At 44.4% G+C, this 57,671-nt stretch carries 45 protein-coding genes, 6 tRNA genes, 1 other RNA gene and 1 pseudogene; 28 read left to right on the top strand and 25 right to left on the bottom strand.

Features of this window, described 5'->3' with window-relative positions:
* Positions 1-461: 461 nt before the first annotated feature.
* The 3 genes from NI467_RS06805 to rlmH all read right to left on the bottom strand — a co-directional run bounded on the left by NI467_RS06805 (position 462) and on the right by rlmH (position 2,743).
* Complete coding sequence (locus tag NI467_RS06805; RefSeq protein ID WP_253152018.1) at positions 462-1,238, bottom strand: META and DUF4377 domain-containing protein; 777 nt, start codon at positions 1,236-1,238, stop codon at positions 462-464.
* Positions 1,239-1,380: 142 nt separating this feature from the next.
* The gene (locus NI467_RS06810; RefSeq protein WP_253152019.1) at positions 1,381-2,157 is read right to left on the bottom strand and encodes a class III extradiol ring-cleavage dioxygenase; all 777 of its coding nucleotides are present in this window, start codon (positions 2,155-2,157) and stop codon (positions 1,381-1,383) included.
* A 103-nt stretch (positions 2,158-2,260) separates the two neighbouring features.
* Positions 2,261-2,743, bottom strand: a complete 483-nt coding sequence (gene rlmH, locus NI467_RS06815; protein WP_151205985.1) for a 23S rRNA (pseudouridine(1915)-N(3))-methyltransferase RlmH — start codon at positions 2,741-2,743, stop codon at positions 2,261-2,263.
* A 154-nt stretch (positions 2,744-2,897) separates the two neighbouring features.
* On the opposite strand from rlmH, the gene NI467_RS06820 reads away from it, so the two are divergent.
* Positions 2,898-3,845, top strand: coding sequence for a M28 family peptidase (locus NI467_RS06820; RefSeq protein WP_253152020.1), 948 nt, complete (start codon positions 2,898-2,900; stop codon positions 3,843-3,845).
* Positions 3,846-3,924: 79 nt separating this feature from the next.
* On the opposite strand, the gene lon is transcribed toward NI467_RS06820, so the two are convergent.
* The 5 genes from lon to NI467_RS06845 form a co-directional block, all read right to left on the bottom strand.
* Entirely contained in the window at positions 3,925-6,351 is a 2,427-nt protein-coding gene (gene lon / locus NI467_RS06825; protein WP_253152021.1) for an endopeptidase La, read from the bottom strand.
* A gap of 147 nt (positions 6,352-6,498) precedes the next feature.
* Positions 6,499-7,080 (bottom strand): 5-formyltetrahydrofolate cyclo-ligase, encoded by a 582-nt coding sequence (locus tag NI467_RS06830; protein ID WP_253152066.1) that lies wholly within the window; start codon positions 7,078-7,080, stop codon positions 6,499-6,501.
* A gap of 282 nt (positions 7,081-7,362) precedes the next feature.
* Positions 7,363-7,547: non-coding RNA, 6S RNA (ssrS, locus tag NI467_RS06835), on the bottom strand.
* A 98-nt stretch (positions 7,548-7,645) separates the two neighbouring features.
* Positions 7,646-7,933 carry a cell division protein ZapA gene (locus NI467_RS06840; protein ID WP_151203308.1) on the bottom strand — a complete coding sequence of 96 codons (288 nt, stop codon included), beginning with the start codon at positions 7,931-7,933 and terminating at the stop codon, positions 7,646-7,648.
* Entirely contained in the window at positions 7,930-8,487 is a 558-nt protein-coding gene (locus NI467_RS06845; RefSeq protein ID WP_253152022.1) for a hypothetical protein, read from the bottom strand. The genes NI467_RS06840 and NI467_RS06845 overlap by 4 nt, the downstream gene beginning before the upstream one ends.
* A 64-nt stretch (positions 8,488-8,551) precedes the next feature.
* Between NI467_RS06845 and NI467_RS06850 the strand changes: the two genes are divergently transcribed.
* The 6 genes from NI467_RS06850 (at position 8,552) to NI467_RS06875 (ending at position 15,540) form a co-directional block, all read left to right on the top strand.
* Positions 8,552-9,184, top strand: coding sequence for a UPF0149 family protein (locus tag NI467_RS06850; protein WP_253152023.1), 633 nt, complete (start codon positions 8,552-8,554; stop codon positions 9,182-9,184).
* A gap of 148 nt (positions 9,185-9,332) precedes the next feature.
* Positions 9,333-10,667 carry a Xaa-Pro aminopeptidase gene (gene pepP / locus NI467_RS06855; RefSeq protein WP_253152024.1) on the top strand — a complete coding sequence of 445 codons (1,335 nt, stop codon included), beginning with the start codon at positions 9,333-9,335 and terminating at the stop codon, positions 10,665-10,667.
* Positions 10,668-11,508: 841 nt separating this feature from the next.
* Complete coding sequence (locus NI467_RS06860; RefSeq protein ID WP_151203312.1) at positions 11,509-11,751, top strand: DUF378 domain-containing protein; 243 nt, start codon at positions 11,509-11,511, stop codon at positions 11,749-11,751.
* A gap of 907 nt (positions 11,752-12,658) precedes the next feature.
* Positions 12,659-13,867, top strand: a complete 1,209-nt coding sequence (locus tag NI467_RS06865; protein ID WP_253152025.1) for an FAD-dependent monooxygenase — start codon at positions 12,659-12,661, stop codon at positions 13,865-13,867.
* Positions 13,864-15,111, top strand: a complete 1,248-nt coding sequence (locus NI467_RS06870) for an FAD-dependent monooxygenase (protein ID WP_151203314.1) — start codon at positions 13,864-13,866, stop codon at positions 15,109-15,111. Before NI467_RS06865 ends, NI467_RS06870 begins: the two co-directional genes overlap by 4 nt.
* Before the next feature lie 177 nt (positions 15,112-15,288).
* A complete protein-coding gene (locus tag NI467_RS06875; RefSeq protein ID WP_151203315.1) occupies positions 15,289-15,540 on the top strand; it encodes a hypothetical protein in 252 nt (83 codons plus the stop codon).
* A 65-nt stretch (positions 15,541-15,605) separates the two neighbouring features.
* On the opposite strand, the gene rsmI is transcribed toward NI467_RS06875, so the two are convergent.
* Positions 15,606-16,448 carry a 16S rRNA (cytidine(1402)-2'-O)-methyltransferase gene (gene rsmI / locus NI467_RS06880; protein ID WP_253152026.1) on the bottom strand — a complete coding sequence of 281 codons (843 nt, stop codon included), beginning with the start codon at positions 16,446-16,448 and terminating at the stop codon, positions 15,606-15,608.
* Between the two features lie 10 nt (positions 16,449-16,458).
* Between rsmI and NI467_RS06885 the strand changes: the two genes are divergently transcribed.
* The 4 genes from NI467_RS06885 (at position 16,459) to NI467_RS06900 (ending at position 19,533) form a co-directional block, all read left to right on the top strand.
* Entirely contained in the window at positions 16,459-17,418 is a 960-nt protein-coding gene (locus tag NI467_RS06885; protein WP_174660057.1) for a penicillin-binding protein activator, read from the top strand.
* A gap of 3 nt (positions 17,419-17,421) precedes the next feature.
* A complete protein-coding gene (locus tag NI467_RS06890) occupies positions 17,422-17,841 on the top strand; it encodes a YraN family protein (RefSeq protein ID WP_151203318.1) in 420 nt (139 codons plus the stop codon).
* Between the two features lie 134 nt (positions 17,842-17,975).
* On the top strand, positions 17,976-18,665 hold the full coding sequence (locus NI467_RS06895; RefSeq protein ID WP_151203319.1) for a BON domain-containing protein: 690 nt from the start codon (positions 17,976-17,978) through the stop codon (positions 18,663-18,665).
* Positions 18,655-19,533 carry an alpha/beta hydrolase gene (locus NI467_RS06900; RefSeq protein WP_151203320.1) on the top strand — a complete coding sequence of 293 codons (879 nt, stop codon included), beginning with the start codon at positions 18,655-18,657 and terminating at the stop codon, positions 19,531-19,533. The genes NI467_RS06895 and NI467_RS06900 overlap by 11 nt, the downstream gene beginning before the upstream one ends.
* Before the next feature lie 72 nt (positions 19,534-19,605).
* Here NI467_RS06900 and nudC read toward each other — a convergent pair whose 3' ends face one another.
* From nudC to dnaQ, 3 genes are all read right to left on the bottom strand, one after another.
* Positions 19,606-20,382, bottom strand: coding sequence for an NAD(+) diphosphatase (nudC, locus tag NI467_RS06905; RefSeq protein WP_151203321.1), 777 nt, complete (start codon positions 20,380-20,382; stop codon positions 19,606-19,608).
* Positions 20,382-22,025 (bottom strand): chemotaxis protein, encoded by a 1,644-nt coding sequence (locus tag NI467_RS06910; protein WP_253152027.1) that lies wholly within the window; start codon positions 22,023-22,025, stop codon positions 20,382-20,384. The genes nudC and NI467_RS06910 overlap by 1 nt, the downstream gene beginning before the upstream one ends.
* A gap of 125 nt (positions 22,026-22,150) precedes the next feature.
* Positions 22,151-23,527, bottom strand: coding sequence for a DNA polymerase III subunit epsilon (dnaQ, locus tag NI467_RS06915; RefSeq protein ID WP_253152028.1), 1,377 nt, complete (start codon positions 23,525-23,527; stop codon positions 22,151-22,153).
* A 203-nt stretch (positions 23,528-23,730) separates the two neighbouring features.
* Between dnaQ and NI467_RS06920 the strand changes: the two genes are divergently transcribed.
* The 5 genes from NI467_RS06920 (at position 23,731) to NI467_RS06940 (ending at position 32,300) form a co-directional block, all read left to right on the top strand.
* Positions 23,731-26,958 (top strand): LysM peptidoglycan-binding domain-containing protein, encoded by a 3,228-nt coding sequence (locus tag NI467_RS06920; RefSeq protein ID WP_253152029.1) that lies wholly within the window; start codon positions 23,731-23,733, stop codon positions 26,956-26,958.
* A gap of 40 nt (positions 26,959-26,998) precedes the next feature.
* Entirely contained in the window at positions 26,999-28,807 is a 1,809-nt protein-coding gene (locus tag NI467_RS06925) for an extracellular solute-binding protein (RefSeq protein ID WP_253152067.1), read from the top strand.
* Positions 28,808-28,829: 22 nt separating this feature from the next.
* Complete coding sequence (locus NI467_RS06930) at positions 28,830-29,873, top strand: ABC transporter permease subunit (RefSeq protein WP_253152030.1); 1,044 nt, start codon at positions 28,830-28,832, stop codon at positions 29,871-29,873.
* Positions 29,873-30,883 carry an ABC transporter permease gene (locus NI467_RS06935; protein ID WP_253152031.1) on the top strand — a complete coding sequence of 337 codons (1,011 nt, stop codon included), beginning with the start codon at positions 29,873-29,875 and terminating at the stop codon, positions 30,881-30,883. Before NI467_RS06930 ends, NI467_RS06935 begins: the two co-directional genes overlap by 1 nt.
* 172 nt (positions 30,884-31,055) lie before the next feature.
* Complete coding sequence (locus NI467_RS06940) at positions 31,056-32,300, top strand: NADH:flavin oxidoreductase/NADH oxidase family protein (RefSeq protein ID WP_253152032.1); 1,245 nt, start codon at positions 31,056-31,058, stop codon at positions 32,298-32,300.
* 66 nt (positions 32,301-32,366) lie between these two features.
* Here the strand turns inward: NI467_RS06940 and NI467_RS06945 are convergent, their stop codons facing one another.
* From NI467_RS06945 to pyrC, 12 genes are all read right to left on the bottom strand, one after another.
* Entirely contained in the window at positions 32,367-33,788 is a 1,422-nt protein-coding gene (locus NI467_RS06945) for an iron-containing redox enzyme family protein (RefSeq protein WP_253152033.1), read from the bottom strand.
* 306 nt (positions 33,789-34,094) lie between these two features.
* Positions 34,095-34,170, bottom strand: a tRNA-Glu gene (locus tag NI467_RS06950).
* Between the two features lie 46 nt (positions 34,171-34,216).
* Positions 34,217-34,292 (bottom strand) — tRNA-Glu (locus tag NI467_RS06955).
* 24 nt (positions 34,293-34,316) lie between these two features.
* Positions 34,317-34,392: transfer RNA gene (locus NI467_RS06960), tRNA-Glu, on the bottom strand.
* 131 nt (positions 34,393-34,523) lie between these two features.
* Positions 34,524-35,426 carry an alpha/beta fold hydrolase gene (locus tag NI467_RS06965; protein WP_253152034.1) on the bottom strand — a complete coding sequence of 301 codons (903 nt, stop codon included), beginning with the start codon at positions 35,424-35,426 and terminating at the stop codon, positions 34,524-34,526.
* A gap of 87 nt (positions 35,427-35,513) precedes the next feature.
* The gene (locus NI467_RS06970) at positions 35,514-36,926 is read right to left on the bottom strand and encodes an amino acid permease (protein ID WP_151204836.1); all 1,413 of its coding nucleotides are present in this window, start codon (positions 36,924-36,926) and stop codon (positions 35,514-35,516) included.
* A gap of 111 nt (positions 36,927-37,037) precedes the next feature.
* A tRNA-Glu gene (locus NI467_RS06975) sits at positions 37,038-37,113 on the bottom strand.
* Between the two features lie 277 nt (positions 37,114-37,390).
* On the bottom strand, positions 37,391-38,824 hold the full coding sequence (locus NI467_RS06980) for an amino acid permease (RefSeq protein WP_253152035.1): 1,434 nt from the start codon (positions 38,822-38,824) through the stop codon (positions 37,391-37,393).
* A gap of 126 nt (positions 38,825-38,950) precedes the next feature.
* Positions 38,951-39,109, bottom strand: coding sequence for a hypothetical protein (locus tag NI467_RS06985; protein WP_253152036.1), 159 nt, complete (start codon positions 39,107-39,109; stop codon positions 38,951-38,953).
* A 126-nt stretch (positions 39,110-39,235) separates the two neighbouring features.
* A tRNA-Glu gene (locus NI467_RS06990) sits at positions 39,236-39,311 on the bottom strand.
* Between the two features lie 20 nt (positions 39,312-39,331).
* Positions 39,332-39,991 carry a ribonuclease T gene (rnt, locus tag NI467_RS06995; protein ID WP_151204834.1) on the bottom strand — a complete coding sequence of 220 codons (660 nt, stop codon included), beginning with the start codon at positions 39,989-39,991 and terminating at the stop codon, positions 39,332-39,334.
* On the bottom strand, positions 39,976-41,010 hold the full coding sequence (pyrC, locus tag NI467_RS07000; RefSeq protein WP_151206009.1) for a dihydroorotase: 1,035 nt from the start codon (positions 41,008-41,010) through the stop codon (positions 39,976-39,978). Before pyrC ends, rnt begins: the two co-directional genes overlap by 16 nt.
* A gap of 152 nt (positions 41,011-41,162) precedes the next feature.
* Between pyrC and NI467_RS07005 the strand changes: the two genes are divergently transcribed.
* The gene (locus tag NI467_RS07005; RefSeq protein WP_253152037.1) at positions 41,163-42,434 is read left to right on the top strand and encodes a GGDEF domain-containing protein; all 1,272 of its coding nucleotides are present in this window, start codon (positions 41,163-41,165) and stop codon (positions 42,432-42,434) included.
* Between the two features lie 356 nt (positions 42,435-42,790).
* Here NI467_RS07005 and argG read toward each other — a convergent pair whose 3' ends face one another.
* Positions 42,791-44,131 carry an argininosuccinate synthase gene (gene argG, locus NI467_RS07010; RefSeq protein ID WP_253152038.1) on the bottom strand — a complete coding sequence of 447 codons (1,341 nt, stop codon included), beginning with the start codon at positions 44,129-44,131 and terminating at the stop codon, positions 42,791-42,793.
* Between the two features lie 247 nt (positions 44,132-44,378).
* Between argG and NI467_RS07015 the strand changes: the two genes are divergently transcribed.
* From NI467_RS07015 to NI467_RS07065, 11 genes and pseudogenes are all read left to right on the top strand, one after another.
* A complete protein-coding gene (locus NI467_RS07015) occupies positions 44,379-44,732 on the top strand; it encodes a hypothetical protein (protein WP_253152039.1) in 354 nt (117 codons plus the stop codon).
* Positions 44,733-44,871: 139 nt separating this feature from the next.
* Positions 44,872-46,908 (top strand): NADPH-dependent 2,4-dienoyl-CoA reductase, encoded by a 2,037-nt coding sequence (locus NI467_RS07020; RefSeq protein WP_253152040.1) that lies wholly within the window; start codon positions 44,872-44,874, stop codon positions 46,906-46,908.
* Between the two features lie 86 nt (positions 46,909-46,994).
* Positions 46,995-47,084 (top strand) — tRNA-Ser (locus tag NI467_RS07025).
* 796 nt (positions 47,085-47,880) lie between these two features.
* Positions 47,881-48,612 (top strand): UTRA domain-containing protein, encoded by a 732-nt coding sequence (locus NI467_RS07030; protein WP_253152041.1) that lies wholly within the window; start codon positions 47,881-47,883, stop codon positions 48,610-48,612.
* 166 nt (positions 48,613-48,778) lie between these two features.
* Positions 48,779-49,822 carry a putative 2-aminoethylphosphonate ABC transporter substrate-binding protein gene (locus tag NI467_RS07035; protein WP_151204828.1) on the top strand — a complete coding sequence of 348 codons (1,044 nt, stop codon included), beginning with the start codon at positions 48,779-48,781 and terminating at the stop codon, positions 49,820-49,822.
* A gap of 155 nt (positions 49,823-49,977) precedes the next feature.
* Entirely contained in the window at positions 49,978-51,174 is a 1,197-nt protein-coding gene (locus NI467_RS07040) for an ABC transporter ATP-binding protein (RefSeq protein ID WP_253152042.1), read from the top strand.
* The gene (locus tag NI467_RS07045) at positions 51,168-52,880 is read left to right on the top strand and encodes a putative 2-aminoethylphosphonate ABC transporter permease subunit (RefSeq protein ID WP_253152043.1); all 1,713 of its coding nucleotides are present in this window, start codon (positions 51,168-51,170) and stop codon (positions 52,878-52,880) included. The genes NI467_RS07040 and NI467_RS07045 overlap by 7 nt, the downstream gene beginning before the upstream one ends.
* Before the next feature lie 132 nt (positions 52,881-53,012).
* Positions 53,013-54,167: a TIGR03364 family FAD-dependent oxidoreductase gene (locus NI467_RS07050; RefSeq protein ID WP_253152044.1), complete on the top strand. Its 1,155-nt coding sequence runs from the start codon at positions 53,013-53,015 to the stop codon at positions 54,165-54,167.
* 68 nt (positions 54,168-54,235) lie between these two features.
* Positions 54,236-55,348, top strand: coding sequence for a 2-aminoethylphosphonate--pyruvate transaminase (gene phnW / locus NI467_RS07055; protein WP_253152045.1), 1,113 nt, complete (start codon positions 54,236-54,238; stop codon positions 55,346-55,348).
* A 50-nt stretch (positions 55,349-55,398) separates the two neighbouring features.
* Positions 55,399-56,214, top strand: coding sequence for a phosphonoacetaldehyde hydrolase (gene phnX / locus NI467_RS07060; protein WP_253152046.1), 816 nt, complete (start codon positions 55,399-55,401; stop codon positions 56,212-56,214).
* Between the two features lie 117 nt (positions 56,215-56,331).
* Positions 56,332-57,360, top strand: a pseudogene (locus NI467_RS07065) (transposase).
* The last annotated feature ends 311 nt before the right edge of the window (positions 57,361-57,671 follow it).

Raw genomic sequence — 57,671 nt, forward strand, 5'->3', positions numbered from 1 at the left:
AAAAAGAAGAGTTTAAGGAAATTTTGGCAATTTTAAGAAGGCAGAACCCTGATAGGATAAGGGTTCTGTGAAATTTGTCGTGTACAGAGATCAGAGATATAAGAGATACCGTGAACGATATACTGATGACCATTTTTTGAAGTGACTTTAGGTTAGTGTTGGGTGGCATGATATCCACCTGTTTATTCTAATATTTCATGACATAAAAACGTGACTGAGGATTTAAAGGGTGTTGTCGGAGTGGTTTTCTCTATGGTTGTATTTCGGCAAGCTGATAGCAATAAAAATATAGAAAATAAGCTGAATGCTTTGATGGCTTACATATTTCTTTTTATCTGCATGATCAATATTTCATATTTGAAAATTATAGAAAATGATGATCCATGAGTGAAGGGGAATAAAAACTGAAAAAACCGATGCCTTAACATCGGTTTTTCATACATGTTGTATCGACTTAAAAATTAAAGTGAACCCTTAACTGTTTCACGTTCAATAATCATGTCTTGAACATACGCATATTTGGAATGATCCGCTGCTGGATTTTTAACTTCATAACGTTTGATACGTACAATCTGGCGCTCTTTAGGGTTATGTGTAAAACCTTCGATAGAGTTATAGAATAATGTCCAGTCTTTATTGACCTGGGTTTTTACGCCATTGTCAGCATATTTGATTTCACGAACCTGGAGACAAGTCTGTGCTGTTACACCTGTGCATGCTTTGGTTTCTGGTGAAATTTCAAGGAAAATGGTTTCACCTTCACTTTGATATTTTGATTCAGCGGTTTGCTTACCGGTGAAGACAATTTTTTCGCCTTTTACAGAGACAATAGTCAGGGTTGGAGCTTGTGGATCATTCAAGTTTAAAACGAATGGGACTTTACGGTTTTCAAATAAATCTGCTGCAACTTTTTCTTGTGCCATGGATTTAGGCTCACAGGCCATTTGAGTAGCTGTCAGGTTGCCCGTCACGATCTGGTTATTTTCAACTTTCCAACTGGTTCCCATACCGTTACAGCTGGTAGAAATTCCTAAACGGCCTGCTTTGTCAAACTTTAAAACCAGAGGTTTTGGGGCATCTGCTGTGTTAGCACTCCAATGGTAATTTGCCAAAGTCTGATCTGCATTTTGTTGTTGTAGTACAGACACAGCTAGATCTCCTACTTTTTGAATCTCAGATGATTGGCAAGCAGTCAGTGCAAGTGGGAAGAGTGCAAGTGCTAGAAGTTTTAGTTTCATTAGATTCAAGTTCTTGATTTAAAATAACAAGATACATCATATATGATCAGCTTTTAAAAAAAATGGATACATTCAGTTTTTTTTGGTTTCAAAGTGTATCCATTGATATTTTTTTGTTAATTGATGAAAGTTACTTTAAATTTTAATCGAACCGGTAAATATCCATGCCTAAGGAACCCATGCTAAAGCTACTATGCACAATGCTGAACCGGTGCCCGGTACCCATGGCAAAGAACAATGGGCTAAAGTGCTCCAAGCTTGGATGGTTGCGCTTGATATGAGGGAGCGATTGCCAGTCAAGTACTGTATTAAAGTCACTATGGGTCAGTTTGTTCACCACATGATTGCGGAAAGTCGATGCCCATTCTGGAACTTCGTCAGTATTTCCTTGCCAGGATAATTCAGCCAGATTATGGGTAATACTGCCAGAACCGATCAGTAGCACCTGCTGCTCACGTAACATCGCCAAGGTCTGACCGATCCCATAAATCTCCTCGGCACTCATTGACATCGGCAGAGAGATTTCCACCACGGGAATATCTGCTTCGGGATACATATGCAGTAGCGGCATCCAGACACCATGATCACGTGGACGGACACTGTTGGCATGTGCCGAGAATCCGGCATTGGCAAACATATTCAGAATCTGTTCTGCCAGTTCAGGATTACCTGGTGCTGGATAGCGGAGCTGGTACAGCTCAGGCGGAAAGCCGCGAAAGTCATGCCAGGTTTCTGGACGAATACCGGTATTCACTTCCAGTACCTCACTTTCCCAGTGTGCAGACATCACCACAATGGCTTGCGGACGCGGTAAATTCAACGCCAGACGCTGTAAGGCCGGGCCTACCTGCTCCGGGTTAAGTGCCAGCATTGGAGAGCCATGAGAAATAAATAAGCCGGGCAGGGTTTGTAAGTTCATAATTCAAACCATATAAGTCAGATGTTTCAATAATGCCCAAAAAAGAGCATCAGGCGCAGGCGTGATTATTCAACAAAACGTTGCAAATACAGAACAACTGCGCTTAGCCAGCGCGATGATAAGGATGATTATGGTTGATGCTCATGGCACGGTACAGCTGTTCGATCAGCATTACACGTACCAGCGGATGCGGCAAGGTGAGTTTAGAGAGCGACCAGTGCCAGACGGCTGCCTTACGCACAGCTTCTGAATGTCCGTCCGGTCCACCAATGGCTAACGCAATATCCTGACCTTCCAGCATCCAGCTTTTCATGGTTTCAGCCAGCTTTTCGGTACTCAATTCACGGCCCCCCACTTCCAGCGCAATCAGCACTTCATTTGGTTTCAACGCACTCAAGATGCTGTCACCTTCAATATTGCGGTATTTCAAAATATCGGCTTCAGAATCATTTTTCCCACGTTTGGCCATAGGTAATTCAATCACCTGCGTCTGGACAAAGGGCTGAATGCGCTTAAAATAATCTGTAAAGCCAGTTAATACCCAAGCCGGCATTTTCTGACCAATGGTCAGGATACGAATTTTCATAATAGAGAATCAATCATTGGATACGCCATTATAACGATCTCCTAACATGAAGTTGAGCGGTGAAACAAATTGCAATTGAAATACTGGGAGTGATGTTGCTTTAATAAACGGAGTTCAAGTCTCCGCTTGATAATAAAGCCATGGAATAATAAGAATGCGGCCCAGCGTTATTTTAAAAGGATGTATTACGGTTCTTCTGTTGAGTTGGGGATTGCTGTGTTCTACGGCAAGTCAAGCCAATATTGCCAAAAGTGCTCAAGCAGGGCACCTAAAACTGTTTATTAACCAGATTGTTAATATTGATGAATTTCGGAATTTTAAGAATGTCGAAGAACTCAATCGGGTTTCAGCCTGGATCAAGCAGCAGATGCGACTGTTTGGCATTCCCTGCCAGTTTCAAACTTATGTTGTCAATAATCTGAGCTATCGTAATGTCATTTGCCGTCTGGATGCCAAAGCGGAAAAGACCTTGGTACTGGGAGCGCATTATGATGCACAAGGTGAGCAGGCTGGCGCGGACAATAATGCCTCTGGTGTTGCAGGAGCGCTGGAAGCTGCACGGTTGCTGGCTTTACAAAAGACCAAACTAGAACACAATGTCGAGTTTGCCTTTTACAGCCTAGAAGAACCCCCTTATTTCAAGTCTGAATATATGGGTAGTTACATTCACGCAAAATCGTTAAAAACTCAGAAACAGAAAATTAAAGGAGTCATCATTCTGGATTCAATCGGTTATTTTAACGATAACCAGGTACAAACCTATCCGGCTGGTTTAAAATGGATCTATCCACGCGAAGGGAATTTTATTGCGGCGCTTGGTCATCTGGCGTCAGCCAGAATGGTCACTCACTATTGTGAGTCGATGCAGCGTCTTTCCCGTTTGGATTGTGAGCGATTTATTAGCCCGACCTTTTTGCAAAATATCGACTTTTCGGGTTATTTGAATTATGCCAAATTTAATTATTCTACGCTTTTGATTACCGATACAGCGCATTATCGCAACCCTTATTATAATACGCCACTGGATACGGTCGATAAGCTGGATTTGAATAAAATGGCAGATGTCGTCAATAGTGTGGTGGATTTAGCTTTGAAATTTTAGGCAGTTTTTAATTTTAAACATATACCCAGATAAAAAATTACCCTGCCAGAGCAGGGTAATTTTTTATAGCATAGCAATCTTAATGACGCGCTGCTTTGGCTTCTTCATTGGCTTTTACAATGGGAGCTTTAACCAGTGCTTTCGGCATATCCATCAAAGCCAGTGGTAAAATTTCATCAATCGATTTCACCGCTTTAATTTCCAGGCCTTCTTTGACATTCTCAGGAATTTCCGCAAGATCGCGTATATTTGCCTGTGGAATGAATACCAGTTTGATACCTCCACGATGTGCCGCAAGCAGCTTTTCTTTCAGGCCACCGATACGCATTGCACGGCCACTCAGGCTGGTTTCACCAGTCATAGCAATGTCTGGGCGGATCGGAATTCCAGTAAACGCAGAGACCAGCGCCGTGGTTAATGCCAGACCAGCAGATGGGCCATCTTTAGGGGTGGCACCTTCCGGTAAATGCACATGTACATCAGTTTCCTCAAAGCGTGAAGCTTCGATACCCAGCTCATCGGCACGGGTACGAACCACAGTCATGGCTGCAGTAATCGACTCTTTCATCACATCGCCAAGAGAACCTGTGGTAATAAACTTCCCTTTACCTTTGACTGCTGCAACTTCAATGGTGAGCAATTCACCACCGACTGAAGTCCAGGCCAAACCATTGACACGGCCGACTTGAGCTTCTTCTTCTGCCATACCATAGTCAAATTTATGCGGACCTAGGTAGTCAGGAAGATTGGCAGCATTTACTTCAACCTGAAGGTTTTTAGCTTTCTTGCTGACGGCTTCTTTCACCACTTTACGTGCAATTTTCGACACTTCACGCTCAAGGTTACGCACACCGGCTTCACGCGTATAGCGGCGTACAATGTCACGAATTGCTTCTTCATGCACGGTAAGTTCTTTGGCGCGTAGACCATTATTTTTAATGGCTTTAGGTACCAGGTAACGGTCTGCGATGTTAACTTTCTCTTCCTCGGTATAACCTGGAAGACGAATCACTTCCATACGGTCCAAGAGGGCCTCAGGAATATTCATGCTATTTGCAGTACAGATGAACATCACTTCAGACAGGTCAAGGTCAAGGTCAAGATAGTGATCATTGAACTTGTTATTTTGTGATGGATCAAGTACTTCAAGCATCGCAGATGCTGGATCACCACGGTAATCCTGAGCCATTTTGTCGATCTCGTCGAGCAGGAATAACGGGTTTTTAACCCCAACTTTGGTTAGCGATTGCACGATTTTACCTGGCATCGCACCGATATAAGTACGGCGGTGACCGCGAATCTCAGCTTCATCACGTACACCACCTAAGGCCATACGCACAAACTCACGACCGGTTGCTTTGGCAATCGATTCACCCAGTGAAGTTTTACCGACCCCAGGAGGACCAACCAGACACAGAATCGGGCCACGCAGTTTTTTCACACGGGATTGAACTGCCAGATATTCCACAATACGGTCTTTGACATCATCCAGACCATAGTGATCGGCATCCAGAATTTCCTGCGCTTTGTTCAGGTTAATGCTGACTTTGCTGGCTTTGTTCCACGGTGTATCGAGAATGACTTCCAGGTAGTTACGCACCACAGCCGCTTCACTGGATGCCGGCTGCATGGCCTTGAGTTTGCGGAACTCAGCTTCGGCTTTTTTACGGACATGTTCAGGCAGGTCAGCTTCGGCCAGGCGCTTTTCAATTTCCGCAACATCATCTTCTGCACCGCCATTCATATCGGAAAGCTCGCGCTGAATGACCTTCATTTTTTCATTCAGGAAATATTCGCGCTGGTTCTTTTCCATTTGGCGTTTAACCGAGTCATGCAGGGTTTGCTCAATCTGCTGTTCTTCAGATTGCTGCAATAAATAAGTCATCAGTTCGGTTAAGTGTGCTTCAAATTCATCGTGTTCCAGAAATTTCTGTTTTACTTCGATATTTAAGGGTACACGTGTCGCAACAAAAAATAGCAGCTGGAGCAAATCTTCGATTTTATTGGCAGCTGCAATCAGCTCGCGGGCATTGCGCAGTTTAGCTTCGGCATATTGAGCAAAGAGCGCACGCAGTTCTTGCAGACGAAGGGCTTGAGTATCTTCATCTACAGTGACGCTCATGGAACTCAGCTCATGCTCTGCAGTCAAATACTCATTTTCATCAATGATGGTTTTGAGCTTGGCACGATACAGGCCTTCAATCAGGACTTTAATACAGTTTTCATCATTTTCGTGATTCACAACTTGCACAATCTTCGCGACAGTACCGTATTGATATAAGTTGTCGTGATCAATTTCTTCTGTAAGCGAATCTTTTTGCGCAACTACAAATACTAGATTGTCACTGTTACGAGCCACATCAACTGCATTGATCGATTTTTCACGACCGACAAATAGCGCAATTTGCATATGTGGATAAACTACCACGTCACGTAGCGCCAAAAGTGGTAATACACTTGGAACCTGAGGCTCTAAGGTTTCTTGATTCATAATAATTTCAGACATGGGCACTCCTAATGAGTGACAACGGTGTTGCCATGTTTTTAATAGTGATGGGTAATTTAAAAATTACAAGGGTAAACAGGATTAAATTGTATGAAAAATGACTAATTATGTGATTTTAAAGCCTTTAACTCATTGGAAATACATTATTTAACGTTTAAAGCGTCGTAAAAGGGAGGGCGTGATTAAGGCATCAAGCGGCTGATCCCATGCTTCACGTTGCAAAGGTTGATGAGTCAGCTGGAAATCATGCGCCAGACCAAGCCGAAAAGGACGGCGAGGAGCAGATGCCAGAGTACGGTCATAATATCCGCCGCCCATTCCAATACGAGTTCCTACGGTATCGCAGGCCAGAAGTGGCATGATCAGCAGTTCCAGCTTTGAAACAGGCAGACCACGTGTTGCGACCGGTTCACGCATTCCCAGACGATGATGGGCAAAGCGCTTGTTGCGATATTGATACTTACTGATCTCGACCCAGACCAATTGCTGGTTCATATTACAAATAACTGGCAGATAGACCTGTTTAGCCATTTTAAAGCAGTATTCAATCAGCGCTTGGGTATGAATTTCCCCAAAGGCATGTAAATAAAGCCCGACAGACTTGCTGGTATGAAATTCGGGTAAGGTGCGGAGTATATTGAGAACGCGCTGCTGTGCCTGTTTTTGCCGGAAGGAAGAAAGTTGACGGCGTTGTTTACGGAGCTGTTTTCGAAGTTCAAATAGATTCATCGTCGTCATAAGCATAGGGTCTTTAAAATTCGCGATCAGCTTGAGAAGGGCAGCAAAGCTTCGCTATACCGAAGATAAAGAAGCCCTATATATTATAGACATATGGATAGTATTTTAAGAAAGCTTTAAACAACTAAAGCCTTGAGAATGAAATGAATCTATTGATAGTTTTAAGTCGGGCATGAAAACAGAGTTTTTGAGGCAGATCCGATCAATACAAAAAAATTAAAAATGTAATTGAAATTTAAAAAGATAAAAAAATGAAATGTATGAAAAATAGTCAAGCACTCCGAAGATGCCGCTGCATGTCATTACCCTTGAACCCTAAAGTTCAAGGTGGACGAGACGCATACTTGCTAGGTTTCCCATACCGGATGGGCATACACTCTAAATATGCAGAACTCAATCCTAAGATTTAAATATCGGCTCAGGGGAATTTGACCCGCTGGCGAACATCTCAGAGTTAAGACTCAGTATAAACTATAATATGGATGAGGCAACTCTATGCTGTTCCTCAACTGTAAACATGCGGATTGAATGCTTGAACTTTAAACAAAAACTTAATTTATTCAGAGAGTTCTTCTACTTCTTCTAAAATAGTTTGTAACAAACGTTCACAATGCGCATATTGCTGCAAGGACTTGTTCATGGTCAGAACTTCCTGCATCAATTCCAGTGCCACCATAATAATCAGCTTGCTCGGCTCCATGCGGGGCGCTTTGCGACGAAACTCATCATATTTTTCATTGAGTAATTGGGCGGCTCGCTCCAGGTCCTCACGTTTATCTGCGGTGGAGGCCAGACGGAAGCTATGTCCCAGTACTCTTAAGTCGATAGCGATTTGCTCACTCATGATGATGCTTCCTCGGTCACTTCAGTCGGATGGGCCAGTTGCTGGATTTCCTGTGCATTCTGGTCTTGTGCAGTTCCCAAAATGGCCAGACGCTGAATAATGACTTCCACTTTCGCCTTTGCACTTTCATTTTTCTGGGTCAGACGCTCAGCTTCCTGATTCAGGCGCTGAATCTCCTGCTGGGCATGACGCTGATCAAGTAATAGCTTTTCTTTTACTGCACGTAATTCATTGCGCTCTGCCAGAATTTCCTGAAAACGGTTTTTCAGATCGGTACAGCTTTTCTCCAGACGGCTATAACGATCCGCCAGCGCAGTGGCATCCTGATTTAACTGCTGGAACTGTCCACGTGTTTCAGAGAGTTGTTGGGTTAGCCCTTCAATTTCTTGTTGTTTTTGTGTAATAACGCTATTTTTCTGTTCGATTTGATTTTGATATCGCGCATTAGAAGTCTCTTGCTCCTCGCGCAAACTGGTATTCTCATGTTCAAGATGGGCAAGTCGCGTTTTTAAAACGCCAATATGCCCTTGTAGACGCTGTAATTCTTCTAACATATCGAGGTCGCACAGTGTTGCAAACAAAGGTAATATATAAGCAGTATAGAGATTGGATAAACGAATGCAAGACGATATTTCAGGTTGGACGGAATGGTACCGCAATTTTTCTTCAATTGAAGAAATTTCTAGTCCAAGTGAGTTACATGGTCTGTTGACTGGCATTGTTTGCGTGACTCAGGCACCGACCAATGTAGAGTGGTTGCAGATTTTGGAAACGCTGGATGTCCCCGAGCTGAACCCTGAAGCATTAGAGTTATTAACCGGCGAAGCTGAAGATGTGTTTCATGCCCTGTCAGAAGATGAACTGGATTATCTGCCTTTATTGCCCGATGATGAACACAGTCTGGCTGAGCGCGTTCAGGCACTGGCTGACTGGTGTGCCGGGGTAGTGCTGGGCTTTGGACTGGCTTCAGGTCATATCCGTAATGATGAAATGGAACTGATTGAACATTTGCAGGATGTGGCAGCAGTTGAATTCGAAGATTCTGATAATGATGCCGAAGGTGAAGAAAGCTACCAGGAACTCTACGAGTTTGTGCGTTTAATTCCGGTCAGCCTGTCCTTAGGGCGTAAGAAAGTCGCTGTGGAAGAAACCCCACTGTTGCAGAAATTTACTCAAAAAATTCAACCCAAAGCGACGACTACAGAAGCACAATCTGTGGTCGAGATTTTCTCGCCTCAACGCCCGAGTTAATTCCACCAGCTTATAACTTGTCTTGAAAACAGGCAGATGTTTTGCTGGTATTTTTCGTTACGGACAGCAAACAGAACTGCTCTGCTTTCAGGGCAGACGCTTAATCCATATTTTAATCCTCATATAAATGAACAAGAAGTAAGGTCTCATGAAGAAACTGACTCAAGCCGATTTTCAGGAACGTCGTGACATCCTCGCGGGTGAAATAGGTCTGCGTAGTATTGCCATTATTGCCACTAGCCCGGTGGCCATGCGTAACCGCGATGCAGATTATAAATACCGAGCAGACAGCAGTTTTTTCTATTTAACCGGTTTTGCCGAGCCTGAAGCAGTCGCAGTCATTGAAACCTTTGATACCGAAGAGGAAGGTTATACCTATAGCCTGTTCTGCCGTGAGCGGAACCGTGAAATGGAAATCTGGAATGGTTATCGGGCTGGTATTGATGGCGCTATTGAAGAGTATGAAGCAGATGAAGCCTATGCAATTGATCTGCTAGATGAAGAAATCTTACTTAAGCTGCAGAACAAGGATAAGCTTTTTTACCGGATTGGGCACAATGCAGACTTTGATGCGCGTGTGGCCAGATGGATCGCAGCTGCCAATGGTGAAAGCCGCCGCGGGACTTCGGCACCGGCGCAGGTCATTCAGCTGGATCGCATTGTGGATGAAATGCGCCTGCATAAAGATCAAAAAGAAATTGAACTGATGCAGATTGCATCTGATATTTCAGCCCAAGCCCATACTCAAGCCATGAAAATGGTGCATCCGGGCATGATGGAATATGCTCTGGAAGCCGAGCTGAATTATATTTTTGGTAAGAATGGTTGTGTGCCTTCTTATAACAGTATTGTGGGTGGAGGGGACAATGCCTGTATCCTGCATTATGTAGAAAATGACAAACCGCTAAAAGCGGGTGATTTGGTCCTGATCGATGCAGCGTGTGAATATGAATTTTATGCCTCGGATATTACCCGTACTTTCCCGGTAAGTGGCACATTTAGCCCTGAACAAAAAGCGCTTTATAATATTGTACTTGATGCGCAAATTGCCGCAATTAACGCGGTTCAGATCGGTAATTCTTATAAAGAGCCACATCATGTCGCAGTACGTATTCTAGTTCAAGGGCTGCTTGATCTTGGCATTATGCAAGGTGATATTGACGATATTATTGAAAAAGAAGCCTATCGCCAGTTTTATATGCATGGTACCGGACACTGGTTGGGCATGGATGTTCATGATGTGGGCAGTTATAAGCTAGAGGGTGACTGGCGTAACTATGAAGAAGGAATGGTCGTGACTATTGAGCCAGGTCTTTACATCGCACCTGATGATGAAACAGTTGACCCGAAATGGCGGGGTATCGGTATTCGTATTGAAGACGATATTGTAGTGACTAAGCATGGTCCGCTGAACTTAACCTTCAAAGTAGTGAAAACAGTGGAAGAAATTGAAGCACTGATGGCTAAAGCACGCGCCGTATAAATCTATTTAAAACAGCCAGTCAGATGACTGGCTGTTTTATTTCAGTCCCTATTTTATCTGACAAGAATGCTGAGAATGTTGTAGAGAAGCCCAAATACTGGCCTGAATTCGGAGTTTTAGAGGGCTGGATGATCAGTGCTTGATGACCATCTGGTTGTAATCCTTCCACCTTAGTCTCTTTTAATATCAGCACACTGGGATTTCATTCAAAGCTCCTGTTTAGGAGCTTTGTATTGGCTTTTTATTCAGGACGTGGATGACAAAATCATATAAACATGCAGGCCCCCCAACGCTAGGACATGAGCTGAATTTAAGAAGCGGGATACCTACATTTGAAGGCATGGCTGAAATGGTCGAGCAGGGGATCGGTTAGATATCTTGCCCGACATTACTGCCAATCGCTATCAGAGCAGATGTCAGTATAGAACGCTTGTTGTGGTGTATAACTGGGCAAAACCTGAGCTGTGTCTTGGCTATCTGGCGTGACAAACCTTAAGCCCAGCCGTGAAAAATATGTCAAATCCTCTAAAAAAATAAGCGACATGGTCACTGGTAAAATAATTTTTTAGAGAGAAAGGTTCTTTTAATTTTATTTTGTTAAAAGAGATCCCTACTTTACTCACTCATTTAAAGCCTCACTGAGAATAAGAAAAATTTCAACTTACGTTTATCTTGTATAAGCAAAACAAAACCAACCTGATTAAAAAATAAACTTTATAAGATGACAGTACTTCAACACAGCTTCGGCCTTTTTAGCATCAATACAACATATTAAATAGAGCTTAGTTTTCATAATTTCCCTGATCCCTGAGTAAATTTAAACAAGAGTAGGAGACAACAAATGAGACTAAATACGATCGACTGGATTGCTTATGCTTTGGCAATTATTGGTGGAATCAACTGGGGTTTGGTGGGTGCATTTAATTTCGATTTAGTTGCTGCAATCTTTGGTGAAATGAGCACGCTGTCTCGAATTATTTATGTTCTGGTGGGTTTGTCAGCCTTATATTTAATCTATACAGGAACGAAATTAGGCAGAACCATACATCACCACCCGGATACTCACTCGAGAGTAATGCGTTAATGCACTGAAGGGTAGAAAGAGATCATTGATATCTGAGTGAGATGGATTTTTAATCTGCTAAGATTGAACTTGAAGCTATTAAAGCTTAATAAGTGAAAACGGAGCTCAGGTTCCGTTTTTATGATGGATTAAAAAATCTCTCTCATTCTTTCCGTGGATATAAAGATGATATTTCATCATTTTAAGCGCTGTTTATTAAACACTTTCAGCTAAAGAAAAACTAAAAGAAATTAACAGCGTGAAAAATAAGATAAGAAAAACCCCGGCATCCTGCGGGGGTTTTTCTTCTGGATTTGTTTGGTATAACTCCTGTCGTACCAGACTGTCCTTGTGCTTATCTCTTATTATTCTTATAGGGAATGTCCTATTCCTGATGAGTTCATCATAGAAGGTCTTCTGTATGCTGGATAGCAGTAAAGGACCGCAACTGATGTACGCCGGAGACTACAAAATTGAATAAAGCTTTTTGAAGAGGAATAAGAATTACCATGCTTTCTCCTGACTTTATTCAGGCTGGAATAGATAATTGCTAGAATTTGTTCTTGTTTTAATGGGTGGAGAATATCGTTCTTGATTTGCAGGGTAGCGGGGTTCGTTGCGGGATCTAGTTCTTTATCAAAACTAGGTGCTATATGTTTTGCATAAGCAAAACTCGATCAACCAAAGGACAGATGCAAAACTGGTTTTTAAGCATTATTTTAAAGTTTCCACATTTTAAAGCTTGCCATGAATTCACTCTCAGACCCCCCCTGCATGCTGTCCCTTCATCAAGGAAGCCAGCACCTTCAAGAAGTACTGGGTAGGCAAAACCTAATTTATTATAAAAAAGGAAATTTTTGAGCTAATATAAAATCTATCATGATTATAAGTATCTGTTATGTAGATACGATATTGAAAGGATTAGAGCATGCAACAAGAAGTCATCATTGTCGGTGGTGGTATGGTCGGCTTAAGCCTCGCACTGATGTTGGCGAAAACCAATATTGCAGTCAAACTCTTGGAAGCGATCAAATATCCGGATTATGATGATGTAAGTCTTGCTCCCTATCACTCCGGTTTTGATGCCCGTAACAGTGCCTTGTCGCGCCGTAGTGTGCAGATTTATCAGGAGTTGGGACTTTGGGATGCTTTACAGGAACATGCCACTCCAATTCTTGAAGTCAATATTACCGAACAGGGCAGCTTTGGTAAGGCACGGTTGGTTGCAGAACAGGAAAAAGTAGAAAGCTTTGGTCAGGTGATTGAAAATGCCTGGCTCGGCCGGGTACTCCTTGCTGAAGTTAAAAAAAATCCACTGATTGAACTGATTGATGGTGTTCAGGTTACATCACTGACCCAAGATGCCGACTTTGCTTATATTGAAGCGCAGCGCGGTGAATCTGTACTGAGCTTGCAATCCAAACTGCTCATTGCAGCAGACGGACGGGATTCTTTCTGCCGTAAAGCTCTCGGAGTCGGTGCTTCTGAACATGATTATGATCAGGTTGCGATTGTAACGACTGTACAAACTTCTAAACCGCATCATCAGGTAGGTTTTGAGCGTTTTAGCCATTTAGGGCCATTGGCCTTATTGCCGCTACCGGGCGAATATCGCCGCTCTGTGGTCTGGCCTGTAAAAAAGGGTACAGAAGGAGAATGGCTGGGTGAGGAAAATGATCAGCACTTCCTGAATGCCTTGCAGCAAACCTATGGTGACCGGGCAGGTAAATTCCAGAAAACCGGTAAACGTTTTAGCTTTGCCTTATCTCAAGTTCTGGCAGAAAAGCAGGCCATTGGCCGTGTGGTGTTGATGGGAAATGCGGCACATACCATTCATCCGGTTGCCGGGCAGGGTTTTAACCTGTGTATGCGCGATGCCTATGTACTGTTGCGCTATCTCAAAGAACAGCAGGCACAAGGGGCAGACTTGGGCAATGCAGCGGTATTGCAGGATTATGAAAAATCCCGTCTGAGTGATCAGCAGCGTGTGATTAAGTTCTGTGATTCTGTGGTGCGTGGCTTTAGTAACCAGAATCCATTTTTAAAGCTGGTCCGTAATACCGGACTCATTGCTTTTGATACTATTCCTGGCATCAAGCCGTTGATTGCTAATTATGCCATGGGGTTAAAAGCATGAGCTTAAATCAAACTAACGAAATATTAGACGTTGTCATTATTGGTGGTGGATTGGTAGGTGGGCTCACTGCGCTATTGCTGGCCCAAGGCGGTATACAGGCCACTGTGCTTGATGTTGCACCTATCCTGGATGAAGCCAAAACTTTAAGTGTGGCCAATCCGCGTGTTCTGGCTCTAAGTCAGGCAACCATTCACCTATTAAAAACGGTGGGTGTCTGGGAAAATCTGGCACGGCAGCAGCCTTATACCGGCATGCAGGTCTGGAATAAAAATGGTTATGGCGAAATTAATTTTGGTCATCCTGCAGAAAAAACACCATCGGTAGAGCAGGCTTTAGGCTCGATGGTGGAACCAAGCATTCTGAATCTGGCCATTCAGCAAAAGATACTGCAGGATGTGCAGGACTATCGCACGCAGGTCAAAGTTAGCCGGATCGAACGTGGTGTTGGCGTTTGGTTGATTCATCTGGCGGATGGGACTCAGCTAAAAACCAAATTGGTGATCGGTGCAGATGGCGCGAATTCCTTTGTGCGGGAACAGGCCTTTATCGATCTGGATGTACTGGATTATAAACAGGCGGGGATTAGCTGTGCGATTAAAACGGCTCAGCCACATCAGCATGTGGCCCGCCAGATTTTCCTCGAAACCGGCCCATTGGCCTATTTGCCGATGGCCAGCCTGAAAGCTGAGGAACAGGGGCACTGGCAATCGATTGTCTGGACATTGCCGGACGATTATGCCGATGAATATGCTGCACTATCAGATGCCGAGTTTAAGCAGCTTCTGACGCGTGAAAGTTATTATATGCTGGGTGAAGTGCTGGAAGCGACACCGCGTGCCAAATTCCCACTCAAGGCGCGTGCTGCACAGCAGTATGTACAGGATGGATTGGCGCTAATTGGGGATGCGGCGCATGTGATTCATCCGCTGGCGGGACAAGGGGTAAATATTGGCTGTCTGGATGCAGCAGTGCTATGTGATGTGTTGTTGCATGATAGAGCACGTGGCGTTTGGGCACATGAGCAGACCTTGAAGCGTTACGAACATCGCCGTAAGGGACAAAATGATGCGATGATGCATAGCATGTCTTTAATTGGCTGGATGGAAACCGCCCAGCTCTTTCCGGTGGTGTGGGCACGTAATTTTGCTCTGAAACAGGTGGAACAGCTGCCCCTGTTAAAAGATGCGTTTATGGCTCAGGCCAATGGTTTGAGTTTGCTGAAAGCTACCCGTTACTCCGCCTAGATCGTGAATGTAAATTTTTTAAACAAACACTCATAAAGAGTAACTATTTTGTTTAAAAAAAATACGATTTTTTAATAGGAAGTACTAGGCGAAACCCACAGAGATTGCTAAATTTCAGGTAATTTCAAACCGAGCTTGAAATGCCCAAAACCAGCAGTCATTTGTGGGGAGACTAAAATGACAGATATAAATGATTATGATGATGTAGAAGATCCTGTTGTCGACGATGAAGAAGCACAGGCAGCTGAAAAAGGTGCAGTCAGCAGCGATGAAGCTGTAAATGATAGTGATGTGGTCGAAGCGGAAACTCTGACGATTACTGCCAAACAAAAGCAGCGTCAGGCTCTGGAAGATGAAATAGCGGCTTTCCTGGCCAAAGGTGGTCGTATTACTGAAGTTCCAGCGGATGAATCCGTTGCCAGAGAATAATAGCTGCCAGGTTTAAGCCCAAAAAAAACACCACCTTGCTTGTGGTGTTTTTTTTGAAGAATGCATTAGCCATTTGCAGCGGTCAGTTCCAATGCACGCTGATAGGCGATTTTTTTCTTGATGCCAGTGAGATCAGCAGCCAGTTGGGAGGTGGCTTTGACCGAGAGATCCTGTAATAAGCGCAGTAAAAGTTTGTCCAGTTTTTCCTGATCCAGATCTTTTTCTACCGTTGCACCACCGACCACCAGCACAATTTCACCTTTTTGCTGATTATGATCCTGAGCAATAAATTCCACCAGTTCAGCCAAGGTCATTTTTTTGATGGTTTCAAAAGTCTTTGTAATTTCACGGGCAAAGCCGACAGGGCGCTCTGCACCAAAAACCTGAGCCAAATCTTTGACACATTCCAGAATCCGATGCGGCGCTTCGTAAAAAATCAGGGTCTGGCTTTCATCTTTGAGTTTTTCCAGAGTTAACAGACGCTGGCTTTGTTTTGAAGGCAAAAAGCCTTCAAAGCTAAAACGGTCACTAGGCAGACCTGCAGCACTTAGGGCGGCAATTGCTGCACAGGCACCCGGTACCGGAACCACCCGGATATTGTGCTCTTGTGCTGCACGGACAAACTTGAAGCCTGGGTCACTGATCAGGGGAGTACCGGCATCACTGATCAGTGCCATATCTTCACCCATGAGCAGCCGTGCAATCAGCTGTTCAATCTTGTTGCTTTCGTTGTGTTCATGGCAGGCCGTCAGCGGTGTTTGAATATTAAAATGTTTAAGTAATTGTGCAGAAGTTCGTGTATCCTCAGCGGCAATAAGACTCACCGATTTTAAAACTTGAATTGCACGATAACTAATATCATCTAAGTGCCCGATTGGAGTCGCAACAACAAATAACTGAGCACTCATAGGTTTCTCCATGTGGAATAAAATGAATAATAAAAAATGGAAGATTAAAAATAAAATATTGTGCTTAAGCCTGCTGCTCTGCTGTAGCAGTGTACAGGCGGAAGTGCTGATCATTCTACCTGAATCTGGCCCTTTGGCGCGAGCTGCATCCAGTATCAAACAGGGTTTTCTAAGTGCCTATCAGGTTTCCGGGCAGAAAGTCCCGCTAAGATGGGTTAATTCTGACCAGAAGAAAATCCCCCAACTATTGAAACAGCATGTCAATAAAAAGACCCAGCTGGTGATTGGCCCACTGGCCCGTCAGGATGTTGAGCAATTGATTCAAAGCAGGCCCGGAATTCGCACCTTAAGCTTAAATGAAGCGACGTCAAAGACCGCCAAGGTCTGGCAATTCAGTCTGTCGAAAAGAGATGATGCAGCTGCCTTAAAACAGCAAATCTCTCAAGACGGTATCCAGCAGCTTCTGGTGCTACGCCAGCCAGGACATGAAACGGAACATGAGCTTGTACTGATGTCACTGCTGAGCCAGAGCAATTTACAATTACATCTGGTTGAGAAACCGCCCTTTTTCTTGAAACATAAACAAGGCATATTATTACTTGGTAATGCAGACTGGCTGGCTACTTTACAGGGCTTGGGACATAAACGTATCTATACGGTCGCCCATGCAATTAATGAGCAGTATTCACCGCCACGGGGCATCAAGTTTTGTGATGTGCCCGTACTTTATTTTGGTCACTGGCCCGACGTTCATCAGGCCTATCATCAGAATCCGGTAGATATGTCCTATCAGCGGCTGATTGCCTTTGGGGGCGATGCTTGGCAAATTGCCCAATATTATCTTGCCAATAAAAAACTGAAACAGATTGAGTTTTATGGCCGCACCGGTCTGATTCAGCTATCCGAGCAGGGTGTACAGCGTACACCCTCCTGTTTTCAGCAAACTGCCCATGGCTTGAAGGTATTGTGAAGGATGAGCAGACAAAAACAGTTGGGGCTATGGGCCGAACAGCAGGCGGCCCACCTGATGGAGGAGCAGGGTTTTCAGTTATTGGCCCAGAACTATCATAGTCGTTATGGTGAACTGGATCTGGTGATGCAGCGTGGGCTAGAGCTGGTTTTTGTAGAGGTAAAGGCTCGGGCCAGAACCCGTTATGCCCCAGCGATTGAATCTATTTCTTACACAAAGCAAAGAAAAATCTTACAGACAGCCTTATGTTTTATTCAGCAATCTCCACAATTTATTCATCATGATTATCGTTTCGATGTAATTTGTTTTGATTTTAATCAGTATTTTGCAAAAACCATACAGCATGACTTTTCACTATACCCGTATGATTTGCAATGGATTGAAAATGCTTTTACTTTTGATCAAGAGTTTATTAATCTTTGAACAAAATAAGTCCAGATATGCTTATATTTACTGCAGGAACAGGCTAAAGTCCCCTATAGTGGAATTTATCTGAACTTAAGAACAGACGATTAAATTAAGATAAAGACTGTAAAAAATTGAAGGAGTCTTGCTGAGTGGTTAAGCGTATTGCAATAACAATGCTGTGTGTCGCAAGTTTATCGGGTTGTGCCAGCTTTATTTCCAGTGGTACAGGTACGGCTCCTGTAGGTACCGAAAGTGGTGTACGAACGTTGGGACAGGTGTTTATTGATTCTTCTATTGTGCGTACTGCAAAAATTAATCTTTATAAACTGGATTCGCGTTTTAAACAGGCGCGGGTCAATATTGAAAGTTTCCATGGCAATGTGCTGTTGACGGGGCAGGTGCCAGATGCGCATCTTAAGCAGCTGGCAGAAGATAATGTCAAGTCGATGAGCGATGTGAAAGCCGTCCATAACTTTATTACAGTAGGTAATCAGATCAGCTATAACACCATCATGCAGGATACGGCAGTGACCGCCAATACCCGTGGCCTGATTATGAAAGCACCGGTGGTGTCAGACAGTAAGCTGCATATCCATACCGAAGATGGCGTATTGTATGTGATGGGGCGCTTAAACAATGCGGAAATTAATGACCTGAATCAGGTGCTGCAACAGGTAGGCAATGTCACAAAAATTGTCACTTTGATTGATAATATCGAACAGAGTTCAACGCTAAACGGGCAGGATTTTGCGGCACCGGCTTCCTATGCGCAACCTGGCCTGGAACAGACACCAGTTGCCATTGATCCAGATGCGATTGAGCCAACCGATGCTCCATAAGGTTGAGCATTTAAGAACGCAACTGTCAAATCAGTTACTTGAAGTCCAGCAACGCTATAAAGATTTGCGAGTATATGATGTTGGCAGTTATGCGTTGAATCGTTTAACCCCCCGACAGGGTTATAGTTTTGAACACCAGCTGGCTTATGGACTGAAAGCTCGGCAGCGCTTTGACTTGTTCCGCAGTCATCAGCCTTTATCTCATCGGCCACTGATTGTATTTGTACATGGCGGTGCATGGCTGCATGGGGACAAAAAGGATTATCGCTTCATTGGCGAAGCTTTTGCCAAAGAAGGCTATGATGTCGTCGTTATGAATTATCATCTGGCGCCTGAACATATTTTCCCGATGTATATTAATGACCTGCATTTATTGCTTAATCATTTACAGCAGGCAGAAACGCAGTTAAACATTTCTACAGAAAATCTGGTCTTGATGGGGCATTCTGCCGGGGCATTTAATGTAATGTCGGCTTTATATCATCCACAAAAGGCAATGATTCAGCGCGAGAATATCCGAGCTATTATTGGACTAGCCGGGCCTTACCATTTCGATTATAGAAATGATCCGATCTGTGCCGATGCCTTTGATCAGTCGATTCCCTATCAGCAGGTGATGCCTTATTATTTTGTAGAAAACAGCTCAACCAGGCATTATCTGTTTATGGCGGAAAGAGACACTATTGTTGGCCATTTCAATAGTCAGGACTTGAGTCAGGTCCTGAAAGATCATGGTAATCATTGTGAATTGGTGACAATTCCAAAGCTTGGACATATTACCCTGATTGGTTCATTGTCCAGTTTGTTTAGCCGCTTCTTTGAAACCAAGCCGCGTGTAATGTGGGCGCTTGAGGATGCTTTTAGATAAAGAGCTATCTGTGTAATTCAAACGCTTAGCAATAAAAAGCCCGGTTTAAACCGGGCTTTTTGATTAAATCTTTTAGAGCCAGGCCCGGGTGTCATCAGCCACCGGGAGACCTTGGGTCACGTGCATAATCATGGCGTGGGCAATACTGCCTTTAAATGGAATCTCGGGCAGCTGGTCAAATTTGAAGAATTGCGCATCACTGATTTCCTCTTCCTGCAACTGTAACTCACCTCCCGCATATTCTGCTTTAAATGCAATCATCAGGTTGCTGGGGAAAGGCCAGGGTTGGCTGGCCAGATACTGGATGTTTGTCAGTTCCAAGCCTACTTCTTCAAAAGTTTCACGACGGACTGCTTCTTCAAGGGTTTCTCCGACCTCTACAAAGCCAGCAATCAGGCCATACATCTGACTGTTCTTGTTGCGTGCATTTTTGGCCAGCAGTATTTCATTCTCACCTCGGGTAATAACCGTAATGACACAAGGCTGAACTCGGGGGTATTGACGATAATGACAAGCAGGACAGACCATGGCATGTTCTGTGGCATGAGCTTCAGTCGCTGTGCCGCAGTGACTGCAGAATTTGTGGTTACGGCGCCATTCCAGTAATTGCACGGCGCGGCTGGCCTGTTCAAATTGCTGGGCATTCCAGAATTGTAACAGCTGACGGATGGGCACCAGTTGCAGGCCGTCAGGGATCGGCTCTTGCGGAAGCAGGTCACGGGCAATTACCTGATCATCCGTGTTCAGTAGCAAATCACCTGCGAGTGCTTCAACTCGCGGAAGTTGAAAGTGTTGATCGACCAGCAACTGTTGCTGCTGGAAAATATAAGCCAGTGATAATTTAGACATTAGGCAACGCTTTTCAGTTTTTCACTACTGTCTAATGCTATCTTAAACATGGACTGTAATACAGGCTGTTTATTCTTTAAGTTATTAATCATCATATCCGCGCTTGCCAGTGCATCCAGTGCGTGATGCACTTCCTCTGGACTGAGAGCCGTTGACAGTTCAAAGCGCTTCTTGATAAAGGCCGCTGTGGTCACAAAGGCTGTACGGACCTGTTCAGCATTCAGGAACATCATCGCCCCGCCAATTTCAATCAACTGTGCTGGTACAGCTTCGAGTGCGGCCAGATCCTGCTCTTGCAGATAATTGCTCAGAGTCTGGCTAGACAGTTCGATGATTGCCTGGGTTTCATTCAATAGGGCGGTATGAGCTTCATCCAGACGGTCGAGTGAAACATTCATATTATTCACCCGCAGCTGTAGACGGCTCGAAGTATGATGACGTTCCAGCACTCCAATCGAGTTCATGGCTGACAGAATGACATTCATCAGTTGCTGGGCAAAGTTTTCATCTTTGAGAATATCCGCCTGACTCAATGACGCGGCTTGCTGGGTCAGGTCATTGTAGGCTTCATTCAGGTTCAGAACCTTAAAGATATTGGCCAGATTATTCAACTGAAGCTGAAGTTCCTGCGTTTTTTTAGGACTCATATTGTGATAGTTGTATTCAATCTCATTACGAATCTGTGCCATTTCTGTGGTCACCAGTTCACTGATCGTCTGCATGGTTTCAAAGTCAGGCCCATAGAGATGACGGCTGAATACCTGCAATTGCGTATCAGTGAGCAGCTCATCGCCAATGTTGAGCTGGTTACGGATATGTTGTGAGATAGAATCTTCCTGACTGATGCAAAGGCTAATTACATTGGCCAGATCGCTCATGGAGGCCTTAAAGCTTTGCGGTGTATTAAAGTACTGCGCCATATTGCGTTCGATGCTGATCAGGGTGCGCAAACGCGGTTCATTAATCAGCAAGTGCTCAATATTGTTAAAAGCCACATGGACCAGATGCCAGTATTGCTTACTCGGATGATTGACGGCCAGACCTGCCAGATAGGTACCGACCAGCTTGATTGCCTGCAAATCCATCTCGCTTTCTTCCTGTTTTAGCAGCTTGTTTAGAGACAGCTTGTACAGGCGTTGTACATAGTTGGATTTTTCCAGACCTGGCGCTTGCGGTAACTGGAAGTCCGGGGTAATCAGATCCAGTAGAGGTTCAATATGCTGACCTTCGGTAGTTAGCGGTTTGCCCAGCGCAATTTCCAGACGGTTCAGGGTATCCAGCAGGAACTGTGGAATCTTCACTTCACGCAGACAGATAAATTCGATATAGCGTTTCAGCATGGTGGTGCCTTCACTCAACGCGATCACGTCCTGAGTATTTACCTGGGCCGGATTTTCTATAATCTTGCGCATAAGTTCTGCTGAATATTGAGCAATTTTTGCCAGACTTTGCATATCAATCAGAGCCAGAACCTGCGCACACTGTTCAAACTGATTTAATGCATCATCAATACCAAAAGGTAAGGCCTGATCTTCTACCAAGGTGCTTACTGCTGATTCGACTAACTTGATCGAGTTATCAACCTCATTTTTTATTATCAGTAATGCTGTTGGATCAAAATGTATAGAGGTTTGGTAAGACATGGATCTGCACCTTTCCTGAAGTATTATCTATATATGCGTCCCGTTTTATTGGACGGAACTGTTTGTAATTACTATAACTGAAGAACTGTATTTTTAAAGCGAAATTACTGCTCGAAATCTAGATTTTATTTGGCAAAAAGGCAAGGAGTTCCATGCTTTTCCTGAAATTGTTTGACCCACTTCTCATGTTCTGCAAGTTCTTCATCTGATGGAAGAATCACCGGCAGCTCCATCTCGATCCGGGCGCTGCCAGAACGGTTCCCTTGTTCTTCTGTCTGAGAGAGGGCATCCATATCAAAAGAAACCTGTCCACCGGTCATTGCCAGATAGACATCGGACAGAATTTCCGCATCCAGCAAGGCGCCGTGGAAGGTACGGTCGCGTTGTGGAATTTCATAACGGCGTACCAGTGCATCAAGGGAGTTTTTCTGTCCAGGATGCTTGGATTTGGCCATAGCCAGAGTATCGGTAACTTCACATACTTCGGACAACGCAACATGCCCTGCACGCTTGAACTCCATATCTAGGAAGTTCATATCAAAGGTCGCGTTATGCGCAATAATCTCGGCTCCTTGCAGATAGTCAAACAGGACCTGAGAAATTTCTTCAAATAATGGCTTGTCTTGCAGGAATTCATCAGTAATGCCGTGGACATTGACCGAATCGCCGACCGGTTTTTGAGGGTTGGTATAAATATGAATCGAGCTGCCAGTGAGTTTGCGGTTAATCATCTCGATTGCACCAATCTCAATAATTCGGTCACCATCCTGATAGTAAAAACCAGTAGTTTCCGTATCCAGGATTAATTGGCGTGGGCCATGTAACTCTACTGTTGCAGGTGTAATGACAATATGTGGATGCATCTGAACCGGCTGGGCTTCATTCATGGCCTGAGAATGAGAGTTTGGTTCTGGGGCTGCCGTATCTATTTCAGTTTCTTCAACCTCAATCGGCTCTTCCAGTTCTTCTTCATCATCAGTCATCAGGTCTAGACCAAACGGATCGTCTAGCAGCCAGTCGGGTTCAGATTTTTTTTTATCTTCCGTGGTGGAAGCAGATGAAGCGGACAGTTTGGATTTTTTCAGGGTTTCATCAGCGCCCTGATTGGCTAGCAGGTCGGCCATTTCATTGCCCGCATGACCGGCATGGCCTTTGATCCAGTGCCATTCAATTTCACGTCCCTGGCAGCTTGCATCCAGTTCTTGCCAGAGGTCGGGATTTTTAACATCTTTCCAGTTTTTCTTTTTCCAGCCGTGAATCCATTCGGTAATGCCTTGTTTGACATAATTGGAGTCGGTATAGATCACCAGTTTTGCATCTTTGGGGCAGAACTCAATTCCTTTGATGGCGGCAGTCAGTTCCATACGGTTATTGGTGGTATGGTCTTCGCCACCACAAATTTTATGTTCCTGCTGTCCGCTAACAATATATGCCCCCCAGCCGCCTAAACCTGGATTGCCACGGCAAGCGCCATCAACATAGAGGGTAATTGTGTGTGACATATATAAATCCGATCAGAAAAGAACATGATGAGCCGATATTGTATAACGCAAATGCAGCGGATTAAGCTACTCGTAGCGGTTTTTTTAATTTCTTGTAACATTTAACGTGAAATCAGGGTAAATTATTGCCTTGTGTCTCCGACATGCTTAACTACAATGGCATATCTTAAAAAATAAATTATACGGATTGTTTGGATTTCTTTATGTATAAACCAACCGCAACTTTGTGGCAGCCTGATTTCCCCATCTTGTTAAAACTTTCTGTACTTGGAACGGCGCTTGCTTCCTTGGGACTGACCGGCTGTTCATCTACACAAAGTGCGACCCAAACAGGTTCCAGTAAAAAAGTCAGTTCGCAATATCTGGATGCCAACGGTCTGGATGGACTTGAAGATCTGCTTTCTGCTACCGATATGCGGGCAGTGGAAGGGGATCGTTTGCAGGTTCTAAAGCATGGTGATATCTGGAAGCGCATGACTGTGGGCTTCAAGATGGATTTAACCGTCTGGAACCCGCGTATTGATGCCCAGCGTGGCTGGTTTATTTCCCGTCAGCCTTATCTTGACCGCTTGAGTGCACGTGCTTCGCGTTATTTATATCATACGGTGAAAGAGGCAGAGCGTCGTGGTATGCCGACTGAACTGGCGTTATTACCGATTATTGAAAGTTCTTATGACCCGGCAGCGACCAGTAGTGCGGCAGCAGCAGGCTTGTGGCAGTTTATTCCAAGTACCGGCCGTATTTATGGTTTAAAACAGACCCCGATGTATGATGGCCGTCGTGACGTTGTAGAGTCCACCCGTGCAGCTTATGAATTTTTGGGGAGCCTGTATAACCAGTTTGGTTCCTGGGAGCTGGCACTGGCATCTTATAATGCGGGTCCAGGACGTATTCAACAGGCGATTAACCGTAACAAGGCAGCCGGTTTGCCGACTGACTATTGGTCTTTAAAACTGCCGCAGGAAACGATGAACTATGTGCCGCGCTTTCTGGCAGTGGCACAGATTGTAAAAAATCCTAACCAGTATGGTGTGAGTTTACCGCCCATTGCCAACCGTCCTCACTTCCGTGAAGTGAATGTGGGTGCATCCAGTCTGAATGAGATTGCAGCGATTACCGGTTTAAGCCGTGCAGAACTTTATCAGTTAAACCCGGGACATCGAGGGGAACGGATTGATCCACAAAGCCCGCGCCGTATTCTGATTCCGGCTGACCTGAGTCCATCGATTGATGAGAAACTGAAAAAACTCTCTGGCTCTGGCGGTTTATTGGCGAGTGCTCCAAGCTCTGCTGCTAAAAATTCGACTACCGCGGTGCTTACGACCCGCACACCTTCTGCTGCAACCACCAGCAAGTCCGGTACAGTATCGACTGCTGGAGTGGTGAGTAAAACGGCAAGCTCTACAGCAGCTCAAGTCGCCATGAAATCTGGCAATTCGCTGGCACTTAATACTAAAAAAGTATCCACACCAAAAGGATCGACCGCCTTGGCGGACTTCGCGGCACAAAGTGACTTGCCGATTCCGAGTGCACCACGTATTCCGGTGGCGGTAAGACCCGATACTCCGGTTAAGCCGGTTCAGGTGGAGCCACCAATTTCTGCGGCAGAACGTGAGAAAATTCAAAGTATGCTGGCTGCAGAGAGTGCGGCACAAACGGTAGAAGAGGTTTTACAGCCTGTGGCGACAACCGCTGAGCGTGATGAAGTGGTTGAGGAGCTAAAAGCCTTGGCACCTGCGGGCACAGAAATTGTTGATCCTTATGATGGCAAAATTAAGCTCACTGCCATTCAGACCAGTCTGTCTGTGGCAGAGCAGCAGGGCAAGGAGCTGACCAAAGGTTTTTCCTATCCTAAACAGGTGGCGGAAAATACCCAAGCCAGTTCAGTTGAAGCCCAGCTGAATCAGGGCAAGAACTATGTCAAGACTGACTCGGAAGTGGTCGTGGTGCCACCGAAAGGCAAACGCAGCACTTATACCGTTGTTGCGGGTGATACCTTGGCGCTGATTGCAGCCAAAAATGGGGTGAGCTGGCGTGATGTTGCCAAGTGGAACCAGATTGACCCGAGTGCAACGCTATATGTAGGAACCACGATTTATCTCTATGATGCCAAGCCGGTACAAGCAGCGCCGAAGGCCAAAGAAAAACCGGACAGCTATGTGGTTCAGGCTAATGATTCCTTAACCAGTGTCGCCAGCCAGTTCGGTTTAAGCCTACAGCAATTGGCCGATTTTAATGATCTGGCACCAAGTAGTGGTTTGTTTGTCGGCCAGAAGCTGGCTTTAAAACAAACTGCCACAAAAGCCAAAGCTGAGGATAGCAAAAAAGCAGAAACAGTCAAAATTCAGACCAAGTCTTATACGGTAAAACGTGGTGAATATTTGAAACTGATCGCGGATCGTTATGCCTTGTCGAATGGTGAACTGGCAGCATTGACCCCGGGGTTAACCGCGGGCAGCAGTTTATTGGTCGGACAAAAGATCAATGTGCCATTAAATGAAGTGGCAGAGTTGACTACATCGGGCAAGAAAGTCGAGCAGAAGTTTGAAAATGTCAAAGTAGAGCAGACACCGACAGAAAACTATCAGGTCAAGCGCGGTGAAACCCTGTATAGCATTGCCAGCCAAAGCAAGCTCAGCGTATCGGAACTGGCGGCCTTGAACAGTCTGTCTGCCAATAGCGGCTTGCGTATTGGTCAGACCATCAAAATTCCAGCCACTAGTCGAGTGCCGGAAACTTATACGGTGCAAGCAGGGGACACCTTGACCGGTATCACGGCGAAATACAACCTGTCGATGGACCAGATTGCGGACTTGAATAATATTTCCCGTACAGCCAATCTGCGTGTCGGTCAGCGTTTAAAACTGAGCGGCGAAGCTGAACCTGTGCAGGAAACGCAGGTTGAGAGCAGTACGAAAAATGTCAAGTCTGATACGCATGTGGTGAAATCGGGTGAAACCCTCACTTCGATTGCGCGTCAGTATCATTTGCAGCAGAAGTATCTGGCGGATTTAAACGGACTGAAGAACAATAGCAACCTGCGTATCGGCCAGCGTTTAAAAATTGAAGGTCAGTTTCCGGCCGATAAAAAAGTCGAAGAAGCGAAGGTGACAAATAAATCTTCAGCGTCTAAAGCAACGGAATCTTATACCGTGAAATCCGGCGAGTCTCTGAATGCGATTGCCAAGCGTTTGGGCATAAGCGTGAGTGATCTGGCGGGCCTGAACAATCTCGGTCCGCGTGCAGGGCTGCGTGTTGGTCAGACCATTCAGATTCCAAAACTGGTGACTGAATATAAGATCCAGCGTGGCGATACCTTGATTGGTCTGGCTGCGCGTCATGGTCTGGCAACAGATGAACTGGCAGAAATGAATGAAATCAAACCGAATACGCAATTGCGGATTGGCGAGGTAATTAAGGTTCCAAACTGATTTTTGTCTCGTGAGATTGTTTAATCCCAGTCATATCTGGATGGTAGTGACTGCCCCTTGGCTCATCAGTAGCAGTGGGGCAGCAGTCATCACCACCCCGTATATTGCCCTGCATGGCAGTCCTCAATATGCTCACGCTGAATCTATGCCTTATGCCGACCCTCAAGCGCCCAAAGGTGGGGTGCTGATCCGGGCAGCGGATGGCAGTTTTGATAATCTGAACAGCATGAATGGCAAGGGGAATGTCACTGAAGGGATTAACTATATTTTTGACAGTTTACTGTCGAAGTCGCTGGATGAGCCTGGCGTATATTATCCTTTGCTGGCCGAGAAAGTCAGTTTCGATCCAGAGCAGACCGCCTATATTATTTTCCACTTAAATCCGAAGGCCAGATTCAGTAATGGTCAGCCCGTGACGGCAAAGGATGTTAAATACAGCTTTGAGCTGTATCAGACTCAGTCTAATTTCGGCTTGCAGATGTATCTGGCGGATATTCAACGCATTGAAGTGCTATCTCCCTTAAAAGTCAAAATCAGTTTTAAGTCGCGCCACAATCCGGAAATGGCCATAGGCGTGTCACAAATGCCAATTTATGCGCAGCAGGAATGGCAGCAGCGTAATTTTAAGGAGATCAGCCTGAAACCGATTCTGGGTTCAGGGCCTTATGTGATTGAACGGATTGAAGCTGGACGACGTATTTCCTATAAGCGCAATCCGCATTATTGGGGCCGGGATTTGCCGGTCAATCGTGGGCGTTATAATTTTGACCGGATTCAATATCGATATTACCGCAGTCCGGAAATTAAATTTGAAGCTTTTAAATCAGGCCAGTTCACCCTCCATGAGGAAACTCAGGTCAGCCGCTGGGTGAAAGATTATCGCTTTCCTGCGGTACGGCAAGGCCGGGTCAAGACCTATCGCCTACATCACCATAATCCGATTCCCACACAAAGCCTGGTGTTGAATACTCGGCGTCAGCCTTTTGCCGATATTTACCTCCGTCAGGCGCTGAGTCTGGCCTATGATTTTGAATGGCTAAACAAAGCCATGTTTCATGGAGAGTATCAGCGTTTAAATAGTTTTTTTAGCAATAGTGAACTCGCATCTGGTGGAAAACCCAGTGCTCAGGAGCTGAAGATTTTACAGCCTGAACTGTCTAAATTGCATCCGGTACAGCGTCAAGCAGTATTGCAAAACTGGCAGTATCCACCCTCGGAGGCCTCCGGATTTAACCGCAAAAACCTGCTTCAGGCTCGCAAAATTCTGTTAAAAGCCGGTTATTATTATCAGCAGGGACAGTTGTTGAATGCCCAGGGCAAAACTGTAAAAATCGAGTTTTTATTACATCAGGCCGAGCAGCAGCGTTATCTGATGCCTTATCTCAGGCATTTAAAACGTCTGGGGATTCAGGCTCGAATCCGGATGGTGGAAACTGCACAGTATTATGAGCAGCTAAGAAATTATCAGTTCGATATGATTGTGGATACCATGCCGCAATCGCTGACGCCGGGACAGGAACAAAAGCAGTTGTGGGGTAGTGAGGCTGCAGGCCAGCCTGGCAACTATAATTATGCCGGGATTCGCAATCCGGTGATTGACCGGGTGATTGATCAGGTCATTCAGGCACAAAGCCGCGAGCAGCTGATAGACCGTACTCGGGCCTTGGATCGTTTGCTGCGGGCGGGTTATTATCACATTCCGACATATGGTAGCCGTGAATACTGGTACGCTTACTGGAATATGTATCAGCAACCCAAGATCAAGCCGAAGCTTTCTGCCGGCATTGATTACTGGTGGGTTGATGCTGGTAAGGCCAAGCAAATAGCACCTTATTTAAAATATCGCTAAGTTTCTAGTCCCGAGGAGTACCATGAGTACTTATATACTCAAACGTCTGCTACTCATGATTCCAACATTATTCGTCATTTTACTGATCAATTTTGTGGTAATTCAGCTTGCACCGGGTGGTCCTGTAGAACAGGCGATTTATCAGGCGCAGCACGTTAACCCTCTGGGGGCGAATGGCTTGAGATATCAGGGGCAGCAAGGTCTGACGCCTGAAATGCTGGAGCAGATTAAAATTCAATATGGATTTGACCAGCCGCTCTATCTGCGTTTCTGGGAACTGCTGAAAAGCTATGCCCAGTTTGACTTGGGACACAGTTTTTTTAAAGGGCAGGCTGTAACAGACCTCATCTGGGAAAAACTTCCTGTCTCATTGTCTTTAGGCCTGTGGAGTACGGTGCTGATCTATCTGGTCTCGATTCCTCTGGGCATCCAGAAAGCTAAAAAGCATGGCAGCCTGTTTGACCAGACTACCTCCTTGCTGTTGGCGGTCGGTTATGCCATTCCAGCCTTTATTTTTGCGATTTTGCTGATTGTATTGTTTGCAGGTGGCTCTTATCTGCAATGGTTTCCTTTGCAAGGCCTAAGCTCGGAAAATTTTGCTGAATTATCTTTTTGGGGGAAAATCCGGGATTATTTTTGGCATATGGCGCTGCCCTTGCTGGCTATTGTACTGGGCGGTTTTTCCCGACTGACCTATCTGGTGAAATTTTCCTTTGTCGAGGAGCTGGGCAAACATTATGTACTGGCAGCGCAAGCCAAAGGCCTACAGGAACGGGCAGTGCTGTATCGGCATGTATTGCGGAATGCTGTGCTGGTTCTGGTTGCCGGTTTACCTGAGGCACTGCTCGGCATTCTATTTGTCGGTAACCTGTTTATCGAAATCATCTTCAATCTGGATGGTTTGGGGCTGCTGGGATTTGAGGCGATTATGCAGCGGGATTATCCGGTAATTTTCGGAACGCTCTTTATTTTTAGCTTGCTGGGTCTGCTTCTGCGTTTACTCAGTGATGTGCTGTACCGGGTAATTGATCCACGGATTCATTTTGAATCGCGAGGATTGAAATAATGTCACCGATGCTGCGTGCCAGCCTGCAACGCTTTAAAAATAACCGGACCGGTTTTGCCTGTTTCATTGCATTTTTAATGATTCTGCTGCTTTCGTTGGGCGCGGAACTGATTGCCAATGATAAACCCCTGCTGGTCAAATATCAGGATGCTTATTATCTGCCCGTACTGAAGGCCTATCCTGAAACCACCTTTGGTGGCATTTTTGAAACTGAGGCTGAATATCAGGACCCGGCTGTGCAGCAGCTGATCCATGCCAATGGTTGGGTGCTTTGGCCGGTTATCCGGTTTTCCTATGACACACCCAATCTGGCGCTGGATGTGCCGCTTCCTGCACCCCCCAGTCGGCAGAACTGGTTAGGGACAGATGATCAGGGGCGAGATGTGTTGGCCCGGATTCTGTATGGCTTGCGTATTTCCCTGCTATTTGGTTTTGCATTGACTTTGCTGTCTGCAGCCCTCGGTATTCTGGTCGGCGCAATCCAGGGCTATTATGCCGGCTGGGTAGACCTGATTGGGCAACGGATTCTCGAAGTCTGGGGCAGTTTGCCAATGCTGTTTATGGTGATGATTCTGGTCAGTCTGTTCAGTCCGAATATTTACTGGCTGTTTTTGATCATGCTGTTCTTTGGCTGGACCACGCTGGTGTCGATGGTGCGGGCTGAATTTTTGCGAGCGAGAAATCTGGAGTATGTCTGGGCTGCCAGAAGTATGGGTGCAGGCCATGGCCGGATTATGTTCCGGCATATCTTGCCCAATGTCATCGGTTCGAGCCTGTCGCAGCTTCCTTTTATGCTGACCGCTAATATTAGCGCCCTGACTGCTTTGGATTTTTTTGGGTATGGCTTGCCACCTGAAACAGCTTCTCTGGGTGAACTGTTACTACAAGGAAAAAATAATTTAAATGCGCCTTGGCTGGCCTGGTCTGGCTTTCTGACCTTGGCAATTGTGCTGTCCCTGCTCATTTATACGGGAGAAGCCATACGGGATGCTTTTGATCCTAAAACTTAAACTTCTCACTTCATTCCAGCTAAAAAAGATGCATCGTCTTAAACATAGAGCAAATAAATTTGTGATCAGTCATCTTAAATAAAATTTGTGTCAATTTGACAAGTTGAATTGTCAAATTTTCTGACTTGGGTTATAACACATACAAAATAAGATAAATACCTTAGGAATATACATGACAAAATTGGCTGATTCTATCCAGATTCGTAATACCCAGTTTAAAAATCGCATTATTAAAGGCGCGATGAGTGAAGCGCTGGCCAATGATGCAGGTCAGCCGAATCAGGCCCATTTAAAACTTTATGAAGCTTGGGCCAAAGGCGGTTTGGGCTGCGCGATTACCGGCAACGTCATGGTGGATTTTCGTGCCAAAAATGAACCTGGCGTGGTCGTGGTGGAAACCGAACGTGATCTGGCACAGCTCCAGGCGTGGGCTGAAGTGGGCAAACGTCATGGTATGGTGCAGCTGGTTCAGTTGTCTCATCCGGGGCGTCAGTGTCCTAAAGGATTAAATAAAGAGACGGTTGCACCTTCGGCTGTGCCTTTTAGCCCGGCGCTGGCGGTAAGTTTTGGGACACCGCGTGAACTAGGTGAAGATGAGATTCTAGATATTATTCAGCGCTTTGCGACTTCAGCAGCCATCTGTGAAAAGGCCGGGTTTGAAGGTGTGCAATTACATGGCGCACATGGTTATCTGATCAGCCAGTTTTTATCACCGCTGACGAATAAGCGTCAGGACCAGTGGGGTGGCAGTATTGAAAACCGCAGCCGTTTTCTGCTTGAGACTTATCAGGCGGTGCGTGCCGCAACCTCGGAAAACTTCATTATCTCAGTCAAGCTGAACTCCGCGGATTTCCAGCGTGGTGGTATTAGTGAAGAAGATGTGATCTATGTCTTTAAAGCCATGGATGCCGCAGGTATTGATATGATCGAGGTATCTGGCGGGACTTATGAAGCACCGGCCATGGCAGGAGTAAAAGCGGAAAAACGTAAAGCTTCAACCGTGGCACGAGAGGCCTATTTCCTCGACTTTGCCGAGAAGATTCGTCAGGAAGTAAATTGCCATCTGATGGTGACGGGTGGCTTCCGTACTGCAGCGGGTATGAATGCCGCCTTGGAAAGTGGTGCATGCGAATTTGTGGGTATTGCCCGCCCATTTGCGGTTGAGCCCGATCTGGGCGATCGTCTGGTTGCCGGGGAGGATGTGCGTTATGCCGTGGAGAAAATTAGAACCGGTATTCCAATGGTTGATAAAATGGCCATTATGGAAATTATCTGGTATGCCGCACAGTTTAAGGAAATTGCCAAAGGCAATCAGCCGAATCCAAAACTATCACCTCTAAAAGTTTTTCTGAATTATTTAAAAGGTAATGTAAAAGCCGTGATTAAAGGTCAGATCAATTCACGTAAATCAGCTTGATAGCTATAAATTGAAGCAAAAAAAAACAGGGCATTTTAAATGCCCCGTTTTTTATCAGTGACTTGTTTAGGAGTAGGTCATGGCCTGAGTCTGAAAGGGGAAGAGTAGCTGGGAAAGCTGACGTGTAGCCCATAAACCAACTTCCTGATGGTGCATATGTGGTGCCACATAAGGAATCAATAAATCAATCTTCTGTTCGGCAGCGGCACAGCGATTCAAACGGTTTTTCAGTTGATGAATCTGTTGCTGATCGATATGGTTTAATACTGATTCCGTCTGATGATTTAGCTGAGATTTGCTACGTGTAGACAGGCGGGCAGCCAATGTCGCTCCCTGAATCCAGTCTTTAATAATCTGCTTTTCAGTGGCATTAAATACGCCAAACATTTTGCCGTCCGGATCATCAATGATTTTCCAGAAACGGCTCTGTTCTACTGCTGCATCTTTTACAATCCAGCCTTTTTCAAGCATGACTTTCAGGAAGTCAGCAATCTGCGCCGGGTCAGAGAGCCATTCATTGATGGTTTTACCGCTAAACTGGCACTTCTGGTTATGGATATATTGTCCGATCAGAGCCTTATTTTGGAATACTTTCAAGGCCAGTTGCTCAGGATTTAGTTGCGTGATGATCTCGGTAGAACTTTTACCAATATCATTCAGTACATAACCTTTTTTGATCAGGTCCAGATACTGTGCAGGATCTTCCGCAAGAGTATAGTGATCTAAATAGGCTTGTAACGATTTGTGGGCATGACCATTGTGCGCATTATCAATGGTGATATGCACATTGAAATAATGCGGGTCGATAGCCAGTTCAGCCAGCTCGTAATTGGTGATCAAGAGATGTAAGGGCAACTGTTCATAGCCCAGATTAAATCCAATCACTAAGGGTAGATATTCTGGAGGAGCATAGGCCAGCGCCAGTTGTACTGCCGCCTGTTCATAATAGCTGACATCCAGCTGCTCGGCATAACTGTTTAACTCATAATGGTTGAGCAGCTCCTGATACATGGTGACATGATTGGCGCGAGTATGCCCCATGCCGAGCTCTTCCAGATAGATATAAATCAGGTCTTTATTTTCCGGACGATTCCAGTTTTGTACACTCGAATACAACCACGAACCATCTACCAGTTTCACCGGAGCCACTTTGGCTAAAAACTCAAAGGCATGAGCCACAGTGGGAAAATATTCCCGTCCTTGCTGCTGTTTGCGCCGTTCTAGATATGCCTGGAAAAGCGCACAAGTTTGATGGTGCTGTTCCAGAAAATACTGTTCTACATAAGCTGGCTGATCCAGCCATTCCGTTCCCACCACATCAACTTGCTGGATTAAATCGCTTAAATAGTGCTCCGCCTGTTCGGTCTTGACCGCCGTTGAAATCTGTTGATCCTGAAAGAAGTTGACCCAATCTTTAAAATTTTTAAATTGATGGTTATGGTTTTTAATAGATGATTCAGACGAACTTGACTTTGTACTGACGAACATAATCTGATCCTTGCAGATATAGTATGTTTTCTACCTTAACGGCATACTGATATGCTCGGTGTTGATTTTTTGTTCATATTTATAGTGTGATTGCTGTAAATGAAAATGAATCGATAACGAGATGAAGATAAATGTAAAAGAATGAAATTTTTGAATGAATTGTTTATCAAAAAGAAAATTGCGATCCCATGAAATTGATCAAAAGATAAAAAAATGGAATTGAATGTGTAGGTAATAAAAAAGCCCAAGTCATCATGCTTGGGCTTTTTTGTGAGATCCTTCTTTTAAAAGAAGTGTTCTCGAATATGGCGTCCCTACGGGGATTCGAACCCCGGTTACCGCCGTGAAAGGGCGATGTCCTAGGCCTCTAGACGATAGGGACAAATGAGAAGTAATATTTAATCTACCATACCTTTTGATTTAAAGTATGGCGTCCCTACGGGGATTCGAACCCCGGTTGCCGCCGTGAAAGGGCGATGTCCTAGGCCTCTAGACGATAGGGACTTAATAAAATAATACTTCTGAAAATGGCGTCCCTACGGGGATTCGAACCCCGGTTACCGCCGTGAAAGGGCGATGTCCTAGGCCTCTAGACGATAGGGACGTTTCAGAGGTGGGCGTATAGTAGGGTGAAAATTAGGAGGTGTCAAACGCTTTTCCAGAATTTTTCCTGTTTTTTCTGCTGAGCGCATAATTTTAAAACAATATGGGGAAAATGTTTGAAAAATACAGAATTTAAGATGATTTTTTAAGCATGTGCAGGATGGCTGCTACCACGTCTGGATGCTGGATATAACCATCAATATCATGCGGATGTTCGGGGGAGATGCGTATTTCATGATTGATAATGGCAGGTTCAAATAAAAAAGGGGCTTCTGTCAGGGGAAACGTTGTCAAAAAATCATCATGTGAATAAAAGTTGATCCAGTCACCACAAATGGCAGCAGGCCGGACCACGGGCTGAGGCAGATGAGTCTGTATTACCCTAAAAGCCAACGGCGATCCGAGCGTAATAAAGCGCTGGACATTCAGTTCTGGATGATGAACCAGATAATTATAGGCAATGACACTGCCCAGCGAATGGGCAATTACAATACAGGGCTGCTGACCATAAAGTTGCTGGGCAATACGCTGGTGAACTTGCTGCATAAAATCAGGATTGGCCAGATAAAGATAGATTTCAATCAGAAATTTCTTGATCAGAGTGCCATGTAAGCCGGGAAAATAATTTAGCAATACAACAAAATCACGTAAGGCTGTATTTTTACTTAAAGTAGTAATAAATTTTAATTTCTGGTTAAAACCCAGAGCATCTTCTACATTTAACTCTGGAATTTCACAAGTCTCAACTTTATGCGGAGGGAGGGAATGCTCTGGCGGAATGTTGATGGGATGATGAAACGGGAAGTGTGGCCAGTCCTGAGGCATAAGAGTGCTGGCATTGAGAACATTGTGCAGATGATGCTTTAACAGTAAGTCGCCATAAAAAGCGATGCGGATATGGCGTTTTAAATGAGAAAAGCAGGCCAGTTGATGGTTTTTCCGAAGACCTTTTTTAAAAATATGTAGCCAATGTTGACGTAATGAGGCAGATGTAAACTGCTGTTTGTTTATTCCATGAATATAAATAATTTTCATCGGTGCCTCATTCGGGTGGCTCCATATCTATTTACAGTATAGATAAAAAAAGAGCAGCGAAAGCTGCTCTTTTGTTGGCTTTAAGCCCTACACTTTTTTGTGATAGAAGGCATAGTAGCTGGCATAACACACTGCAATAAACAGCAGACAGCCAAAGAAACTGATGCGCATGCTCGGATCAAAGACCATGCTGATACAGGTGATCAGGCAGAACAGGAAGCCTAAAATCGGTACAATCGGGAACAGTGGAGCTGCAAAGCCCAGTTCTTTGACACTATGACCATCCTTATACCATTGGCGGCGGAAATTGAACTGGCTCAAGCAGATACTCATCCAGACCACGACCATGGTAAATGCTGCGATACCCAACAAGTTGGTAAAAATAGTTTCCGGTGCAAACTGTTCTGACAATAGGCCCGGCATTGCGCCAATCATTGTCACAATGACTGCGATATAAGGAATTCCTTTGGCATTCACGCGTGAAAAGACAGCGGGCAACTGTTTGCTATAGGACAGTGACCACATCATGCGCGACGCGGCAAATAGGCCAGAGTTGGCTGCCGACAATAGTGCGGTGATAATAACAAAGCGAATAATATCTTCTGCATAGGGAATACCGATATGCTGGAATACGGTTACAAACGGACTGTTACTCACGCCTTCAACGGCCAGTCCTGCTTCTTGATGGGGCAGAAGTGAAGTTACCACCACAATCGTACCCACAAAGAAAATCAGCAGGCGGAAAATTGCGGTATTGATGGCTTTTGGCACGTTCTTGGCCGGGTCTTTGGTTTCACCTGCTGCGACCCCAATCAGTTCGGTGCCCGAGAAAGCAAAGTTCACAATCAGCATGGTGGTGAAAATCGGGAACAGTCCCTCAGGGAACCAGCCTTGGGCGGTCAGGTTACTGAACAGCGGTGCTGTTTCTTGGCCTTGATAATCCAGAACCCCGAAAATGGCCAATAAACCGAGCAGGATAAAGGCAATGACGGTGACGACTTTTACCAGCGCCAGCCAGAATTCGGATTCGGCAAACCAGCGGGTCGAAATCATATTCAGCGTGAAGACCAGCGCGCCAAAGACCAGCGTCCACATCCACATGGAACTGTCCGGAAGCCATTCCTGCATCAGCAAGGCGGCAGCGGTAAATTCAGTTCCCAGGGTCACCGACCAGGTCAGCCAGTAGAGCCAGGTAATGGTATAGCCTGTTCCTGGTCCAATATAGCGTTTGGCATAGGCGCCAAAAGAACCTGAATCAGGCATATGAACTGCAAGCTCACCCAGACAGAGCATCACCATATAAGCGATGATCCCGCCGAGGAAATAAGCAAGAATGGCACCTATTGGCCCCGTTTGTGCAATGACTTCACCCGAACCTAAAAACAGGCCTGTTCCAATTGCGCCGCCAAGCGAAATCATGACCAGATGTCGAGTACTCATAGCGCGTTTTAAAGGCGCAGAATTGCCCTGATGCGTAGCATCATTCGGAGATGAATGCATAGGAGTCAAAAAAACCAGAGAAGTAAAGCGGGTTATTGTAGTGAAAAACTACAAATCTGCAATGTATTAATATGGATTGTGTCTAAGGCTTGATCAGATGTGATCAATAGATGGCGTCCCTACGGGGATTCGAACCCCGGTTACCGCCGTGAAAGGGCGATGTCCTAGGCCTCTAGACGATAGGGACGTTGCGAGGTGATGCGTATATTAAGGACTCAGCTTAAATTTGTCAAAAGGCTTTTTATGAAAACTTATTTAATAGTTTAAACATTAAGCAAAACAGAAGACAATTTTATTGGAATAGGAGAGTTTAGGTGATTTTTAACTCTGAATAGAGGGTCTGTTGATATTTCATAAATGGATTGCGTGGTCGCAAACATCCATGAAGGGTCAACAGGCCCTCGCATAAACCCAATAAAAATTGGGCTTATTGCAGCAATGCTAGGAGTTTTTTAGTGTAGAACCTAAGATTTTGGATGGTATAGCCAGTAATAGCTGGCATAGCAGGCAGCCATAAATAACAGACAGCCGATAAAGCCCGACAGCATTTCAGGATCTGCTGCCATACTCAGGCCGGTCGCAGTACAGGCAATAAAGCCGAGAATCGGTACCAGCGGGAACCACGGAGTGCGGAATTTAAGCTCGGATACACTGCGGCCCTGTTTGAGCCACTGACGACGGAAATTAAATTGGCTCCAGCAGATACTCATCCATACAATTACCATGGTAAAGGCCGCTACACCGAGCAGGTTTTTAAAGATAACATCGGCTTCGAACTGTTCAGACAATAAGCCAGGTAAGCCGCCAATCATGGTCACCCAAACCGCAATATAAGGCACGCCGGACTTGCTGACCTTGGCAAATACCCGCGGCAGCTGATTTTGTGAAGACAGCGCCCACATCATGCGCGAAGCGGCATACAGGCCAGAGTTGGCTGTAGATAACAGTGCGGTAATGATCACAAAGCGGATAAAGTCCTCAGCATATGGAATCCCCATCTGGGTAAATACCGAGACGAAAGGACTGCTACTCAAGCCACCATCTCCGCCCACCTGTAAACCAGCGTCAGTGTAGGTCAGTAAAGAACTGATGACGATAATGGTGCCGACAAAGAAAATGATCAGGCGCCAGACCGCTGCATGAATGGCCTTTGGCACATTTTTCTCAGGATTTTCTGTTTCACCGGCGGCAATCCCGATCATTTCTGTGCCGTTAAAGGCGAAGTTCACGATGAGCAGGGTGGTAAACAGTGGAATCAAGCCATTGGGTAGCCAGCCATGTTCGGTCAGATTGCCGAAGAGGGGGGCAGATTCATAGCCCTGAAAAGGAATAAAACCAAAGATACAGCCAAAGCCCAGAATAATGAAGATCAGGACGGTGGCCACTTTCACCAGCGACAGCCAGAATTCAGACTCTGCAAAAGTACGGGTTGAGCTGAGGTTGGAGATCAGCACGCCAGCAGCAAAGATCAGTGTCCATAACCAGATAGACGTCTGAGGGAACCATTCCTGCATAAGAATGGCAGCAGCGGTAAATTCAGTCCCGAGAGTTGCAGACCAGCCGAGCCAGTACATCCAGGACACCATATAGCCTGTACCCGGACCAATATAATTTGTAGCAAAAGCACCGAATGAACCGGATACTGGCAAATGTACAGCCAGCTCACCCAGGCATAGCATGACCATATAGGCAATCAGGCCCCCGACAATATAAGCCAGCACTGCCCCTAAAGGACCTGCCTGAGAGATGACTTCACCTGAGCCCATGAACAGGCCAGTGCCAATGGCTCCCCCAAGGGAAAGCATAATCAGATGACGGGTGCCCATGGCACGTTTTAAAGAAGGGGTATGTCCCTCATCAACAGGGGACTGCTGTGAAGGAGGAGAAGCAGGTTGCATAAATGAATTGGGAAATGTACTTGAAAAAGACTATTCTAGTTTTAATTGAATGAAATTTCACATAAATTGGAATTTTTTATAAATTAATTGCTTTTATTTAAGAAATAGGTGAAAAGACCACTCATTTTAGTGGTCTGGAGTTGAGTAGCGCGGTTGTTCTGTCGGTTTAGCGGAAGAAGGAGCCGGCTCTGACTGGGTTGTTGCAGTATCATCACCGGAGACCATGTACAGGTACAAAGCCGAAGGAGCCAGAATCATCAGAACCAGTAAGATCTTTTTTAACATGACGACAATATAAAATAGGGAACTGGATGAATTATAGCTGAAGCAGACTCAAAAAGGCAGTTAAGCAGGTACGAGTACAGCTGGGCTTCTCAGATAAAGTGCAACCATGATTTTGAAAACAGAAGATGGCGTCCCTACGGGGATTCGAACCCCGGTTACCGCCGTGAAAGGGCGATGTCCTAGGCCTCTAGACGATAGGGACGTTTAGAAGATGGCGGTATCTTATTGATCCGCCACCCAAGTGTCAAGCAGGTGAGGTGCGAGTTTGTTTAAAATATAGCAAAACAGTTCAGCCGTCTTTTGCGTATCGTATAATGCAGAATGAGCTTCTTTGCCATCAAACTCAATTCCAGCCTGAATACAGGATTTTGCCAGTACGGTCTGACCGAACATCACCGCGCTTAAGGTCACAGTATCAAAGACAGAAAAACTGTGAAATGGGTTCTGGTTTTTGGTTCCGGTACGGGCAATCGCGGCCTGTACAAAGCCTAAGTCGAAATGCGCATTGTGTCCGACCAAAACTGCATGGGTGCAGTTCTGCTGACGACGTACCTCATTGACTGATTTGAAAATACGCTTTAATGCAGTTTTTTCATCTTCAGCCATGGCGATCCGCATGGGATTGGAGGGATCAATTCCAATAAACTCCAGAGAGCGGCGATCTAGGTTGGCGCCTTCAAAAGGATTGATATGGGCATGAAAAGCTTCACCTGGCATAAACTGGCCATCTTCATTATATACAATCGGAATGGCTGCGATTTCTAACAGGGCATCAGTCTGTGCATTAAAACCTGCTGTTTCAACATCGACAACAACAGGTAAAAATCCACGGAAACGCTGACCAATGACTGGAAGAGTTTCAATTGTCACATTTTTCTCCATTGGATGGTCTTCCCGGCATAAAGCGGAATAATCTGTTCACCATCCAAGTAGTCTAGACTTTCAGGAATCACCTGGTCTTCTTTGACCAGTGTAATCGTATTGGTATTGCGTGGCAGACCGTAGAAATCTGCTCCAAAGTGGCTGGCAAAGCCTTCCAGACGTTCAATCTTCCCGACCTGATCAAAGGCTTGGGCATACAGCTCGATTGCCGTCGGTGCGCTATAGCAACCCGCACAGCCACAAGCATTTTCTTTGGCATTCTTGGAGTGCGGCGCACTGTCCGTGCCCAGGAAGAATTTAGGGTTACCACTAGTGGCCACTTCCAGCAGAGTCTGCTGATGCGTTTGACGTTTTAAAATTGGCAAACAGTAGAAGTGCGGTTTCACCCCCCCGACCAGCATATCATTGCGGTTAAACAACAGATGCTGTGGAGTAATGGTGGCCGCTACATTGCGATCCTGTTCCAGTACAAAGTTCGCCGCTTCACTGGTGGTGATATGCTCAAGGACCAGTTTCAGTTTCGGAAACTGTCTTAGCAAAGGTGCCAGAACCTCGTCCAGAAAACGTTTTTCACGGTCAAAAATATCCACATGATGCTGGGTGACTTCACCATGTAGAAGTAAGGGCACCTGGTGCTCTTCCAGCTGTTCAATGACGGCATAGACTTTGCTGATGTCACTCACGCCGCTATCCGAGTTGGTGGTTGCACCAGCAGGGTAGAGCTTGATGGCATTGACATAGGCAGAGTTTTTAATCTTTTGGACTTCGCTTGGCAAAGTATTGTCAGTGAAATACAGCACCATACGGGGATCAAAATCACAGCCTTCCGGTACGTGCGCCATAATGCGCTCACGGTAGCTGAGGGCTTCTTCCACCGTTTTAACTGGTGGAACAAGATTCGGCATACAGATCGCACGGGAAAACTGTTTGGCTAAATCAGGAACGGTGCGTTGTAGTGCTAAGCCATCACGCAGATGAGCATGCCAGTCGTCTGGCTGGAGAATCGTAATCGTATCCAAGGTGAATTCAATCGGAGAAATAAAACAAATGATAATCCATCTATAGCAAAAATGGTAACGAGAAAGGGATATAAAATAAATGAGCGCTATAAATTAATTTATAAAAGTATGTTATTTTGTAATTAATAAAAAAATTACATAAATACTTGGCAATGGACTACAAGTACAATCTTGCAAAATTGCAGAACGACAAAGAAAAAATAGAACAGCTTATTGCAAGCCAAAGTCAGCGTATCGGCTCAATATTTCCGAAAAGTCTGGAGCAGGAGTTTTGCAGCAAACATTTGGAACGTGCACGCAAGCATGTGGAAAAATACGTCTGGGGAGGCGTGTTGAGCTATTTCATTTTTTTGCTGATCATGATTCCCACCGATTACTGGATTGCTGATCCCCAGTATTTTTTGCATGATTTCATACTCTGCCTGTTAGGCTTGCTAAATGGTGCAATCTCTCTGGTACTCTTCTATCTGGCCGCGTCGCTCCCCAAACTGAAACGCTTTTTTTCGCAAGCCTCAATGATATTGGTGTTCTGGTTGCTGGTGTCTATTTCTTATATCAACATGTCTATGCAGGCCGAGAGCTTACAACATCAGTCAATGGCGATCATGACGATCATTTATATTCTGGGCTATATCCTCACCGGGATTAAACCTGTGCAGATGCTGATCACCGGCTTAATGGCAGCGCTCACTACGATCCTGCTGCTGCTCAGCATGGCAGTGGTGTTTAATCCGCTGGTATTTGGCCGGATTTTGGTGGGAAGTTGTTTGCTGGGTTATGTAATTAGTCATATGATTTTTGCACGCGAAAGAATGATATTTTTATACAGTAGGCGTGCCAAAATCAGTGAAAAAATCCAGCGTATTCACACCACCGAGCTGTTGCATCTAAGTCAGCAGGACGAGCTGACTAAAATTTCTAATCGTCGAACTCTGGATGAAACCCTGGATGTTTTTTTCAGGCAGGCACAGTGTAATGAAAGTGCTTTAGCCATTCTGTTTATCGACGTGGATTTTTTTAAAAATTATAATGATTATTATGGGCACCAAAAAGGTGATGATGTCATTTCCAGTATTGCCTTAACCATTAAAAATGCGATTCGGCACATGGACTTTGTCGCGCGTTATGGCGGTGAAGAGTTTGTGGTGCTGCTGCCGGAAACTGATGCACACGGGGCCTATGCAGTGGCTTCCAACATTTTTAAAGCGATTGATCGACTGCGAATTCCTCATGAAAAATCTCATATCTCTGATCAGATTACGATCAGCTTAGGCATCACGGTCTATCGTAGTGAAGAAAATCTTGATAAGGACAGTTTATTGCAGATTGCCGATCAGGCACTGTATCGGGCCAAGCAGTTGGGACGTAACCAGATTTATTATCAGTCGATTCGTTCAGTAAATGCAGGCATGGTGAACTCTTAAAATAAATGCTGCTCAATTTTTTCAAGATAAGTCATTAATTTTAAATTAAAATGCTTGCCTTAATGTATGAAAGTGAAAAGGGCAGATGTTTAAGGCAGGAATGCGAGAGACAAATGAAAAGCTTTTCTTGCTGACTGTATATATTTAATCCTCTCTGCGCTTTCAAAAGCAAAGAAGGCAGGCTTGCAGCAAAATATTAGAATTAAATTTGTCCAATAGCTGAGAGTTGCTTTAAAAATTATTTATTGTTTTTCTAGGCCGTTGATGAAGCATAAAAAAATGCCAGTCAATGTTTAACTGACTGGCATTGCTCATTAAAAGCAGTTTTACAACTTAAAGGAGTTCATCCCAAGGACTTAGTTTTTGTCTTTAAGTTGAGGAACAGCAGAACCTGTACCTACAGATAACAGACCAGAATCTGTATAGATGCCTAATTTTGCACGAGTGTCAGTGATGTCCAGGTTACGCATGGTCAATTGACCGATACGATCCATAGGAGAGAACATTGAATCAGCTTTCTCCATGGTCAAACGCTCAGCTTCATAAGTCAGGTTTGGAGATTCAGTGTTCATAATGGTGTAGTCATTACCACGGCGTAGCTCAAGCGTTACAGTACCTGTGACTGCTTTTGCGACCCAACGCTGTGCAGTTTCACGCAGCATTAAGGCTTGAGAATCGAACCAGCGACCTTGGTAAAGTAGACGGCCTAAACGTAAACCGTTGATACGATATTGTTCAATCGTATCTTCGTTATGGATACCTGTTACCAGACGTTCATAAGCGATGTGAAGCAGCGCCATACCCGGAGCTTCGTAGATACCACGAGATTTCGCTTCGATGATACGGTTTTCGATCTGGTCTGACATACCTAGACCATGACGGCCACCGATACGGTTCGCTTCAAGAATGAACTCCACCGGATCTTCGATACGTTGACCGTTGATGGCAACCGGGAAGCCTTCTTCAAAAGTAATCGATACTTCTTCAGGCGTAACCTCAACATCTTCTTTCCAGAAAGCTACCCCCATGATTGGCTCAACGATTTTAATACCAGCGTCCAGGTATTCAAGATCTTTGGCTTCGTGAGTTGCACCCAACATATTTGAGTCAGTTGAGTAAGCTTTTTCTTTTGACATTTTGTAGTCAAAGCCATTGTCGATCAGGAACTGTGACATTTCTGCACGGCCACCTAGTTCGTCAATAAACGTCTGGTCTAACCAAGGTTTGTAAATCTTGAGTGCCGGGTTGGTCAACAGACCATAGCGGTAGAAACGTTCGATGTCGTTTCCTTTATAGGTCGAACCATCACCCCAGATGTTGACATCATCTTCTTTCATAGCAGTTACAAGCATCGTACCTGTTACTGCACGGCCAAGTGGCGTGGTATTAAAATAAGGAACGCCACCTGTAGAAATATGGAATGCACCACATTGAATGGCTGCAATACCTTCTAATGCAAGTTGTAGACGGCAGTCGATCAAACGTGCTTTTACAGCGCCATAAGCTTTAGCTTTTTGGGGAATTGCATCGTAATCGTCTTCATCAGGCTGACCCAGGTTTGCTGTGTAAGCATAAGGCTCAGCGCCTTTTTGTTTCATCCACAAAAGAGCTGCAGAAGTATCTAGACCACCAGAAAAGGCAATACCAACTTTTTTACCTACTGGGACATTCTGCAAGATAGTTGCATTATCAGACATTGTTCATCCTAATGATATGAAATAGGCACGCCAGAAGTGGTGGCCTGAAAAAAACATATATTGTATCAATTGTATCATTATTTTATTTAGGTGTGCTTTAGAAAAGGAAAACTCGGTTTAAAATTTGAAATCAATAGTCTGAAATCACTTCAAATACGCTTGTTTTTTTGAAAATACTGCTGAATATCAGCAATATTCGCTATATTCATCATTAATAGATAAAAAGTGATTCGCTGAGGCACCCAAAATGACGACACGTATTCCCCCTTTACCCAACCTGAATCCTAAACCCAAAAATGAAACCCTGGCCTTGATCCATGGTATTTATGCCGGTCTGCTGGTGTTTACTACGATTGTATTCGGCTATCTGGAATATCAGCAGTCGACAATTTCAGTTATGAGCTTAGGATTTATCCTGTTATTGCTGGCGTTGATGATTTACTTGAATATTCAGGCATCGCTTAAGGTCAAACAGGGCAATCGCGGTGGTCGGACACTGTCCAGAATCATGGCCACTCTGATGCTATTCAGTTTTCCAATCGGTACAGTTTTAGGCGTGATTGCCTTGTGGAAAGCAAGCGCACGGCAATGGCAACAGTAATTGAAAAAGCCAGATGCAGCATGACGACACAGATTGGGATTTATGCCTGAGAAAGCAGACCTGATAGTCATAAAAAGCCGTGTGAAATCAGTTAAAGTAAGAGGAATAGGCTTGGGCTAAATAAAAACAGGAAGATCTTATGACCAATACGCGTTATGCAAATATTTTAAAACCATTACATTTGGGGTTTACGACGATTAAAAATCGGGTGGTAATGGGTTCAATGCATACAGGGCTGGAAGACCGTTTTTATAATTATCCGAAACTGGCTGCCTATTTTGGTGAGCGTGCCAAAGGTGGCGTGGGGCTATTAATTACTGGCGGGATTTCACCTAACCGTCAGGGCTGGTTACTGCCTGCCGGCGGAACTATGAATACACTGGGAGATATTGCTCCACACCGTCTGGTCACGCATGCCGTCCATAAACATGGCGCCAAAATTCTTTTACAGATTCTGCATGCGGGCCGTTATGGCTATCAGCCTTTTGTGGTTTCAGCCAGCCCGATCAAGTCACCGATTTCACCTTTTAAACCTCGCCAGATGTCTGAAAAACAGATTCTGGAAACTATTCAGGACTATGCCAAAACTGCCAGTCTGGCCAAAAAAGCAGGCTATGACGGGGTCGAAATTATGGGTTCTGAAGGCTATTTACTAAACCAGTTTCTTAGCCGGCATGTGAACCAGCGTACTGACCGCTGGGGCGGGTCGATTGAAAACCGGATGCGTTTTGCGTTAGAAATTGTCAAAGCCATCCGTGCAGAAGTGGGTGAGAAATTTATTATCTGCTTCCGCTTGTCCTTGCTGGACCTGGTGCATGACGGTAACACCATGCAGGAAGTGATTACGGTGGCTCAGGCCCTGGAAAAAACCGGTATTACCTTGCTAAATACCGGAATTGGCTGGCATGAGGCACGTATTCCTACCATTGTAACTTCTGTGCCGCGAGCAGCTTTTGTTGATTACACCGCAGAAGTTAAAAAGCATGTCACCGTCCCGGTAATTGCATCGAACCGGATTAACATGCCGGATACAGCAGAAGCGATTTTGGCCTCTGGTCAGGCTGATATGATTCAAATGGCACGACCATTATTGGCAGATGCTTTCTGGGTCAATAAAACGGCAACCAATCGGGTCGATGAAATCAACACGTGCATTGCCTGCAACCAGGCCTGTCTGGATCATACTTTTAAAAATAAACGGGCAACTTGTCTGGTCAATCCGCGCGCCGCCTACGAAACTGAACTGGTATATGTAAAAACCAAAAAGCCGAAAAGTATCGCCGTCGTTGGTGGAGGTGTGGCCGGCATGTCGGCAGCGAGCGTTGCTGCCAGTCGTGGCCATGAGGTGACTTTATTTGAAGCAAGTGATGAAGTTGGCGGGCAGTTTAACCTGGCCAAAGTCATACCAGGCAAAGAAGAGTTCCATGAAACGATCCGCTATTTCAAGGTGCAGCTGGAAAAAAATGGGGTGGATGTTCGTCTGAATACCCGGGTCAATCAAGAACAGCTGGAACGCGAAGGCTTTGATGAAGTCATTATTGCCACAGGGGTGATTCCGCGTGAGTTGAAAATTCCGGGTAGTGAGGCGCCACAAGTGCTGTCTTATGCAGAAGTTTTGCGTGGTACACCGGTAGGTGATCGGGTTGCAGTGATTGGGGCAGGTGGGATCGGCTTTGATGTTTCAGAATTTTTGTTAAAACCCCCGCATCAGCCTCAGCCACAACCGCTGGAAGACTGGAAGCGTGAATGGGGAGTCGATCCGAATCCAAACTATATCAGCGAAGGCGGAATGCAGCCTGCTGAAGTAGAACCGCCAGTCCGGGAAATTTATTTGCTGCAACGTAAAACCACTGCTCTTGGCGCAGGTCTGGGGAAAACTTCCGGCTGGGTACACCGTGCACAATTAAAGAAACACGGTGTACGCATGCTGCGGGGAGTGCAGTATAAAGCAGTTACGGATGAAGGCTTATGGATTGAAGTTGATGGTCATGACCAGTTACTGCGTGTAGATAGTGTGGTGGTCTGTGCAGGCCAGGAATCGGTCAAAGCATTAATGCCAGCCGAAGGTCAACATACGCTGGCCAATTATCATATTATTGGTGGGGCCAAGCTTGCGGCTGAGCTGGATGCTAAACGTGCAATCCGTGAGGGTGCAGAATTGGCAGCTAAATTGTAAGAGTTGATGAAACTATATGCAGTTGATTGCATTCATTGTACTTTTCACTTGTCAGCTGGCTGAAAGATTCGTATGATGACGGCCATGGAAGCGTGGCAGAGCGGTTTAATGCACCGGTCTTGAAAACCGACGAGGGTGTGAGTCCTCCGTGAGTTCGAATCTCACCGCTTCCGCCAAATATCTAAAAGACCCTTGATCATCAAGGGTCTTTTTTTTGGGCGTATTTTTAGTTGCATACTTTGTTGGATACATAAATGGAAGATTGGCGGCTGCTTATTTAGGTGAGCTTAAGGTAAACTGTGCCCAAAGCATATATTTATCACGGTAATAATGAAGCTAATGACACGTATCAATGACAGTATCAACCTGTGGTACTTGTGAAACTCCGATTTTGCAAGCTGAACACTTTGACTACTAGCTTGATAGGGATGAAAAAGCATCACGATAAAATATGATGATTTGTATTGCTCGTGCGAAAGCTAAAGAAATGACTGTGGAACTTGGATATTTGAAGGCTGTCTTGGAGATTTTAAATGAAGGTCATCATCTCAATCTCTTTATTTATCTGAATTGTGGAAAATAAATGAACCTGAAAAAAGTGGCTGATACTCATTAAGAGCTTACCGAGTAGTTTATCCCTTCAGCCAGCTTGTTTGATTTCCTATGTTTTTTTGCATAATTGATGACTTTTAGAAATTCGAAGGCCTCTATAAGTATGGAGGATTTTTAAAACACCGCAATTTGCATTTGAGAATACGACCTGCTCAATAGAAAAAATTTAATAAGCATAACCATCTATATAAAAGAGAATTTTCTATTCAGAAGCCTGTTTTTTTATGTATGCTGAATCAAAGTCAACTCTTTAATTAATGGAATGAGTGGCCTAAGCAGAATACGAGTTATTAGTGATTTTCATCACTTTGAAATTAAAAATTTAGTATAGTAGTTTAAGTTTTTTTAAAATTTACCTTTATGTCTGATTTGGCTACAACTTCCCAGCGTATTCCTAAATATATAGCGATAAGAGATGCAATTGCCCATGAAATTGAGTCGGGCCAATTAAGCAGTAATACAAAATTAGCCTCTGAGCGCTTACTATCGGAGCAGTTTTCAACAACACGTGTTGCGGTCAGAGAAGCACTTTTAGCACTTGAAATGGATGGTTTAATTTATCGTTTAGACCGTCGCGGCTGGTTTGTGCGTGCCCCCCGCATTGCCTATCGGCCGCAATCTACCAAAAGCTTTAATCAATATGTGCAAGAGCAAGGAAGTATTCCCGCCACAGAGCTTATTTCAGCAGAGCTGGTATCTGCAACTCAATGGGATGCAAAACATTTAAATCTGAATGTTGGAGATCAAATCTATTCAATTTGGCGTCGACGCACAATTAATGGCCGTCCTGCTGTGGTTGAGCATATCCGAGTAAACGCAACACTTTTTCCAGAATTTTTAGCACAGAACTTGGAAAACTCAATCACTGTGCTAATGGCTGAAAAATATCAGCGACAGCTTACGCGAGCACATATCCATCTTTATCCAACTGCTTTTGCTGAACAACAGGCTAAGGCCCTACATGTGAATGTAGGAAGCATGGGATTATATATTTGTCGAACCAATCGTGATCAAAACGGCATCATTACTGATGTCGATCAGGAATATTGGCTCCATGATGTACTGGATTTACATTTTGAAGCTTCAACTTAGAGCGGGTTGAAAAGCGAACTTATTTCAACAATGATCTAGTTATCATTGATAACTTGGCCTTAATTAAAACAAAAAACCAATCTGGTTTAAACCAGATTAATTAAGCTGTCATAAATATTTGCTGAAATACTGATTATCAAGAAGCCGCATTCACTAGGAATGGCAGATGAGTCAGTATTTAAAACAGTGTAAAAAAAAGATTGGTTTATGTGTCCTGAGCCTTGGTACGGCTTATTTGATATCAGGATGTACCACCAGTTCAGTTTCACCAGATGCTGAACAAATTACGGTTTATACCGCCGTAGAAGCCGATCAGCTCAAACGTTATCAATGGGAACTACGCAAAGCGCATCCTGAATTAAAAGTAAAATGGGTCCGTGATTCTACCGGTGTCATTACTGCAAAACTGCTGGCAGAACAAAAAAATCCGCAAGCAGATGTAGTGATGGGCCTGGCCTTGACCAGTTTATTGGTGATGGAAAAACAGCAGATGCTACAGCCGTATCGGCCGCAAAATGTTGAACAGTTAAAGCCTGAGTTTTATAGTCAAAAAGAAATTCCGACCTGGACAGGCATGACGGCCTGGGAATCGGCAGTATGTGTTAATCGAGTCGAGTTAAAAAAGAAAAATCTCCCGATGCCGCAAACCTGGCAAGATCTCAGTAAACCGATTTATAAAAATATGATTGTGATGCCAAACCCGGCTTCGAGTGGTACAGGTTATTTGGATGTCACGGCATGGATGCAGATTTTTGGTGAAAAGCAAGCCTGGTCTTATATGCAGGCATTGGACAAAAATATTTCTCAATATGTTCACTCTGGTTCCAAGCCTTGCAAAATGGCGGCACAAGGTGAAACCGTGATTGGCATTTCATTCGGTTACCCGGGCTTTAAACTCAAATCCCGTGGTGCGCCGTTAGAGGTGATTTATCCCAAAGAAGGTTTGGGTTGGGACATGGAAGCCTCTGCGATTGTAAAAGGCACCAAGAAATTGAGCAGCGCACAGAAATTTATTGATTGGACTGTCAGTCAGGCCGCGAATCAGGCGTATGCGCAAAATTTTTCCATGGTTGCCCATCAACATGTCCAAAGTAGCAATACCGATTTTCCCAAAGATCTGCCAGAAAAACTGGTGAAAAATGATTTTTACTGGGCGGCAGCGCAGCGCGACACAATTTTAAAAAAATGGTCAGCACAGTTCGAGAAGTAAATTAGAAATTAGATGAATTAGCCATTTCTCCGGTAGCGATTCTTCCCGGCAATTCCTGCATCAGGATTCCGGGTGAGATAGAAAAAAGACAATAGTGCTTCTACTGAAATTGAAGAAATGTCATTTAAATAAATGAAATTAGAATTAGGTACAGTATGCAAATTCCAACTTATTTACAAAACTCTCTGCCTCCAACAGGGGAAAAGTTGTCAGCGGGACATCTACTGTCAACTTTAAAAAACTATCCAACTGCCAATGCGAAAGTGGTACTCGAAGCTGTAGATATTCAAAAATCTTTTGCCCACACAAAAGTATTGGAACATATCAATTTAGATTTAAAAGCGGGGGAGTTTGTCAGCTTTTTAGGCCCCTCAGGCTGCGGAAAAACCACATTGCTGCGTATTATTGCAGGTCTGGAACAGCCCGATTATGGCCGGATTATTAAACAGCATGTTGATATTACTCACCTGAATACCGCCAGACGCAAATGCGGGATTGTGTTTCAAAACTATGCTTTGTTTCCAAACTTGACTGTTGCAGAAAACATTGCTTTTGGCCTGCATAAAAAACAATGGACAGCGGCACAAATCCAAACACGCATTACTGAGTTATTACAGCTGATTGAACTGCCGGAGATTAGTGATAAATATCCAAACCAATTGTCGGGTGGGCAGCAGCAGCGTGTTGCACTAGCACGGGCCATTGCCCCGAAACCCGATATTTTGTTGCTGGATGAACCGTTGTCTGCCTTGGATGCTTTGGTGCGTTTAAATCTGCGTCAGAAAATCCGTGCCATTCAACAGCAACTGAATTTACCTGCAATTATGGTCACTCATGATCAGGAAGAAGCTTTAAGTATTTCCGATCGTGTTGCGGTGATGAATAAAGGCCTGATTGAACAGCTGGATACTCCGCACAATATTTACTATAAGCCACAAACCCGTTTTGTCGCGCAATTTATCGGCACCATGAACTTTATTCAGGCCACAGCAATTTCAACCCATAGTTTAAAGATTGCCGGGCAATATGAGTTGGATCATCCAAGCATAAATTTTAGGGCAGGCGAGCAACTCGAGATTGCATTTAGACCAGAAAATATTGAATTGGCTCTAAAACCAGAAGAGCGTAAAGGACAGTTTAGTTTAGCTGTCCGTATTTTAAATATGGAATTTCTTGGCGCGAAGCGTCGCCTGTTTTGTGAGTTGAAACAAAATGACCCACAGGCTGCGCCAGTCCAATTGCAAATTGATATTGAAAATCAGCAACTCATGAATTTAGCAGATGACATGTGGCTACAAATCCCGACTCAGACTTTACATGTGTTTGACTTGCAAGGAATAGCCAGATGTTAAATCAGTCAACCGCAGAAGCCATTTTAAGCAGTAAAAAATCCAAACCTTCATTGTATTCATTACGTTCTAGTGCAGTGCTGTTCGTTGCAGCAATGGTACTGACCCTAAGCCTCATTGTACCGCTGTTATTATTATTGCAAAGCGCATTTTTGGATGAAAATCAGAAGTTTGTCGGCCTGCAAAATTTTATAGCCTATTTTTCCAATCCAGCTCTGTTGTCCTCCATCTTCAACTCCGTCTGGATTGCCTGTACGGCGATGCTGGTGACAGTGAGTTTGGCCAGTATCTATGCATTTGCCTTGACCAACACGCATATGCAAGGCAAGGCATTTTTTAAAACCGTGGCATTTTTGCCGATTTTAGCTCCCTCGCTCTTACCTTCATTGGCTCTGGTCTATCTGTTCGGACAGCAGGGGGTGTTCAAAGGTCTGCTGGGAGATGTGCAAATTTATGGGCCTTTGGGCATTCTCATCAGTTACTGTTTCTGGCTGTTTCCTGCCATGGTTATGCTGATGATGGCCTCCTTTCGCAATATTGACCAGCGTTTAATTGAAGCTTCTCACGTTTTAGGTAAAAACAGTTGGCAGACGCATTGGGCGGTCACTTTACCTGCCATTCGTTACGGACTGGTCAGTGCCTGTCTGGTGGCATTTACTTATGTGATTACCGATTTTGGTATTCCCAAGGTAATTGGTGGCTCGTTCAATATGATGGCTTTGGATGTTTATAAGCAAATTATTGGCCAGCAAAATATGAATATGGGGGCAGTAATTTCTATTCTGCTGCTTTGTCCTGCTGTGATGGCCTTTATTTTTGACCGCTATCAAAGCCGTCGTCAGGCGCGCTTTCAGAGCTTCCAGATCCAGCCTTATCGTATCAAGAACAATCCGCGTCTGGAAAAGCTGCTGACCATATTTTGCAGCGTGATTGCAGGCAGTATTTTATTAATTGTGGTCACTGCAATCTTGGCTTCTTTTATCCGCTATTGGCCCTACGATCTTTCGCTGACGCTAAACCATTACCGCTTCGACTACGTGGATGGCGGTGGCTGGTCCAGTTATTTCAACTCCATTCAGCTGGCACTTTGGAGCACACTGGCCGGTACGGCACTGATTTTCATCATTGCTTTATTTACCGAGCGTTTTAAAGCCCATCGTGTGATTAAAAATTATGTGCAGATGCTGGTTTTATTACCATTGGCCGTACCCGGGCTGGTACTCGGAATAGCCTATATCCTGTTTTTTAATCAGCCTGAAAATCCCATGTCGGTGCTATATGGTTCATTAACCTTATTAGTGATTTCGACCATTATCCATTACTACACCGTGCCGCATTTAACCTTGAGCAATGCCATTAAACAGATTCCGACCCAACTGGATCATGCTGCGCAAAGTCTGGGAGCCTCAAATTGGAAAATGTTTTACAAAGTCTATTTGCCTTTAACCTTTCCTGCGTTATGTGATGTGTCGGTCTATATCTTTGTCAATGCCATGACGACGGTTTCAGCGGCCATTTTCCTTTACTCACCGGATACCAATTTGGCTTCGGTGGCCGTGCTGAATATGGATGATGCCGGGGATACCGTGGCAGCGGTTGCCATGAGCATTTTGATTTTAGTGACGTCCTGTGTAGTCAAGCTGTTGCACTGGCTGTTGACCCGGAAAATGATGAAGTCGAGTCAGCGCTGGCGCGAGCATCAGCATTAGGTGAGAAAAGAGCTCTATTTTTCATCCTTTTAATTTGTTTTAAACCTTAATGAATACTTATTTTTTGAACGCTTTTTAACAAGGCTTAGGATTCTTCATCCTGAAAAACTTGAAAAGGCATGGAAACCTTCGATGAACACAGCAAAAACAGATTTAATTATTGTCGGCGCCGGTATTTTAGGACTGTCAGCAGCCATTCAGGCGGCTGAACAGGGGCTGAAAGTTCAGCTTTTTGAAAAAGATGCCCAACCCGTGGGCGCAACCCGGCGGAACTTTGGCATGGTCGGCACGTCAACCTTAAGCCGTCCAGATGCAAAATGGCGCCAATACGCGCTCGAAACCCGCAAGTTTTATCAGCGCATTCAAGCGCAGCATGATATTTCATTTCAGCAGCGCGATGGTTTATATCTGGCCAATACCGCTTTGGAATGGCAAGTGCTGAATGAGTTTGCTCAAGCTGCACCGGATTACCAGATTCCGGTCGAACTATTGAGCCGCACACAAGTGTTTGAACGTTATGGTTACCTGGACCACAGCGCCAACATCAGCGGTGCCTTAATATTTCAGGAAGATTATTCGGTTGAACCACATCTGGCAGGACATCGTTTATTGCAATATGCCAAGCAACTGGGTATTGAAATCTATTGTAATGCCTGTGTAGTACGCACCCATTATCACCGTGGACATGCTGAAATCCAGCTGGCTTCAGGACAGCACTATCGTGCAGAAAAAGTCTTGATCTGTCATGGAGAAACGACACAAATTTTATATCCAGAACTCTTGCAGCACTTGGGTCTGCAGCGCTGTGCTTTACAAATGGCACTGACTCAGCCTTTGGCGCATGATCTGAAAGCATCGATTTATTCGGGTTTATCTATCTCCCGCTATCCTGCTTTTGAAATTTGCCCCAGTCATCAAGCATTAAAAGAAGAATCACAGCAAGGTCTGGTCAAAGACTACGGAATTCATATTCTGATCAAACAAAATGAATTCGGACAGATTATTTTAGGTGACAGTCATGAATATCATGCCATTCAAGATGCACCACAATTTAATCAACGTGAAGAAATCAATCAATTTATTCTTAAATACTGTAAAGAAAAAATAGGTTTGAAACTTCCAGCCATTGAGTCTCGCTGGAATGGTTATTACCTCACACATCCTCAAGAGCTGGCCTGTGTAACCGAAGCGGAACCAAATATTTACTTGATAAGTGCTATTGCAGGCAAGGGGATGACTACAGGTGCAGGTTTTATGCAAGAAGTATTAAAAAACCATATTCTGTAATCTGGTTTAAACCAGATTGAGCTATATTGATTGTAATTAAAGTGAAAGTCTCAGTAAGGAATTGATGAATGAACGCGCATGTTGAACTAGAAAACAAATATTTACTGCTTACCCCTGGGCCATTGTCGACTTCTCCAGCCGTGCGCCGGGTAATGCAGCGTGACTGGTGTACCTGGGACAAAGAATACAATGGTCTGGTGCAAGATATTCGCCAGCGCTTAGTGGCTTTGGCGACCTCAGAAACAGAACTTTACAGCGCCGTGCTGATGCAGGGAAGTGGCAGTTTTTCTGTAGAAGCTGTATTGGGTTCAGCCCTGCCTAAAAATGGCAAAATCTTAATTATTAATAATGGGGCCTATGGTGCCCGCATGGTGCAGATGGCACGTTGCTTAAATATTGAGGTGGTTGAGCTGGCTTATCCAGAGACTCAAGTTCCCGATTTAAGTGATATTGAAAAGGCATTAAGCGATTCAAGTATTACTCATGTGTCTTGTGTGCATTGTGAGACTACGACGGGCTTGCTCAATCCTATTGAAGAGATTGGCCGTCTTGTGAAAGCTGCCGGCAAAGTCTGGATCGTGGATGCGATGAGTTCATTTGGAGGGGTGCCGATGGACATTGCAAAGCTTGAAATCGACTTTTTAATTTCAAGTGCCAATAAATGTATTCAGGGGGTGCCCGGTTTTGGTTTTATTCTGGCAAAACGTGAACAATTACAAGCCTGCAAAGGTCAGGCGCGTTCAGTAAGTCTGGATCTTTACGATCAATGGAACACCATGGAACAGCATGATGGTAAATGGCGTTTTACTTCACCTACACATGTGGTACGTGCATTTTATCAGGCTTTGCTGGAACTGGAGCAGGAAGGCGGGGTTGAAGCCCGTTATCAGCGTTATTTGAATAATCAAAAATGTCTTGCGGATGGCATGCAAAAACTTGGTTTTAAACTGGTACTTGATGCTGATATTCCACAATCACCAATCATTACCACATTTATGTATCCAAATACGGCCGATTTTAGCTTTCAGGAGCTCTATGAGAATTTAAAACAGGCGGGTTTTGTCATCTATCCCGGCAAAGTCACCGATTTGAACTGTTTCCGGATTGGCAATATTGGCGAGGTTTATCTGGAAGACATTCAACGTTTACTGGCTGCAATCTCAGTCTACTGCCAGAAATAATTTAGCTTATTTTTATTGATTTATATTTAATTTTTTTTAAGGAAAGACTCATGACAATTTCATCTAATACTTTGCAAGCAGTTATTTTCGACTGGGCTGGAACCACAGTCGATTTTGGCTCACGTGCTCCAATTTTAGCTTTCATGGCATTGTTTGCAGATAATCAGGTTGCAATCACGATTGAAGAAGCACGTGCGCCGATGGGTTTGGAGAAACGCGATCATATTGCAGCTGTGTTAGCCATGCCGCGTGTGGCAGCTGCATGGAAGCAGGCACATGGGGCAGAAGTGACCATCGCCGATATTGACCGTTTATATCAGGACTTTATTCCTTATCAGTTAAAAGCCATTCCGCAATGTTCACAGCTGATTCCGGGCGCACTGGAAACATTTGCAGATATTCGCGCACGTGGAGCAAAAATCGGCAGCAATACCGGTTATGCCAGCATGATGATTACTGAGTTGGTAAAAGATGCAGCGCAACAAGGTTATGTGCCTGATTGCATTATTACTGCGAGTGACGTGAAACATGGTCGTCCGTATCCAGAAATGTTATGGAAAAACTTGATTGAACTGGATGTTCTGGATATTAAAACAGTGGTGAAAGTGGATGATACCGTCGTAGGTATTCATGAGGGCTTAAATGGGGGATGCTGGACGGTAGGCTTGGCCGTGAGTGGCAATGAGGTTGGTCTGAGCTATGAAGAATGGAAGGCACTGCCGGAGTCTGAACAGGACAGTCTAAAAGAAAAAGCTTATGCAAAAATGCATGCTTCAGGAGCGCATTATGTCATTGACAGTATTGCAGACTTGCCTGCTGTGCTAAATGAGATTGAGCAGCGCTTGGCTCAAGGTGAAAAGCCTTGATCGGTTAGTTCAAGCATTAAAAAAGTGGATATTGTTTTAATATCCATTTTTTGTTTTAGGCTAGGACTTACGCATTGACGGATTTAAAAAAGTCTCAAACTACTTTATAACGTATCTGTGATCAGACGAACTAAACATGCTTCTACAGCAACTTGTACATTACCCATTTATATGGGCTTTCTCATGACAGAACCAAACTCTATTAGCTGCACACAACTTGCCGAGACTTATAATATCTCGCATGACAGTGTAAATCGCTTTTTGGAGCGTGAAGACTACACAGCTCACGATCTATATCAAGAAGCAATTCAACACATTGATAATAATAAACTTATAGTCAGTATTGATGATACTGTTTTAGATAAGCCATATAGTCAACATATGGACTTAGTTAGCTATTTTTGGTCAGGTAAACACCACCGATCCGTCAAGGGTATTAATCTCATTACCTTGTATGCGACAGATCAACATGGCAAAAATATTCCAATTAATTTTCGAATTTATGATAAGTCAGAAAGTAAAACCAAGAATGATTACTTTATGGAGATGTTAAGCGAAGTACTCGATTGGGGTGCAAAGATTCAATTCATTACAGGTGATAGTTGGTATTCATCGACTGAAAATCTAAAAACCATAAGAAAATATGGTATTCGATTTATGTTTGGTGTCGACAGTAACCGTAAGGTTTCCCCTGAAAAAGGACAATGGTTTCAACTCCGTTTATTGCCGAATTTTCATTAGGGTCAAGTGGTCTGGCTCAAAGATGTTGGCTTTGTACAGTTATTTAAGACTCAGTTAAAAGAACAGCAGAGATTTTATATTGTGCATCAAGATGAAGATGATTTATTGCCCTTTGATGGTTTTTATGAATTACATTCAAGTCATTGGAAAATAGAACAATATCATCGAGTGATTAAACAGGTTTGTCATATTGAAAAGTTTCAAGTAAGACGATCCAAGCTAATTTTGAATCATATTTTCTCAGCCTTGATGGCCTATGTTGAGATACAAAAGAACCAGTTTGAGCGGATCTTTGAAAATGTATATCGTTGGCAGAAGAAATTATTTAGACCAATTATCAAGAACTTTATTGATGAATTTATTCTCGATAAAAATCATCTGCTGCCACAGAGAATCTATAAATAATAGTGCGTAAGTCCTATAGGCGAAGATCAAGGTGAATTTATATTTTACCATTTAATTTTTGTTAAGGTTTTGACTTGAGCTAACCGTTTTTCAGAATCCTTTAATCTCCGAGTTAAAATTTTGTAGCACCACTCTTAGGTATGCTGAGGTATTGACCTCATCGTTTTAACTGTCACTGGTACATCAGGGTAGAGCTATCTGTTTTTTTAATATTTGCAATCAAGGATTTGTTTGAAAATAACTTTTTAATTTTATCCCTGGAAGTAAGTAAACCCATCCTCTGAATTAGAGTCTGCATTGCCATCCAATAT

The organism is Acinetobacter sp. S4397-1, from assembly GCF_024129285.1.
Lineage (GTDB): Bacteria > Pseudomonadota > Gammaproteobacteria > Pseudomonadales > Moraxellaceae > Acinetobacter > Acinetobacter lwoffii_C.

What these genes read in the sequence shown, in the direction of transcription:
- phnW (WP_253152045.1), top strand. Translation starts at nt 54,236, where the DNA reads ATGAACGCGCATGTTGAACTAGAAAACAAATATTTACTGCTTACCCCT.
- NI467_RS06870 (WP_151203314.1), top strand. Translation starts at nt 13,864, where the DNA reads ATGAGCTTAAATCAAACTAACGAAATATTAGACGTTGTCATTATTGGT.
- NI467_RS06910 (WP_253152027.1), bottom strand. Translation starts at nt 22,025, where the DNA reads ATGTCTTACCAAACCTCTATACATTTTGATCCAACAGCATTACTGATA.
- NI467_RS07005 (WP_253152037.1), top strand. Translation starts at nt 41,163, where the DNA reads ATGGACTACAAGTACAATCTTGCAAAATTGCAGAACGACAAAGAAAAA.
- NI467_RS07045 (WP_253152043.1), top strand. Translation starts at nt 51,168, where the DNA reads ATGTTAAATCAGTCAACCGCAGAAGCCATTTTAAGCAGTAAAAAATCC.
- NI467_RS07050 (WP_253152044.1), top strand. Translation starts at nt 53,013, where the DNA reads ATGAACACAGCAAAAACAGATTTAATTATTGTCGGCGCCGGTATTTTA.
- NI467_RS06810 (WP_253152019.1), bottom strand. Translation starts at nt 2,157, where the DNA reads ATGAACTTACAAACCCTGCCCGGCTTATTTATTTCTCATGGCTCTCCA.
- lon (WP_253152021.1), bottom strand. Translation starts at nt 6,351, where the DNA reads ATGTCTGAAATTATTATGAATCAAGAAACCTTAGAGCCTCAGGTTCCA.
- rsmI (WP_253152026.1), bottom strand. Translation starts at nt 16,448, where the DNA reads ATGAGTGCTCAGTTATTTGTTGTTGCGACTCCAATCGGGCACTTAGAT.
- NI467_RS06965 (WP_253152034.1), bottom strand. Translation starts at nt 35,426, where the DNA reads ATGAAAATTATTTATATTCATGGAATAAACAAACAGCAGTTTACATCT.
- NI467_RS06890 (WP_151203318.1), top strand. Translation starts at nt 17,422, where the DNA reads ATGAGCAGACAAAAACAGTTGGGGCTATGGGCCGAACAGCAGGCGGCC.
- NI467_RS06980 (WP_253152035.1), bottom strand. Translation starts at nt 38,824, where the DNA reads ATGCAACCTGCTTCTCCTCCTTCACAGCAGTCCCCTGTTGATGAGGGA.
- NI467_RS07040 (WP_253152042.1), top strand. Translation starts at nt 49,978, where the DNA reads ATGCAAATTCCAACTTATTTACAAAACTCTCTGCCTCCAACAGGGGAA.
- NI467_RS06945 (WP_253152033.1), bottom strand. Translation starts at nt 33,788, where the DNA reads ATGTTCGTCAGTACAAAGTCAAGTTCGTCTGAATCATCTATTAAAAAC.
- rlmH (WP_151205985.1), bottom strand. Translation starts at nt 2,743, where the DNA reads ATGAAAATTCGTATCCTGACCATTGGTCAGAAAATGCCGGCTTGGGTA.
- NI467_RS06820 (WP_253152020.1), top strand. Translation starts at nt 2,898, where the DNA reads ATGCGGCCCAGCGTTATTTTAAAAGGATGTATTACGGTTCTTCTGTTG.
- NI467_RS06830 (WP_253152066.1), bottom strand. Translation starts at nt 7,080, where the DNA reads ATGAATCTATTTGAACTTCGAAAACAGCTCCGTAAACAACGCCGTCAA.
- NI467_RS06850 (WP_253152023.1), top strand. Translation starts at nt 8,552, where the DNA reads ATGCAAGACGATATTTCAGGTTGGACGGAATGGTACCGCAATTTTTCT.
- NI467_RS06865 (WP_253152025.1), top strand. Translation starts at nt 12,659, where the DNA reads ATGCAACAAGAAGTCATCATTGTCGGTGGTGGTATGGTCGGCTTAAGC.
- NI467_RS07035 (WP_151204828.1), top strand. Translation starts at nt 48,779, where the DNA reads ATGAGTCAGTATTTAAAACAGTGTAAAAAAAAGATTGGTTTATGTGTC.
- NI467_RS06920 (WP_253152029.1), top strand. Translation starts at nt 23,731, where the DNA reads ATGTATAAACCAACCGCAACTTTGTGGCAGCCTGATTTCCCCATCTTG.
- argG (WP_253152038.1), bottom strand. Translation starts at nt 44,131, where the DNA reads ATGTCTGATAATGCAACTATCTTGCAGAATGTCCCAGTAGGTAAAAAA.
- pepP (WP_253152024.1), top strand. Translation starts at nt 9,333, where the DNA reads ATGAAGAAACTGACTCAAGCCGATTTTCAGGAACGTCGTGACATCCTC.
- NI467_RS06970 (WP_151204836.1), bottom strand. Translation starts at nt 36,926, where the DNA reads ATGCATTCATCTCCGAATGATGCTACGCATCAGGGCAATTCTGCGCCT.
- NI467_RS06845 (WP_253152022.1), bottom strand. Translation starts at nt 8,487, where the DNA reads ATGTTAGAAGAATTACAGCGTCTACAAGGGCATATTGGCGTTTTAAAA.
- NI467_RS06940 (WP_253152032.1), top strand. Translation starts at nt 31,056, where the DNA reads ATGACAAAATTGGCTGATTCTATCCAGATTCGTAATACCCAGTTTAAA.
- dnaQ (WP_253152028.1), bottom strand. Translation starts at nt 23,527, where the DNA reads ATGTCACACACAATTACCCTCTATGTTGATGGCGCTTGCCGTGGCAAT.
- NI467_RS06985 (WP_253152036.1), bottom strand. Translation starts at nt 39,109, where the DNA reads ATGTTAAAAAAGATCTTACTGGTTCTGATGATTCTGGCTCCTTCGGCT.
- NI467_RS06925 (WP_253152067.1), top strand. Translation starts at nt 26,999, where the DNA reads ATGGTAGTGACTGCCCCTTGGCTCATCAGTAGCAGTGGGGCAGCAGTC.
- NI467_RS06885 (WP_174660057.1), top strand. Translation starts at nt 16,459, where the DNA reads ATGTGGAATAAAATGAATAATAAAAAATGGAAGATTAAAAATAAAATA.
- NI467_RS07030 (WP_253152041.1), top strand. Translation starts at nt 47,881, where the DNA reads ATGTCTGATTTGGCTACAACTTCCCAGCGTATTCCTAAATATATAGCG.
- NI467_RS06805 (WP_253152018.1), bottom strand. Translation starts at nt 1,238, where the DNA reads ATGAAACTAAAACTTCTAGCACTTGCACTCTTCCCACTTGCACTGACT.
- NI467_RS06840 (WP_151203308.1), bottom strand. Translation starts at nt 7,933, where the DNA reads ATGAGTGAGCAAATCGCTATCGACTTAAGAGTACTGGGACATAGCTTC.
- NI467_RS07015 (WP_253152039.1), top strand. Translation starts at nt 44,379, where the DNA reads ATGACGACACGTATTCCCCCTTTACCCAACCTGAATCCTAAACCCAAA.
- nudC (WP_151203321.1), bottom strand. Translation starts at nt 20,382, where the DNA reads ATGTCTAAATTATCACTGGCTTATATTTTCCAGCAGCAACAGTTGCTG.
- NI467_RS06900 (WP_151203320.1), top strand. Translation starts at nt 18,655, where the DNA reads ATGCTCCATAAGGTTGAGCATTTAAGAACGCAACTGTCAAATCAGTTA.
- phnX (WP_253152046.1), top strand. Translation starts at nt 55,399, where the DNA reads ATGACAATTTCATCTAATACTTTGCAAGCAGTTATTTTCGACTGGGCT.
- NI467_RS06935 (WP_253152031.1), top strand. Translation starts at nt 29,873, where the DNA reads ATGTCACCGATGCTGCGTGCCAGCCTGCAACGCTTTAAAAATAACCGG.
- NI467_RS06860 (WP_151203312.1), top strand. Translation starts at nt 11,509, where the DNA reads ATGAGACTAAATACGATCGACTGGATTGCTTATGCTTTGGCAATTATT.
- NI467_RS06875 (WP_151203315.1), top strand. Translation starts at nt 15,289, where the DNA reads ATGACAGATATAAATGATTATGATGATGTAGAAGATCCTGTTGTCGAC.
- NI467_RS06930 (WP_253152030.1), top strand. Translation starts at nt 28,830, where the DNA reads ATGAGTACTTATATACTCAAACGTCTGCTACTCATGATTCCAACATTA.
- NI467_RS07020 (WP_253152040.1), top strand. Translation starts at nt 44,872, where the DNA reads ATGACCAATACGCGTTATGCAAATATTTTAAAACCATTACATTTGGGG.
- rnt (WP_151204834.1), bottom strand. Translation starts at nt 39,991, where the DNA reads ATGGAGAAAAATGTGACAATTGAAACTCTTCCAGTCATTGGTCAGCGT.